At 45.6% G+C, this 57,671-nt stretch carries 50 protein-coding genes, 2 pseudogenes and 1 riboswitch (1 of these 53 running past the window's edge); of the genes and pseudogenes, 30 read left to right on the top strand and 22 right to left on the bottom strand.

What is annotated here, in order from left to right; translation table 11 throughout:
• Positions 1 to 192, top strand: partial view of a LysR family transcriptional regulator gene (locus tag DI392_RS14335; protein ID WP_109320382.1) — the 3' end only. Its footprint begins 687 nt before the window's first position; the window shows 192 of its 879 coding nt (coding positions 688-879); its start codon lies beyond the left edge, outside the window; its stop codon occupies positions 190 to 192.
• Positions 193 to 378: 186 nt separating this feature from the next.
• Complete coding sequence (locus DI392_RS14330) at positions 379 to 1,275, top strand: cation diffusion facilitator family transporter (RefSeq protein WP_109320381.1); 897 nt, start codon at positions 379 to 381, stop codon at positions 1,273 to 1,275.
• Between the two features lie 16 nt (positions 1,276 to 1,291).
• Here the strand turns inward: DI392_RS14330 and DI392_RS14325 are convergent, their stop codons facing one another.
• Complete coding sequence (locus DI392_RS14325; RefSeq protein WP_109320380.1) at positions 1,292 to 2,248, bottom strand: AEC family transporter; 957 nt, start codon at positions 2,246 to 2,248, stop codon at positions 1,292 to 1,294.
• 183 nt (positions 2,249 to 2,431) lie between these two features.
• Here DI392_RS14325 and DI392_RS14320 point away from each other — a divergent pair, with 183 nt between their 5' ends.
• From DI392_RS14320 to pstB, 5 genes are all read left to right on the top strand, one after another.
• A complete protein-coding gene (locus tag DI392_RS14320; RefSeq protein WP_109320379.1) occupies positions 2,432 to 3,763 on the top strand; it encodes a DEAD/DEAH box helicase in 1,332 nt (443 codons plus the stop codon).
• Between the two features lie 214 nt (positions 3,764 to 3,977).
• Positions 3,978 to 4,799, top strand: coding sequence for a phosphate ABC transporter substrate-binding protein (locus DI392_RS14315; protein ID WP_109320378.1), 822 nt, complete (start codon positions 3,978 to 3,980; stop codon positions 4,797 to 4,799).
• Between the two features lie 98 nt (positions 4,800 to 4,897).
• Positions 4,898 to 5,824 carry a phosphate ABC transporter permease subunit PstC gene (pstC, locus tag DI392_RS14310; RefSeq protein ID WP_109320377.1) on the top strand — a complete coding sequence of 309 codons (927 nt, stop codon included), beginning with the start codon at positions 4,898 to 4,900 and terminating at the stop codon, positions 5,822 to 5,824.
• A gap of 6 nt (positions 5,825 to 5,830) precedes the next feature.
• The gene (pstA, locus tag DI392_RS14305) at positions 5,831 to 6,694 is read left to right on the top strand and encodes a phosphate ABC transporter permease PstA (RefSeq protein WP_109320376.1); all 864 of its coding nucleotides are present in this window, start codon (positions 5,831 to 5,833) and stop codon (positions 6,692 to 6,694) included.
• A gap of 59 nt (positions 6,695 to 6,753) precedes the next feature.
• A complete protein-coding gene (gene pstB / locus DI392_RS14300; RefSeq protein ID WP_109320375.1) occupies positions 6,754 to 7,503 on the top strand; it encodes a phosphate ABC transporter ATP-binding protein PstB in 750 nt (249 codons plus the stop codon).
• Positions 7,504 to 7,614: 111 nt separating this feature from the next.
• Here pstB and DI392_RS14295 read toward each other — a convergent pair whose 3' ends face one another.
• Both DI392_RS14295 and DI392_RS14290 read right to left on the bottom strand, forming a co-directional pair.
• Positions 7,615 to 9,129: a M16 family metallopeptidase gene (locus DI392_RS14295; RefSeq protein WP_109320374.1), complete on the bottom strand. Its 1,515-nt coding sequence runs from the start codon at positions 9,127 to 9,129 to the stop codon at positions 7,615 to 7,617.
• A 236-nt stretch (positions 9,130 to 9,365) separates the two neighbouring features.
• Entirely contained in the window at positions 9,366 to 12,503 is a 3,138-nt protein-coding gene (locus tag DI392_RS14290) for a DUF748 domain-containing protein (RefSeq protein WP_109320373.1), read from the bottom strand.
• Positions 12,504 to 12,728: 225 nt separating this feature from the next.
• Here DI392_RS14290 and DI392_RS14285 point away from each other — a divergent pair, with 225 nt between their 5' ends.
• From DI392_RS14285 to DI392_RS14265, 5 genes are all read left to right on the top strand, one after another.
• Positions 12,729 to 13,343 (top strand): fumarylacetoacetate hydrolase family protein, encoded by a 615-nt coding sequence (locus DI392_RS14285; protein ID WP_109320372.1) that lies wholly within the window; start codon positions 12,729 to 12,731, stop codon positions 13,341 to 13,343.
• Between the two features lie 172 nt (positions 13,344 to 13,515).
• Positions 13,516 to 14,880 (top strand): aspartate aminotransferase family protein, encoded by a 1,365-nt coding sequence (locus DI392_RS14280; RefSeq protein ID WP_109320371.1) that lies wholly within the window; start codon positions 13,516 to 13,518, stop codon positions 14,878 to 14,880.
• Between the two features lie 122 nt (positions 14,881 to 15,002).
• Positions 15,003 to 15,566, top strand: a complete 564-nt coding sequence (locus tag DI392_RS14275; RefSeq protein WP_109320370.1) for a sigma-70 family RNA polymerase sigma factor — start codon at positions 15,003 to 15,005, stop codon at positions 15,564 to 15,566.
• Between the two features lie 111 nt (positions 15,567 to 15,677).
• On the top strand, positions 15,678 to 16,673 hold the full coding sequence (locus DI392_RS14270) for a permease (RefSeq protein ID WP_109320369.1): 996 nt from the start codon (positions 15,678 to 15,680) through the stop codon (positions 16,671 to 16,673).
• Positions 16,674 to 16,694: 21 nt separating this feature from the next.
• Positions 16,695 to 16,931, top strand: coding sequence for a thioredoxin family protein (locus tag DI392_RS14265; protein WP_109320368.1), 237 nt, complete (start codon positions 16,695 to 16,697; stop codon positions 16,929 to 16,931).
• Positions 16,932 to 17,025: 94 nt separating this feature from the next.
• Here DI392_RS14265 and DI392_RS14260 read toward each other — a convergent pair whose 3' ends face one another.
• A complete protein-coding gene (locus tag DI392_RS14260; RefSeq protein ID WP_109320367.1) occupies positions 17,026 to 17,610 on the bottom strand; it encodes a LysE family translocator in 585 nt (194 codons plus the stop codon).
• Between the two features lie 112 nt (positions 17,611 to 17,722).
• On the opposite strand from DI392_RS14260, the gene DI392_RS14255 reads away from it, so the two are divergent.
• Positions 17,723 to 18,163, top strand: coding sequence for an Lrp/AsnC family transcriptional regulator (locus DI392_RS14255; RefSeq protein ID WP_109320486.1), 441 nt, complete (start codon positions 17,723 to 17,725; stop codon positions 18,161 to 18,163).
• A gap of 145 nt (positions 18,164 to 18,308) precedes the next feature.
• Here DI392_RS14255 and DI392_RS14250 read toward each other — a convergent pair whose 3' ends face one another.
• Positions 18,309 to 18,797: a DUF2059 domain-containing protein gene (locus DI392_RS14250; protein ID WP_181388423.1), complete on the bottom strand. Its 489-nt coding sequence runs from the start codon at positions 18,795 to 18,797 to the stop codon at positions 18,309 to 18,311.
• Positions 18,798 to 19,037: 240 nt separating this feature from the next.
• On the opposite strand from DI392_RS14250, the gene DI392_RS14245 reads away from it, so the two are divergent.
• Positions 19,038 to 19,625, top strand: coding sequence for an AAA family ATPase (locus DI392_RS14245; protein WP_109320365.1), 588 nt, complete (start codon positions 19,038 to 19,040; stop codon positions 19,623 to 19,625).
• Between the two features lie 211 nt (positions 19,626 to 19,836).
• Here DI392_RS14245 and agaR read toward each other — a convergent pair whose 3' ends face one another.
• Positions 19,837 to 20,613 carry a transcriptional repressor AgaR gene (gene agaR, locus DI392_RS14240; RefSeq protein WP_109320485.1) on the bottom strand — a complete coding sequence of 259 codons (777 nt, stop codon included), beginning with the start codon at positions 20,611 to 20,613 and terminating at the stop codon, positions 19,837 to 19,839.
• Between the two features lie 297 nt (positions 20,614 to 20,910).
• Here agaR and DI392_RS14235 point away from each other — a divergent pair, with 297 nt between their 5' ends.
• From DI392_RS14235 to DI392_RS14205, 7 genes are all read left to right on the top strand, one after another.
• On the top strand, positions 20,911 to 22,089 hold the full coding sequence (locus DI392_RS14235; protein WP_245884073.1) for an SIS domain-containing protein: 1,179 nt from the start codon (positions 20,911 to 20,913) through the stop codon (positions 22,087 to 22,089).
• A gap of 15 nt (positions 22,090 to 22,104) precedes the next feature.
• Positions 22,105 to 22,578 carry a PTS N-acetylgalactosamine transporter subunit IIB gene (gene agaV, locus DI392_RS14230; RefSeq protein ID WP_109320364.1) on the top strand — a complete coding sequence of 158 codons (474 nt, stop codon included), beginning with the start codon at positions 22,105 to 22,107 and terminating at the stop codon, positions 22,576 to 22,578.
• 20 nt (positions 22,579 to 22,598) lie between these two features.
• Complete coding sequence (agaW, locus tag DI392_RS14225) at positions 22,599 to 23,375, top strand: PTS N-acetylgalactosamine transporter subunit IIC (protein WP_109320363.1); 777 nt, start codon at positions 22,599 to 22,601, stop codon at positions 23,373 to 23,375.
• Positions 23,365 to 24,222, top strand: coding sequence for a PTS N-acetylgalactosamine transporter subunit IID (agaE, locus tag DI392_RS14220; RefSeq protein WP_109320362.1), 858 nt, complete (start codon positions 23,365 to 23,367; stop codon positions 24,220 to 24,222). Before agaW ends, agaE begins: the two co-directional genes overlap by 11 nt.
• Before the next feature lie 78 nt (positions 24,223 to 24,300).
• Complete coding sequence (gene agaF / locus DI392_RS14215; RefSeq protein WP_109320361.1) at positions 24,301 to 24,735, top strand: PTS galactosamine/N-acetylgalactosamine transporter subunit IIA; 435 nt, start codon at positions 24,301 to 24,303, stop codon at positions 24,733 to 24,735.
• 3 nt (positions 24,736 to 24,738) lie between these two features.
• The gene (gene nagA / locus DI392_RS14210) at positions 24,739 to 25,908 is read left to right on the top strand and encodes an N-acetylglucosamine-6-phosphate deacetylase (RefSeq protein WP_109320360.1); all 1,170 of its coding nucleotides are present in this window, start codon (positions 24,739 to 24,741) and stop codon (positions 25,906 to 25,908) included.
• A gap of 85 nt (positions 25,909 to 25,993) precedes the next feature.
• Positions 25,994 to 26,848: a tagatose bisphosphate family class II aldolase gene (locus DI392_RS14205; RefSeq protein WP_109320359.1), complete on the top strand. Its 855-nt coding sequence runs from the start codon at positions 25,994 to 25,996 to the stop codon at positions 26,846 to 26,848.
• A 228-nt stretch (positions 26,849 to 27,076) separates the two neighbouring features.
• Here the strand turns inward: DI392_RS14205 and DI392_RS14200 are convergent, their stop codons facing one another.
• From DI392_RS14200 to DI392_RS14180, 5 genes are all read right to left on the bottom strand, one after another.
• Positions 27,077 to 27,712 carry a suppressor of fused domain protein gene (locus DI392_RS14200; RefSeq protein ID WP_109320358.1) on the bottom strand — a complete coding sequence of 212 codons (636 nt, stop codon included), beginning with the start codon at positions 27,710 to 27,712 and terminating at the stop codon, positions 27,077 to 27,079.
• Positions 27,713 to 27,873: 161 nt separating this feature from the next.
• Complete coding sequence (locus DI392_RS14195) at positions 27,874 to 28,725, bottom strand: ABC transporter permease subunit (RefSeq protein WP_245884081.1); 852 nt, start codon at positions 28,723 to 28,725, stop codon at positions 27,874 to 27,876.
• Positions 28,726 to 28,846: 121 nt separating this feature from the next.
• Positions 28,847 to 29,653 (bottom strand): transporter substrate-binding domain-containing protein, encoded by an 807-nt coding sequence (locus DI392_RS14190; protein WP_109320357.1) that lies wholly within the window; start codon positions 29,651 to 29,653, stop codon positions 28,847 to 28,849.
• 77 nt (positions 29,654 to 29,730) lie between these two features.
• Positions 29,731 to 30,528: an amino acid ABC transporter permease gene (locus DI392_RS14185; RefSeq protein ID WP_109320356.1), complete on the bottom strand. Its 798-nt coding sequence runs from the start codon at positions 30,526 to 30,528 to the stop codon at positions 29,731 to 29,733.
• A complete protein-coding gene (locus DI392_RS14180; protein WP_109320355.1) occupies positions 30,529 to 31,266 on the bottom strand; it encodes an amino acid ABC transporter ATP-binding protein in 738 nt (245 codons plus the stop codon).
• Positions 31,267 to 31,587: 321 nt separating this feature from the next.
• On the opposite strand from DI392_RS14180, the gene aroG reads away from it, so the two are divergent.
• Positions 31,588 to 32,643 carry a 3-deoxy-7-phosphoheptulonate synthase AroG gene (gene aroG / locus DI392_RS14175; protein ID WP_109320354.1) on the top strand — a complete coding sequence of 352 codons (1,056 nt, stop codon included), beginning with the start codon at positions 31,588 to 31,590 and terminating at the stop codon, positions 32,641 to 32,643.
• Between the two features lie 48 nt (positions 32,644 to 32,691).
• On the opposite strand, the gene DI392_RS14170 is transcribed toward aroG, so the two are convergent.
• Genes DI392_RS14170 through DI392_RS14155 form a run of 4 tightly spaced genes read right to left on the bottom strand, consistent with a single transcriptional unit; the run spans position 32,692 to position 38,412 of the window.
• Entirely contained in the window at positions 32,692 to 33,573 is an 882-nt protein-coding gene (locus DI392_RS14170; protein ID WP_109320353.1) for a GGDEF domain-containing response regulator, read from the bottom strand.
• Entirely contained in the window at positions 33,563 to 36,328 is a 2,766-nt protein-coding gene (locus tag DI392_RS14165; protein ID WP_109320352.1) for a response regulator, read from the bottom strand. The genes DI392_RS14170 and DI392_RS14165 overlap by 11 nt, the downstream gene beginning before the upstream one ends.
• 32 nt (positions 36,329 to 36,360) lie before the next feature.
• The gene (locus DI392_RS14160) at positions 36,361 to 37,140 is read right to left on the bottom strand and encodes a hypothetical protein (RefSeq protein WP_109320351.1); all 780 of its coding nucleotides are present in this window, start codon (positions 37,138 to 37,140) and stop codon (positions 36,361 to 36,363) included.
• Between the two features lie 21 nt (positions 37,141 to 37,161).
• Positions 37,162 to 38,412 carry a pepsin-like aspartic protease gene (locus tag DI392_RS14155; RefSeq protein WP_109320350.1) on the bottom strand — a complete coding sequence of 417 codons (1,251 nt, stop codon included), beginning with the start codon at positions 38,410 to 38,412 and terminating at the stop codon, positions 37,162 to 37,164.
• Positions 38,413 to 38,676: 264 nt separating this feature from the next.
• Between DI392_RS14155 and DI392_RS14150 the strand changes: the two genes are divergently transcribed.
• From DI392_RS14150 to DI392_RS14135, 4 genes are all read left to right on the top strand, one after another.
• Positions 38,677 to 39,882, top strand: coding sequence for an MBL fold metallo-hydrolase (locus DI392_RS14150; protein ID WP_109320349.1), 1,206 nt, complete (start codon positions 38,677 to 38,679; stop codon positions 39,880 to 39,882).
• 48 nt (positions 39,883 to 39,930) lie between these two features.
• Positions 39,931 to 40,953, top strand: coding sequence for a glycosyl transferase family 90 (locus DI392_RS14145; RefSeq protein ID WP_109320348.1), 1,023 nt, complete (start codon positions 39,931 to 39,933; stop codon positions 40,951 to 40,953).
• 230 nt (positions 40,954 to 41,183) lie between these two features.
• Entirely contained in the window at positions 41,184 to 42,443 is a 1,260-nt protein-coding gene (locus tag DI392_RS14140; protein WP_109320347.1) for a cyclic di-GMP phosphodiesterase, read from the top strand.
• 536 nt (positions 42,444 to 42,979) lie between these two features.
• Positions 42,980 to 44,905 carry a sensor domain-containing diguanylate cyclase gene (locus DI392_RS14135; RefSeq protein ID WP_109320346.1) on the top strand — a complete coding sequence of 642 codons (1,926 nt, stop codon included), beginning with the start codon at positions 42,980 to 42,982 and terminating at the stop codon, positions 44,903 to 44,905.
• On the opposite strand, the gene DI392_RS14130 is transcribed toward DI392_RS14135, so the two are convergent.
• From DI392_RS14130 to DI392_RS14110, 5 genes are all read right to left on the bottom strand, one after another.
• Positions 44,878 to 46,506: a glycoside hydrolase family 32 protein gene (locus DI392_RS14130; RefSeq protein WP_109320345.1), complete on the bottom strand. Its 1,629-nt coding sequence runs from the start codon at positions 46,504 to 46,506 to the stop codon at positions 44,878 to 44,880. The genes DI392_RS14135 and DI392_RS14130 overlap by 28 nt on opposite strands.
• A gap of 116 nt (positions 46,507 to 46,622) precedes the next feature.
• Positions 46,623 to 48,209 carry a glycoside hydrolase family 68 protein gene (locus tag DI392_RS14125; RefSeq protein ID WP_109320344.1) on the bottom strand — a complete coding sequence of 529 codons (1,587 nt, stop codon included), beginning with the start codon at positions 48,207 to 48,209 and terminating at the stop codon, positions 46,623 to 46,625.
• 292 nt (positions 48,210 to 48,501) lie between these two features.
• A riboswitch (cyclic di-GMP riboswitch) is annotated at positions 48,502 to 48,588 on the bottom strand.
• Positions 48,589 to 48,977: 389 nt separating this feature from the next.
• On the bottom strand, positions 48,978 to 49,400 hold the full coding sequence (locus DI392_RS14120) for an Hsp20/alpha crystallin family protein (RefSeq protein ID WP_109320343.1): 423 nt from the start codon (positions 49,398 to 49,400) through the stop codon (positions 48,978 to 48,980).
• Positions 49,401 to 49,594: 194 nt separating this feature from the next.
• Positions 49,595 to 52,039, bottom strand: coding sequence for a beta-glucosidase (locus tag DI392_RS14115; RefSeq protein ID WP_109320342.1), 2,445 nt, complete (start codon positions 52,037 to 52,039; stop codon positions 49,595 to 49,597).
• A 141-nt stretch (positions 52,040 to 52,180) separates the two neighbouring features.
• Positions 52,181 to 52,699 (bottom strand): cysteine hydrolase family protein, encoded by a 519-nt coding sequence (locus DI392_RS14110; protein ID WP_109320341.1) that lies wholly within the window; start codon positions 52,697 to 52,699, stop codon positions 52,181 to 52,183.
• A 119-nt stretch (positions 52,700 to 52,818) separates the two neighbouring features.
• Here DI392_RS14110 and DI392_RS14105 point away from each other — a divergent pair, with 119 nt between their 5' ends.
• Positions 52,819 to 53,733 (top strand): GlxA family transcriptional regulator, encoded by a 915-nt coding sequence (locus DI392_RS14105; RefSeq protein WP_109320482.1) that lies wholly within the window; start codon positions 52,819 to 52,821, stop codon positions 53,731 to 53,733.
• A gap of 62 nt (positions 53,734 to 53,795) precedes the next feature.
• Here DI392_RS14105 and melA read toward each other — a convergent pair.
• Positions 53,796 to 55,106 (bottom strand): annotated as a pseudogene (gene melA, locus DI392_RS14100) (alpha-galactosidase).
• A 288-nt stretch (positions 55,107 to 55,394) separates the two neighbouring features.
• Between melA and DI392_RS19700 the strand changes: the two are divergent.
• Both DI392_RS19700 and melR read left to right on the top strand, forming a co-directional pair.
• On the top strand, positions 55,395 to 55,712 hold the full coding sequence (locus DI392_RS19700) for a hypothetical protein (protein WP_219930907.1): 318 nt from the start codon (positions 55,395 to 55,397) through the stop codon (positions 55,710 to 55,712).
• Positions 55,699 to 56,307: pseudogene (gene melR / locus DI392_RS14095) on the top strand (transcriptional regulator MelR); the annotation flags it as partial. The gene DI392_RS19700 and the pseudogene melR, both read left to right, overlap by 14 nt.
• A gap of 484 nt (positions 56,308 to 56,791) precedes the next feature.
• On the opposite strand, the gene DI392_RS14085 reads toward melR, so the two are convergent.
• A complete protein-coding gene (locus tag DI392_RS14085) occupies positions 56,792 to 56,986 on the bottom strand; it encodes a DUF1059 domain-containing protein (RefSeq protein ID WP_109320339.1) in 195 nt (64 codons plus the stop codon).
• A gap of 457 nt (positions 56,987 to 57,443) precedes the next feature.
• Between DI392_RS14085 and DI392_RS19645 the strand changes: the two genes are divergently transcribed.
• Positions 57,444 to 57,587 carry a hypothetical protein gene (locus tag DI392_RS19645; RefSeq protein WP_181388422.1) on the top strand — a complete coding sequence of 48 codons (144 nt, stop codon included), beginning with the start codon at positions 57,444 to 57,446 and terminating at the stop codon, positions 57,585 to 57,587.
• The last annotated feature ends 84 nt before the right edge of the window (positions 57,588 to 57,671 follow it).

The following is a 57,671-nucleotide window of genomic DNA, read 5'->3' as shown; positions in this document are numbered from 1 at the left end:
GAAGATGCGTGGGGTGTATTACCAGAGCCGCTTATAAGACATTTTCTGCGGAAAGAAGAGCTGGCCGTCATCCGTCACACGTATGGCCTGACTCAGGAAGATTACTGTATGTTGATGGCAACCGGAATGACGGAGCACCCTGCCATTGAGTGGCTGACCGATAAAATTAATGACTTTTTGTTTGATTTTTGACCGGTCATAATGGTGGCGCATCAGTCACTGTCAAAAATGCTGTCGCCAGGTTGGCGGTGTATCTTATTGATTTTACTTGCTTAGCTCTCATGTTTTACTTGCAATCCATTTCATTCACGAAGATGTCGTTTGTAAATTATCCCGGTCTCACAAAGAATAATAGCGTGTTTGTTACCGAGATATTTTATGTGTGCCAAAGTAAGTCAACAGGAAAATAAGATTCTTACTTTTTCAGCTCTCCTCGCAGCAGGATTTGCCGTTGGTGGGTTGATTTTAGGGTTAATGGTGGGATCTCTGGTTATCGTGTTTGATGGTGTCTATTCATCCGTCAGCCTGCTGTTAACATTATTGTCGCTGGCAGTATCAAAATACATTCAAACGCCTTCTGCGAAAGAATTCCCCTTTGGTAAAGCGATGTTAGAGCCGATTGTGATTGCGGTAAAAGCAGCCGTGATATTGGGGGTTGTCGGTTATTCTCTTCATTCTGCTGTTTCGGCCCTGTTCACTGGTGGCCGCGATATTGATACCTCGGTCGCGACGTTGTTTGGCGTGGTTAACGTGATTGGCTGCGGGTATGCCTGGTGGTTTATCGCCAACAGAAGCCGTCATTTTTCTTCTGGCCTTGTCGAGGCTGAGTCTAAGCAGTGGCAAATGGACACACTGTTGAGTGTGGCAGTCACGGTAGGTTTTGTTATCGCCTGGATTGTCACCCTTTCTCCATTGGCAGAATACGCCGTTTATGCCGATCCACTGATGATGTGTGTTATGTCGGTCTACTTCATTAAGGTACCGTTTGATATGTTGTGTGGTGCCATGCGTGAACTGCTGATGATGTCTCCGGATGAAGATATTCGCTCTAAAGTCGGCGCGGGTGTGGTGGCCGTTAATAAAGAAGCAAGACAGCAACTGGAACTCGCGGGCGTGATTAAAGTAGGACGCGAGTTAAGGGTTAACATTGATATGCATACTGAAAACAGTGGCATTATCGCTGTTGATGATATCGAACGTACCCGACGTTCACTGGCTCGTCGCTTGTCGGTCCTGCCTTTTGATCTGCAGCTTAATTTGAATATTGCCCGGTAACCCGCTGAAAAAGCCGTTACATTAACGACAGGCTGGACAGTATAAAAATACCCGCTGTGCAGCTGAGCAGAGAACCTATGGTGGTCAGAGCAATAATGTTGGCCGCCAGTGACGCGTTACCCCCCATCGATCTTGCCATCACATAACTGGCTGCAGCAGTCGGTGCTCCGGACATAAAGAAAACAACGCCGAGCGGAAGGCCTCGAAATCCCGCGAGTAGAGCACCGCCGGTGATAAATAGTGGTGCGAGTACTAAACGATAGCTGGTTGAAAACCAGGTCGAAGCCTGATCATCTTTCAGAGAGCGCATGTTAAGGGTGCCTCCGGTGCAAAGCAGAGCCAGAGGCAGTGTCATATTGGCAAAGTACTGACCGGCATCCACCACCATATCGGGGATTGGTATAGAAAGAATCACAAAGGCGAACCCGGTGATGATGGCAATGACCAGCGGATTGCGGGTAATGGTTTTGATGATCAGCGCCCAGGCTTGCATCCCCGTGGTATTCCCCTTTGGGGTCAGGGCAATAATAGCCAGTATATTATACAGAACCGTCATCGGAGCCACGTATACGGCGGCCTGAGCGACACCCTCATCGCCATAAGCGTTGGCAACATAGGCCAGTGCAATAATTGCCGTATTGGCTCTGAAACCTCCCTGAATAATCACCCCCTGATCGTTTGGGTCATTAAACAACTTTTTCGTTGAGTAGCTGGTAAACAGAAAAAACAACACATTGGCAACAATGCCAAAGGTAATCAGCTCTGCACTGGCGGAAAAGTCGTGATCTGATTTCACTATGCTGAGAAACAGCAGAGCAGGAAGCGTTACCTGAAACACCAGCTTCGAGGCTCCATCGATAAAGTCATCATTGATCATCTGAAAGCGCTTCAGAATGATGCCTAACAATAGCATCAGGCAGATCGGACCGGTAATAGAGGCAGAAAAAAGTAATTGGTCGGTAAAACTGTCCATAGCGTAACCTGATAACTCCAAGTGATTGGAAATAATAAAAATTGATAAGAATCACACTTTATTACAAGGGGTGAGATCTGTAAATCTTTAGCTGATTCGTCAATAGTTAGTGCTAAAGTTATATACTTTACGGTATCATTGCGCGTTATTTTTTTGATTTGTTTCCTGCAGAAAACAGGCTAGATGGAGCATCCCTTGCAATTTAAAGATTTAGGCTTAGATAATCGCTTACTGAAAAACCTTAACCATTACGGATTTAAACAGGCGACAGATATTCAGCGTCAGGCAATCCCTGTTGCTGTAGCAGGGAAAGACCTGCTGGCATCGTCCAAAACAGGTTCTGGTAAAACGCTGGCGTTTGTCTTACCTATGTTGCATAAGGCACTAAAAACAAAAGCCTTTTCTGCAAGGGATCCACGGGCCGTGATTCTGGCACCGACCCGGGAGCTGGCAAAGCAGGTGTATGGCGAGCTGCGCAGTATGCTGGGTGGATTGTCTTATACGGCGACACTGATCCTGGGCGGGGAAAACTTTAATGATCAGGTTAAAGCTCTGCGTCGATACCCTAAATTTATTGTGGCCACACCTGGACGTTTAGCGGATCACCTGGAGCACCGTTCTCTGTTCCTGGATGGGGTGGATACGCTTATTCTCGATGAAGCTGACCGTATGTTGGATCTGGGTTTTGCCCCGGAATTACGCCGGATTCATAATGCAGCCAAGCATCGCCGCCGCCAGACGCTGATGTTCTCTGCGACGCTGGATCATGCCGAAGTGAATGACATCGCGGTTGAGATGCTTAACGATCCGAAGCGCATTTCTATTGGTCATGCGAATTCAGAACATACCGACATTACTCAGTCTTTTTATCTGTGTGATCACTTAGACCATAAAGAAGCCATCCTGAATCGTATTCTGGAAGAAGCCGACTATAAGCAGGTTATTATCTTTACCGCGACCCGGGTTGATACGGAGCGGCTGACAAAAGAGCTGAATGAGAAAAAACTCAAAGCCGTGGCGCTAAGCGGAAATCTGAATCAGACGCAGCGTAATACCATCATGAGCCAGTTTGAGCGGGCCGTGTTTAAGATTCTGGTGACGACGGATGTGGCTTCCCGCGGGCTGGACATTGCCAATGTGACACACGTTATCAACTTTGATATGCCGAAGCATACCGAAGAGTATGTTCACCGGGTTGGACGTACCGGACGTGCCGGCAATAAAGGTACAGCACTTTCTCTGGTTGGCCCGAAAGACTGGGACAGCTTTAAGCGTGTAGAGGCTTTCCTGCAGCAGTCGATCGAATTTTCGGTTCTGGATGGGCTGAAAGGCAAGTTTAAGGGCCTTAACCCTCGCAAGCCGAATGTGAAAAAGGGTGATGCAGCCAAGAATAAGCGTCAGCATGTGAAGAAGGCGGCTAAGAAGAAACCGGTTAAAAGAGATAAAAGCTATTATCAGAATGTTTCTGTAGGGGATGATGTCTTCATTCCCAAAAAGAAAAAACCACAAGAATAGGTGAATAAAAAAGGGAGCAGGTGTTGCTCCTTTTTTTTAACCCATTAATTCATAAAACCTTTCCCACTGTTGCATTTACTATATATGCGATTTCCCATATGTATTTATGTCATAGAGGGTTCAACTTTGTGTAACACAAACGTCATATTCAAGTTCTAAAGTGACACCCGTTCAAGTGAAAAGTAACGGCAATCTGCCACTAAAGGAAATTGTAATGAAAAAGACAGTAATCGGTGCAATCGTTCTTGCAAGTGCTCTAGCAGTGAATACAGCTTCTGCAAAAGAAACCATCTCTGCAGTTGGCTCTTCAAGCGTCACTCCGCTAATGGAATATTTCGCTGAAACTTACATGAAATCTCACTCTGACGTATTTATTGAAGTTCAGGGTCCAGGTTCTTCTGCTGGCGTAAAAGCTGCAAAAAATGGTTCTGCTGATCTAGGTATGGCTTCTCGTAATCTGAAAGAAAAAGAGAAAGAGCCAACACTGAAGCAAGAAGTTATCGCTCGTGACGGTATCGCTGTAGTTGTTAACCCTAAGAACCCGCTTAAAGGTCTGACTGCTGAGCAGGTTGCTGCTATCTATAAAGGCGAACTGACTAACTGGAAACAAGTTGGTGGTCAGGACAAGCCTATTGTTGCAATCACTCGTGATACTGCATCTGGTACTCGTGGTGCTTTCGAAGACATCATGAAGCTGAAAATGAAAATCAACGGCAAAAAAGTATCGGCTATCTCTCAGCGTGCTCAGGTTGCTAACGGTAACGGTGGTCTGAAAACTATGGTTGCTTCAAACCCTTACGCTATCGGTTACATCTCTCTTGGTACTGTTGATTCTTCTGTTCACGCTCTGGACATCGACGGTACAGCAGCGACAGTTGCTAACGTTAAAAACGGTTCTTATAAAGTGGCTCGCCCATTCCTTGTTCTTTACAAAGAAGGCAAACCATCTGCTGAAACGAAAAAATTCCTAGACTGGATGCTGGATGCAGACGCTCAGGCTATCGTAGACAGCCACGGCTACATCTCAGTTAAATAAGTTTAGCTGACTAGTAAAAAATTATTGCTCAGCCCGTTACGTTTTAGGGCTGAGCTTTTTCCGTCCCATCTCGACTTTTATCGATATGTGAGATTGTTATGACCATCGCAACAAATAGTGACAAGCCTATGAGCAGTGAAGCTAGCCAGATCAGTAAACTGCGCCGTAAAGACGGTGTGGATTGGAAAGAACGTTTTTTCCACGGCTTATTCCTGACCAGTGCAGTAATCGGTATTATTTCTCTCGCCATTATTGCGTATTTCATCTTTAAAGAGAGTATTCCAGCATTCGAAGAAGTGGGTGTTGCCGGCATCGTATTTGGCGAGCATTGGCTACCACCTGCGTTATATGGTGTTTACACCATGATTGTCGCCTCTGTGGTTTCTACTCTTGGCGCGGTAGTTGTCGGGGTTCCGATTGGTGTGCTTACGGCGATTTTCATTGCTGAAATTGCCCCTAAACGCCTGGCTGATATTATCCGCCCTGCGGTCGAGCTGCTGGCAGGTATCCCTTCAGTGGTTTATGGTTTCTTTGGTCTTGTTATCATCGTTCCGCTTATCCAGAATATTTTCCAGGTGCCGGCAGGTAATACCATACTGGCGGGAATCATCGTTCTGGGCGTGATGATTCTTCCTACCGTAATCACCGTATCTGAAACCTCTATCCGGGCTGTTCCCCGCTCTTATAAAGAGGGTTCTCTGGCATTAGGTGCCTCACATATCTTCACCATCTTTAAGCTGCTTGTACCAGCGGCACGCTCAGGGATCATGACCGGCGTTATCCTCGGTATCGGCCGAGCACTGGGTGAGACGATGGCAATCATCATGGTGATGGGTAACGCCCCTGCGATGCCTCAGGGCATTCTGGATTCAGCCCGTACGCTGACAGCCAACATCGCTATTGAAATGTCTTATGCGAGCGGTGTTCACGCAAACGCACTTTATGCAACGGGTGTGGTTCTGCTGGTGTTCATTATGGTTCTTAACGCAGCTCTACTGTATCTGAACCGTCAGAAAGCAAGGTAAGTAATGATGGATAAAGTAAAACTAAAACAAGCCCGTCAGACCCAGGATACGATTCTTCATGCGTTTATCTGGGGTGCCGCGGCGTTAACCGTCGGTTTCTTGTTCTGGATTATCTGGTACATCCTGTCAAACGGTCTTCAGTTTGTGAACTGGGAATTTATTACCGATAAATATACCGTGACTACTGACGAGAAAGGGATTTTCCCGATGATCATTTCGACGATTTATATGGTCATCGCTTCTATTGCTGTGGCGGCCCCAATGGGCATCATGACGGCTATCTACCTGACTGAATATGCCAAAGTCGGAAGTAAACTGGTCAAAGTGATTCGGTTCTGTACCGAATCTCTGGCGGGTATTCCGTCTATTATTTTCGGCCTGTTTGGTATGACGTTCTTTGTGGCGGTTCTTGGTCTTGGCTTCTCGATCCTTTCCGGTGCACTGACACTGAGTATTTTGATCCTGCCGGTGATTATCCGTACCACAGAAGAAGCCTTAATGGCGGTTCCACAGACTTATCGTGAAGGGTCATACGGTCTTGGAGCATCAAAGATTTATACCATTTGGCGTTTGATTCTGCCGAGTGCAATACCGGGTATTTTAACATCGGTTATCCTGAGTATTGGTCGTGTAATTGGTGAATCTGCACCAGTGTTCCTGACTGCAGGTATGGTGGCTCGGGTTCCTGAATCTCTGCTTGATTCAGGCCGGACACTAACGGTTCATCTTTATAAGCTGACTACCGAGCTGTTTACCATTGATGAATGGAATCAGGCATACGGTACAGCGACAGTTCTGATTGTGGTGGTGCTTATCATCAACATGATAACTAAGTTGATTGCAAAACGCTTTAATACGGCAACTTACTAATTTTCGCATAGCCTAACGAACAGCAATTACACGATTTAAAGAATTTAGAGATTGAGAATATGAACAAGTTTAGCATTGAAAATCTGGACCTTTTTTACGGCGAAAATCAGGCGCTGAAATCCATTAATCTGCCAATTCCCCTGCGCCAGGTGACGGCGCTGATTGGTCCTTCAGGCTGTGGTAAGTCGACGCTGCTTCGCTGCTTAAACCGCATGAATGATCTTATTGAAGGGGTGAAAATTACCGGTACTCTGAAAATGGATGACGAAGATATCTACGGCAATATCGACGTAGCGGATCTGCGTATTAAAGTCGGCATGGTATTCCAGAAGCCAAACCCGTTCCCGATGAGTATTTATGAGAACGTAGCGTATGGTCTTAGGGCTCAGGGCATCAAAGATAGAAAATACATTGATGCTGTCGTAGAGAAGTCACTTCGCGGTGCTGCACTATGGGATGAAGTGAAAGATCGCCTGAAATCTCATGCCTTCGGTCTGTCCGGTGGTCAGCAGCAGCGTCTGTGTATTGCCCGTACCATTGCGATGGAACCAGATGTGATCCTGATGGATGAGCCGACGTCAGCCTTGGACCCGATTGCGACTCACAAAATCGAAGAACTGATGGAAGAGCTGAAGAAGAGCTATACGATTGTTATCGTGACTCACTCCATGCAGCAGGCACGTCGTATTTCAGACCGTACCGCTTTCTTCCTGATGGGAGAGCTGGTCGAGCATGACGATACGCAAATCATCTTTAAAGATCCAAAAGATGACCGAACTAAGGGTTATGTGAACGGTGATTTTGGTTAATCACTAACAACAGATTCCACTTCGCTTACGTGGTAAACGAGTTTACTGGCAAACACTATAACAATAAGCGATGGTACTCTTGCCCCTCTTGATGAGGGGCTTTTTTTGTTATCAGTTCAGGCTTTTTTCTTTCGGAGTAAGAGATGCGTCCAGCCGATGGGCATGTTTACCAGTCAGTTCAGTATAGATCTTATGTACCTTTTCTGTCGTCAGGCGATGTAAAAAGGCTTTAGGATGATAGTAAGCATTTACATCATAACCGGAAGCAAGATAATACATCAGCACAAATGCTTGTGATTTAGGGTTATTCACCTCTTTGTCCAGCTCGGTTAACAGCTGGGCTTTGGCGATATTCAGTTCTTCCTCTGTGAAGCCTTTTTCTGATTCTGATAGCACGTCATTAATAGCCGAATCGACTTTTGGTTTGTCCTCCGGTGCCGTTGTGATATTAAAATAGAGTGTGGCGACATTCGTTGCTTCGGGCGTCACAATTCCTACCGTTGGCGGGGTGTCCTGGCATATTTTACCGTTGAGCCGGTTAGAGAGCCTTTTAGCCAGCATTTTACTAATCAGATGATAACTAAACAGGTGCTCTGTGGTCATCCGGGCACTGGCAACAGAAGAGAAAAGGACATCAGAGACTGTGGTCGGCTGATCGTTCGCTTTCAGTACGACATGGCTTTGGTCGGTAAGCAGTTCTACCTTCTGCCTGGATTTTACACCGGGGTTGTAGCTGATATTGGCGATATACTGTTGCAGATACGGTTCGAAAACCTCTGGTTGCATGTCTGCAACAATAATCAGCTTAAAACTGTCTTGTTGTCTGAATGATAATTGATATACCTGGTCAACTTGATCAGCAGTGGCGTTTTTCAGTTGCTCTACCGTTGCGAGTTGTAGAGGGTTTGATTCTCCGTAGAGAGTGGTATTGAGCGCCTGGACATAACGGCTGAAAGGCGTGGTCAGGTATGACTGGCGTTGGTTTATAATATTGTGCCGAATCGCTTTAAATTGAGAGGGATCGACTTTCGCAGTGGTCGCGGCCTGATGGAGCGAAGAAAAAGCCGTCAGCAGGTTGTCCTGATTGGTGGTAACGGCAAGAGTTCGCTGGTTGCTGTAGATCTCCGGGCGAAGGAAGGTCTTTTTTTCCGTCAGATAGTTATTGAGCTGAACGGCATCAAAGTGAGCCAGTCCGCTGCGCATAAACGTTTCTATAGTGAAATCAAAAGCAGGTTTCAGCTCCGGTGGTAAAAGTAAGTTACCCCCTTTAGCTGTGTAGCGGATATACACTTTTTTCTTTGCTTCTGGCATTCTTTTGAACCAGACATCAACGCCGTTTTCCAGCGTCCACTTATAGAGTCCGGTCTTTTCGTCCGGACCGCTGCTGATGATCTGGCCTTTGGTTTGCGGTTCAGGGAAGCCTTGAATGGCTTCATCTGTAAGATGCAGAGAGTCTGATGAAACGTTTTTTTCAGCGATGCTCTGCTGGCTTTCAGTTGCACTGACCCCTTCTTTATTCTCCGTAATGGGTAGTTCCGGGCTAGAACAGCCACATAAAGATAAGAGAAGAAAAGAAATAAAAACAGGGAGTCGGGTGTTCTTTTTACCTTGTATATTGTTAAGCATGAGTGGCTCTGAATGATAGTAACACTAGGTTGTCATCAGAGCATATTGAATAATGAAACGCTATTTTAACTATGAAACAAAATGTAGTGCATCCCATAAATTTTAGTGTCCATTTGTTATGGATCGCACTTCAGAAATAAGTAGTCGTCATTCCGAGAGTTCGAAATGACGACTGTGTCGATTTCAGACTACGTGTCTCTGGTTGCATCGCCCCCGGTTCAGTTACTTCGCATCCGTTACTTCGCATCCAAAGTTAATAACGCCTGTGCCGCGTCTGTTTTCAGCTCTGTTTTGCTGTCCAGAATGAAAATACGTCCCGGATCAAGTTGCGCACCTTCTACCAGAAATGCTTTCGTGGCTTTTGCCCGGGCATCGGCCAGGTTGCCCAGTGAATCCGGGCTTATCTCCTGAGCAGACAGAAGCTGGTTATACATACCGATATGCAGTACAGAGGTTATCCGGGCCAGGTCAATATCGGTGACTTCTTCGGTTTCTGCCTGTAGTTGCTTTTCGATTTTACTGCGTTCCGCTGTGATATCCAGATTCAGCTCTTGTACAGACAGCTGCTCAAGTGCCGTGGCTAACGGGCCGGTTGCCGGGATACGGCTGGCAGTCAGATTGGCTGGCAGCTCGCTCAGGCCGCTTAGCTGCAACAGTTTTTGCTGTAACTGTGCTTCAGCCAAAGCATGGCTGTCTTCTTTCGGGTTGACTGACCCTTCTACACTGACGGCTAATTTCGGTCTCTTTGTCAGTGCGTTGGCAAGCTTTCTCAGCCGGGCTTCTTCGGCTGGAGTGAGTACGGCTAGTCCGGGATCGAATTGCACCAGGTTAAGCTCTTCATCACTGCCTATCAGGTTCGCCAGTAAAGAGAAAGGCGCAGTAACGGCTTTAGTAATGATATTGCCGATGGCTTTAAGAATAATGCCACCCAGACTGAAGTCCGGGCTGTCCAGATCACCGGAGACATCCACGCCCAGATCGATAACGCCATCGGTGTCCTGCAGTAATGCAATGGCCAGAGATACCGGCAGGCTGGTGGCCAGATCAGATTCACTTGCCTTACCCAGCTGTAACTGGTCGATGACCACATGGTTACTGCCTTTCAGCTGGTTATTGTCCAGCAGGTAATTGATATCCAGTGAAAGCTGGCCTTTATCAATATAGTATCCGACATAAGTACCGGAATAAGGGTTAACAGACGTCAGCTCTGCACTGTCCAGAATAAAATCCAGATCCAGATACGGTGGTGTCAGTAATGGGTTTACCTCACCGCTCAGGGTCACCGGAGCGTAGCGGTCCACTTTGCCCTGCAAAGCGACTTCCGCCCGGGTCGCCGGATCGGAGGACAGGTGGTTGATATAGCCTTGCAGATCTTCAATACCGGAAGCAAAGTTCGGTGTCAGCGAGTAATCAGCAAAATAGGCGGAACCGTTGCGGACTTCTATTTTACCAATATCCAGATCAAAAGCGGGTCCCTTCGCCGTGTCGGCTACCTGAACGTCGGTCTCCGGTTTATCCGAAGTCTGATTGGATGTTTTCTCTGTTTCATTGGTTGCCGAACTATCACTGCGCGCCATAATTTCACCGATGTTGGTGCGTCGGTCTTTGGCTATCAGTACCTTAGCATACGGTTCATCCAATTGGATTGTAGCGATATTCAGCGACTGCTGCTGCAGGTCAAACTGCATCGAATCCATCGCCATTGTCTTCCATTTGATCAAGGGTTCATGTTCCAGTCCGTCTTTGATCAGCAGGTTATCGACGGATGCCCGTCCCTGATAAGTGGCTTTACCCTGGCTGTCGGCACTGAACGCCCCTTCCGTGGAAAGGCCTCCGGAACTCAGCTCGACATTCAGGTAAGGTTTGAGATAGGGCTGGAACTGGCTTAAATCCAGAGCGGTGAGTTTGATCTCGCCGTCTGCCGCCAGCGCGTCCGCATTAATCTGACCATTGCTGCTAAATGCGCCCCTCGACTGTTGTGGGCTGGCGTTTTCTGAGCTGCTGATATTCATCGATAGCTGATAGTCAACCGGCTGGCTAAGATCGCTAAGGACCCGATCGGTGCTGAGTGACAATGGGTAAATGCGCCAGTGAACCCCCTGAGAGACCAGCTTTTCTGTCAGGTTGATATCGCTGTCACTCATGACAAAGCGATTCAGGCTGATCAGCCAGGGCTCTGGTTGCGGATCGTCAGCGACGGTTTCATCCGTGTTTGTCTGTGACGGTACGACATCTTTATCTGCAGACACAACAGGAGTAAACAACGACTGAAGGTCGACAGTGCCGTTTTTATCCATTGCGGCATCGATAGTCAGGCCGCTCAGGCAGATACTGTCAAGGTTGATCTTCTGAGAGCCGGTATCGGCCGAAATGTTTTCCACGGTCAGTTCCGGAAGAGCGACTTTCGGCTCGGAATCGGCACTGAACACCAGATTTGTCAGGGCGAACTGACCGTTCTCAGTGTTAACCTGAATGTTTTCGTCGTTTTGTATCAGGTGGTAATCCGTTGAAAAGCGGAGACTTCCGCTGGTTAACTGTGCCGGTATCATATCGGCGGCTAAAGGCCAGAATGGGGGAAGCGTGAGTCCTGACAACTGGAGATCACCATTTACTTCCAGAGGCTGAAGCTGGAACTGGCCGGACAGTGCCAGCTGGCCTTTATCCGCTCCGGTCAGAGACAAGGCGTAGCGGTTAGATTCTTCTGCCAGTACAGCGCCGGTTTCGGCATTGTCCGGTACGCTGAGGGTGAAGGCACGGGTATCCATCTGATTCAGAGCAATATCAAGAGCCGGATAGTCAAGCTTTGTTCCCGTGACCTGATCCCGAATATGCAGCTGACCCTGCAGAATACTGAGGCGATCGGCGATCAGTCCCGGGATACCGGTGCTTTCCGGCTGGGGTTCCTCTGTCTGAGGGGCTTTTGATGCCTGCTTCGCAAGGGTTTCCTGAATATCACTAAAATTAAACCGGGGTGTGCCATTCGTTATGTCTAACCGGGCGACATTCACCACAGGGTTTTGGATATCCAGATGATCGATAACGGGCGTCAGGTGTCGGATTGTGCGCCAGAAACTGAACTCCAGTTCCAGCTGGTCGAACTGAATAAATCTGGTGGTTTCATCCTGTTCGGCAATCGCAAATCCGCTGATCCGGGTGCGCAGCAGAAATGGGTTTATTCGGACTTTGGCAATCTGAACTTTGCGTCCGAGCTGCTCACTGAGCATGTCGGGGGCCTGAGACTGAATGATTGCCGGAACGATCAGTCCCAGCAACAGAGCATAGGTGGCGTAAGCGGTCAGAAGATAAATACCGACTCTCACCGGCTTGGTGAGTGATTTGAAACGTTGGTGCAAGCTGACTAAGAAAGTTTTCATTGATAAGTTCGCTCTTTGGAGTTTGTTATAGCAAACAAAGGATTACCTGTTAGATACAGTATACGTTACGATATCTGAAGTGTCGTTATTCTGTAAGTGCTTTCTGCCACGCTTCTCTGGCGGTGAAGGTGGCAGAGTGTCGGCCAGCACACAAAAATTTCACCCAATCATAAGGTTATTGTGGTTACAATGAGCGGCTAATGTTGTCACACCATGGATGGAAATATGAACAGAGTCTGGTTAGGAAATAAGAAAGTCACACCCGGTAAAGTGGTCTGTATTGGCAGGAACTACGTTGAGCATATTGAAGAGCTGAATAACGCGGTTCCCGAGCAGATGGTGGTGTTTAACAAACCTAACTCGGCGATTTCCGGACAGCTGTACTGTTTTCATGATGAACCGCTGCATTATGAAGGGGAGCTCTGCTTTTTGATCCGCAGGAAGAAACTGGCTGCGGTGGCATTTGGGCTGGATCTCACCAAGCGTACGTTACAGAGTTATCTGAAAGAGAAAAGGCTGCCATGGGAGAGAGCGAAAGCGTTTGATAACTCCGCTGTATTCAGCCGGTTTGTACCGCTGGATGGGCTGGACATCAATGACCTGAGCCTTGAACTGTTTATCAATGGTGTGCGGGTACAAAGCGGTCATGTGAGTCAGATGCTTTATCTACCAAGAACGATTTTGCAGGAGCTAAGTACTTACACGACTCTTGATACCAATGACATTGTGATGAGCGGTACGCCAAGCGGTGTGGGTATCATCCAGTGTGGTGATATTTTTACCGGCAGAGTGAAATGCGCTGGAAACACACTGATAGAGACGGAGTGGAGAGCGGAATAGGCGTCATATTACACGGTTTATGATACAAAAACAGCTATTTGACTTATTTATCATTAAGGGCTATATAAATAAAATGAATAGATGAATTAATATAAATAGCTGTTTATATAAGTTAGCTTAAGGTTAGTCTATATTGTTATATTAATGAAATTGATAGTTTCAGGAGTATTGTATGGCTAATAAACTTAAAGAAGAGAAAAAAGTCCCAATACTGCCTGGTCCGAAATCAATAAAAGATATAATAAGAACCGAAAAATACATAGGCAGAAGTAATTACGTCGGCTTATATGGGATTGCTATTGCTTCCGGAGACAAGAATTATATACAGGATGTTGATGGTTACTGGTATTTGGATTGTTTAACGGGAGCCTCGTGTAATATATTGGGTTACCACACCGGTATTGAAGAAATATACACCTCCCAGGCCCGGGTCATGCAGCATTCCTGCTTTCCTTATGCGCCGAATGAAGCCGCTTTAGAACTGGCGAAAATGCTGATAGAGCATTCGCCCGGTCATTACCGGAAAAAGGTTTTGTTTGGATTAAGTGGTTCCGACTCTGTTGAAGCGGCTATTCAGGCAATGCGCAAGTATACGAAGCGCTTCGGAGTGGTATCGTTTAAGTATGACTATCATGGTTCTACCGGATTATCTCAGCCCGCGTCAGGTTTTGGTTTAGATAAGGGCATTTTTCCCCATTCAAAGTATTTTCGTCATTTCAACTTCCCGGTCACTCTGCAGCAAGAGGAAAAAACGCTCGAAAAAATCGAAAAAGCCTTTCAAACTGGCACCGTTGGAGGCGTTTTGGTCGAACCTATTCAGGGGGATGCCGGCATTGTGGTTCCGGAACAGGGTTTCTTGTATTCCTTGTATCAGTTAGCGGCGCAGTATGATTGTCTGTTTATGGTCGATGAAGTCCAGTCTGGTATGGGCAGAACGGGTAAACTATGGGCCATTGAACATTATGGTATCGAGCCTGACTTACTGATTGCGGCAAAAGGTCTGTCTGCAGGGTATGCACCTATTTCCGCGTTGGTAGGCCGACAAGAAGTCATTGATACGCTTGATCCAGCTCAGCACCTTTTTACATATTCCGGACACCCACCTTCTTGTAAAGTCGCCACATTTGTATTGGACAGAATACTGAAAGATAATATTTTAAATTCAGTGGTAAAAAGAGGAGAAAATTTAAAAAGTAAGATAAAAGATATCCAGAGTAAATATCCTGATATTATCAAAGATGTCAGGGGTGTTGGCCTGATGTTAGGCATTGAGCTGAATATAAAAAATAATCCGACATTAACACAGACGTTTTGTTACCTGTGCCTTCAGAGAGGCGTGTTTTTTGGTTATTTTGGTCCCCATAACAATGTCGTCAGAATTGAACCTCCACTAACATTAACAGAAGAAGAAGTGACAACCGTTACGGATGTTATATATCAGGTTCTGGATATAATAGCGCAGAACAAAGTCAGTGGTGAGGTGACAGAAGCAGTTAAGAAATATTGTTTAGGTATTGGTATGACAGAAAATAAGTAACTGATTAATTAAATGATCGTTTAAATAACCTCGAAAAATCTTTTATCTGTGATAACGTAGGGTTTGTTCATCATGGATTTTAGTTATTCCACCCTAACTTATAAACGCACAGACCCAGAACTATGTCTCATCTTCATTCCTCTTCCGTTGCTCCGTGTCTTCTGGAAACCTGGCACCTGACCGAATCACAGCTGTTTTACTGGTTGCTCAAGCAGTGTGGTGAAGAAACGCTGGCGTTTGATCTGCTGCAGGAGACGTTTTTACGCGCTTTGCAGAAGCAGAAGGGGTTTTGTGACATTCAGAATCAGCGGGCCTGGCTTTTCCGGGTCGCGGCTAACCTGCTGACGGATGAAAGACGACAGTCGCATAAACTTGACTATAACTATAATTTCGAAGTGTGCGACGACAATAGTGAAGAGCCGCCTGTAGTCGACAGTCTGGCGCAGTGTCTGCCAAAAGCGCTGAAACGCCTGCCTCCTAATGATAAAGCCATTATTGAATCCTGTGATCTTAACGGTATGAGTCAGAAAGACTTTGCTCAGCATGCGGGGCTTACGTTGCCTGCTGCTAAGTCGCGTCTGCAACGTGCACGTACCAAGCTCAGAGAGACACTAAAATCCCAGTGTCAGATCCATCTGGATGAGCAGCAACGGGTCTGCTGCTTTGTTCCAAATAAAGAAAAATAAAAAAATCTGCATCCTTTTCGCCTGTCGTGCGTTTTATATAGAGAATGTCTTATAGGACAGCAACTGGCCGGGGATCGTCATATCACCGGCCCTACGATGACAGGAGCAGGTATGTTTGAAGTTTTCACCCGTCTGGCGGACTGGGTGTCTTATCAGGTTTTTTCCCTACAGCCCGAGACCCGGCTGGCGGATGCGGTTCATTTCTTTATTGAAGATACCAGCAAGATACTGGTTTTGCTGGTGGTGATGATCTACACGATAGCCTTACTGCGTGCTGGGCTGAATGTGGAGAAAGTGCGGCATTATCTGGCAGGGAAAAAACGCCTGTTCGGGTATGTCACCGGAAGCTTTTTCGGTGTGATTACCCCGTTTTGCTCCTGTTCCAGCATTCCGGTATTTCTCGGTTTCACTTCTGCAGGGATCCCGTTGGGCATCACGATGGCCTTTTTGATCACCTCTCCCCTTATCAACGAAATCGCGGTGTTATTGCTGTTCAGCTTGCTGGGCTGGAAATTTACGCTGGCCTATGTGGCGCTCGGCATGTTTATCGGGGTATTAAGCGGCTGGTTCTTAGATGCAATAGGGGCGGATCGCTGGCTGGCTCCATTTGCGGCGAAAGCGATGCAGAATGCCCGCAACGGACAGGTGCAGTCTGTCGTTAATCAGGCACCGACGGCGATCACTCTGAAAGAGCGGCATGAGTTCGCTAAACAGGAGATGAACGAGATTGTAGGGCGAGTATGGAAATGGGTATTCATCGGGGTCGGGATTGGTTCTGCTCTGCACGGCTTTGTGCCGGATGGCTGGATTGAAGCTCATCTGGGGGCTGGTCAGTGGTGGTCGGTTCCTGCGTCTGTGGTTATCGGTATTCCGCTTTACTCCAATGCCACTGGGGTGATCCCTGTCATGGAGAGTCTGCTGACCAATGGCCTGCCTATAGGCACCACGTTGGCGTTTTGTATGAGTACCGTAGCGGCCAGTATTCCTGAATTTGTCATGCTGAAACAAGTGATGCAGTGGCGTTTGCTCGGGTGTCTGTTCGCTCTGCTGCTTACGGCATTTACCGTGATTGGCTGGGTGTTTAATTTATCTTTCTGGAGCTTTTAGAAGTAAAAATAGGAGTAGAAAATGAAAAACTTTAAAGTACTGGGTTCGGGGTGTGCTAATTGTGTGAATACTGCGAAGCTGATTGAAACCGTGGCCAGTGAGCAGGGGATAGAAGTAACGGTAGAGAAGGTCACTGATCCGGAAGCCATTATGAATTACGGGGTGATGTCGACACCCGGAGTGGTCATGGATGAGGAAGTGGTTCACTCTGGTGGAGTGCCTAAAACCGATGAAATCCTGGTCTGGTTAAACCGCTGAGCAGGCCCTGAACGCGACACGACAGGGCTGTGTTTTCAGCCCTGTCTGCGCATAATGACTTCTGTTACAGTCTGGTATAGAAGCGCATTTGATATCAGAACATCATTGGCAACGTTGAGCCTATCAGCGTTGCCGCCATCACGATGTTAAAGATCCGTATATGAGCCTGATTTTTTAGCAGACCACTAATTTTCTGTCCGGCAAACACCCATGAGGTTGTGGACGGAAAGTTAACCAGAATAAATGTCAGTGTGACGATCAGCAGGCCATGTAAAGTCGCTGCTGGGTTGTACACACTGACGGCAGTCAATGCCATTGACCAGCCTTTAGGGTTCACCCACTGAAACATAGCGGCGGATAAAAAGCTCATCGGGCGATACGTCTGGTTGGACATTTCCGGACGGCTCAGGCCGATTTTTACCGCTAAATAGATAAGGTAGGCCATACATGCCCAGGTCAGAGCCTGGTGCAGGCCCGGGAATAAGCGGAACACTTCTGTTGCGCCAATTCCGACCAGAAATACCATCAGGCCAAAGCCGAATATTACCCCCAGAACATGCGGCAGCGTACGTATAAAGCCGATATTTGCACCAGAGGTCATCAGCATCATATTGTTGGGCCCGGGCGTAAACGTGGAAACAAATGCAAACAGTGTCAGAGCGATAATTTGGTCAAACATGGCTAAGCCTCGTATTCGGTTTAGTAAAGATGCAAAAATAGTAACTGGTATCCGGAGCAACTTTGTGTTTTTATTGCCTGTGAAGCCGATTAAATCACAAGGATATTTCGTTATGGATAGGTTAGATGAAAGAATATTGCGCGAACTGCAGTCGGATGGACGAATTGCGAATGTCGATCTGTCTGAAAGGGTCGGGCTATCACCTTCAGCAACGTTAAGGCGTGTGCAAGAACTGGAACGCAGTGGTGTTATTAAGGGGTATCGCGCGGTGGTGGATAAGCAAAAGCTGGATATCGGCTTTATTGCTTATATTTCTATCGGTCTGTCAGATCACAGCAGAAAAGCGCAGCTGGCGTTTGAAGAGCATGTTCAGTTTTCTGCCGATGTGGTGGAATGCCACAATATCACCGGAGGAAATGAATACCTGCTCAGGGTGGAAACCAAGGATCTGGCAGCGTATAAACGTTTCCACTCTGATGTGCTTGGGGAAATCCCACAAGTCAGGGCTATTACCACCATGGTGGTGATGGATTCGCCCAAAGACGAGCGTTAAATCCACCATGCTTGATGTGAAAGGAAATGGACAATTACAAGCAAGACTGAAACAGTCAATGTATTGATGGAATCGCATTTCAATGCACCTAATTGCGTAATTACTATTTCTTCATACTTGTCAATATATGGTCTCCGCACAAGTATCATGCTCGGTGGTCAGCAAGAGTCTGTTGGATTTCCAACGCTATAGACTGAATTTTAGGCAGTAATTTCTTATATAATTCTTGACCATAGATCATTGATTCCCGGGTTATAATCGGTGCTTTTCTAAGTATACTTTGACCTTCCTTGGTTGTATAAAAACTAAGCATGGCTTCAACTTCTGATTCCGTAAGATTCTTGTCGTACATATCTACCAAAAATAATTCAAACTTACCCTGATGTAGTTCTTGGGTAAGAAGATCATTAACCTTCTTGTAATGATTCCTAAGAATTGATTTTTCCTTTGGAGTTACATTAAGTTCTTTTGTGATATTTTCCATCATAGTGAGGAACTGCTCATTTATTGACTCAAGCAGTACGTCCATATGCATTACATTGGCAAGTTCAATTATTTTATTTCTTTTACTTTCGTCATCTGCAGATACTTGCAAAGGCAATAACAGAAGCAGACACACTATAAATTTTCTCATGATTATCTCTATTGTTAATATGTGATTGGATGAGTATATAGCACGATAATATATACAATACGTGACAAGGTTCTGTATCTCATAAGTAAACATTCAAATAGGTTATGAGCGAGTTTGTTGTTCAAATAAAGACATTGGTAGGTGTGGCTCCCCAACAAGTAGGTGATAGATAAGCCTTGTTTTCATCCGATGTTTTTTTGACTAAACTTTTATACAGAACCCCATTTGTTCGAGACCATAATGAAAAAGCAGTTGCAGGTAGTGGTGACAGGAGGTCCAGGTGGTGGGAAAACGACAGCACTGGATCTATTTCGCAGAGAGCTAAACGATAAAATTATCGTTGTTCCCGAAGCTGCAACTGTGCTCTTTTCCGGAGGAATAATACGCTCAGACAATAAAAAAGTATGCAAGATGGTCCAGAAAACCATTTTCCAACTACAGAAAAATACGGAAGAAATTTATAAATCACAGTTTCCAGATAGGTTGCTGGTCTGTGATAGAGGGTCACTTGACGGCCTGGCTTACTGGCCAGATACGGAAAGTGATTTTTTTGAGAATATAAATTCAACTTTCGAACAAGAAATTGCTCGCTATGATGCCGTCATTTTTTTCGAATCAGCAGCAGCCACTGGACATGATATCAGCAGTAATAATCCGATAAGAAATGAGTCTTCTAAACAGGCGGCTCAATTAGATCAAAAACTGCAAAAAATTTGGTCGAGGCATCCTCAATACTATTTCGTTGCCAGTTCCGATTCATTTGTCAGGAAAATCATGTTTGGAATAATGACCCTGGAAAATGTGTTAAACCGATACAATAAAATATAATTGTTTCACCGAGGTTGGGTACGGCTTTGGAAAAAGTGAACTCGAAACCCGGATAAGAATTCTTGTCCGAAGCATCGGGGCTTATACCTGCCCAATATAAATAAGAGGTGCTGTCACAGTGTCTTTGGATGCTCAAAGGAGGCTGTAAAAGATGCCATCCAGTGAGCCATCATAACTGAGCACCACTAATTCTTTGCCTCACATTAGGACATTAAGCGTCAACCAGAATAACAGGGATACCTTGTCGCTTGAGGCCTTGCAGGTACTCGTCGGGAATACCCGTGTCTGTAATGACTTTATCCACTCGTGCGGTCTCTAAGATCTTATGTAGACTGACTTTACCAAATTTTGATGAGTCTGTGATGGCAATGACTTCGTCGGCAATGTCGCACATCTTGCGGTTGAGACGGGCTTCATTTTCGTTATGTGTGGTGATGCCGCTTTCTAGGTTAAACCCATCCACTCCCAAAAACAGCTTATTAAAGTGATAGTTATCCAGCACATTGTCTGCTTGCATTCCATAAAACGACATCGATTTACGACGCAGCTTTCCACCAATCAGAATCACTTCAACCCCTTCAGCCGGGAAGAGTGCGTTGGCAATGTTAAGTCCGTTCGTCATTACGACCAAATCGTTGGCGTCTGTGAGTGCTTCAGCGACACAGTAGGTGGTTGTCCCTGAATCCAGAATCAGGGTGTCCCCGTCTTCTATCATATCGAGTGCAGCCGCCGCTATTTTTTGCTTTATGGTTTTATTCAGTTGATTTTTATCTTCAATGGAGTGTTCGGGGGGACGAACCTCACTATCTTGAAGATAAGCACCACCGTAAGCACGTGTGGCTATCCCCTGCTTTTCTAATGCGGCTAAATCATTCCTTACCGTGACTGCTGACACACCAAACTTTTGGGAGAGGTCAGTTACCTGTACGCTTCCGTTCCTCTTCAGCAGCGCAATGGTATGTTCGCGCCTTTCACTGGTATTTTTCACTGTGAGTATCCCTTGTTTCTGATTAACGATAATTATAACGAGCTTCGTACTAAACAGAAACAAAAACCTTTCCTTTTATTTCGTTTCCTTTCTTATTGTTTGTTTTATATAAAATTAGTTGAATTTTTATTGGCTGATTTTAGTTTGGTTTATTGTTTTATTCTTCTTTTTGTCTTTCGTTTTCCTTTGTGTGAATCGGGTCGAGCTTATCTTTGTCTTTTGTTTTCTTTCGTTTTTGGCGGGGTTATGGTTTGTAAAGAAAACAAAGCGTAGACTAATTAAGAGTAAGGAAAAGCGATGAATTGTCTGGCAGACACCATGTATTTGAATATTTCTGAACAAGAATTGATTGACCAGAACGCGTTTGCAACCGCTAAGGAAATTAGTCAGCAGCCTAACTCCTGGCGCAAAACGCTACAAGCGTTAGAGCCAAAGAAAGCGCTTATTCATGACTTTATCAGCACTTTCCTCTCGTTTGACAATGGCCGGGTGGTACTAACCGGTGCCGGGACATCTGCGTTTGCCGGCCGAGCATTAGCACCTTATTTCACCGGTCATTTAAAGCGCCGCATCGACGCAGTTGCTACGACCGATATTGTTACTGATCCGGCTGAATATTTTGCCGAAAATTGTCCGACCTTGCTGGTGTCATTTGCTCGTTCTGGCAATAGCCCTGAGAGTGTGGCCGCGGTGGAGCTTGCCAGTCAGATATTGGATAACTGCTATCACTTAGTCATCACATGTAATGAACAGGGCCGCTTATATCAGCGTGCTAAAGATGACGCGAGAAGTCTGGCGTTATTGATGCCGGCTGAGACTAATGACGTGAGCTTTGCGATGACAAGCAGTCTCACCAGCATGATGGTGGCTTGTTTACATGCTTTGCTGCCAGAGAAGTTTGACATGGCTCGCTTTGAAGCGTTGAGCACCGCTTGTGAATCTATGCTTACGGCAAGTATTGGTGTCATTCGTGACATCGCGGCACTGAATGCACAAAAAGTGATCTACTTAGGTAGCGGTAGTTTGCAAGGTGTTGCTCAGGAGTCGGCATTAAAACTGCTCGAACTCACGGCTGGTAAGTTGTTGGTTAGCTTTGATTCACCGGTCGGGTTTCGGCACGGACCAAAGTCCGTGGTGGATGAGACCAGCCTTATTGTTGTTTTCATTTCTAACGATCCCTACACCCGTCAGTACGATTTGGACTTACTTAAAGAACTGAGAGCGGATAACCAGGCGTTGCGTGTTGTGGCTCTGACCACGGACGTAGACTCTGTTGTTGCTGAAGGTGATTACGTGAAAATCCCCGATTTCCCGGGGGCTGATGATGCCACATTGGCTTTTCCATTTTTAATGTTCGCTCAAATTTATGCTTTTACCCGCTCCCTCAATTTGGGTATTGGGCCAGATAACCCATGTCCGAGTGGTGAAGTTAATCGTGTGGTTCAGGGCGTCAATATCTATCCATTTATAAATTAAAAGAAGGAATTAACAATGCCAAATATCGTACTTAGTCGTATAGATGAACGTTTGGTTCATGGTCAGGTCGGTGTGCAATGGGTCGGATTTGCAGGCGCAAATATTATCGTCGTTGCCAATGATGAAGTGGCCGAGGATAGCATTCAGCAGAATTTAATGGAAATGGTGTTAGCCGAAGGCATCGCCATCCGTTTTTGGAGTGTTCAGAAGGTGATCGACAACATCCATAAAGCATCGGATCGCCAAAAGATTTTACTGGTGGCGAAGACGCCAGCCGATTTTTTAAAAATGGTGGAAGGAGGGGTACCAATCGAAGAAGTTAATGTAGGAAATATGCATTTTATTGAGGGTCGCAAGCAAATTCATAAAACCGTATCAGTCAATGAGCAAGACATTGAAAGCTTTTCACAATTAAAAAATAACAATGTGAAATGTCGCGTGCAGGGTATCCCTACCGAGCCTGCTGTCGACGTATTTACATTACTTTAATCAGAACGAGGAACTGAAAGATGGAAATTGGATTAATACAAGCGTTAATGCTGGGAGTTCTAGCATTCTTCGCCGGGTTAGATCTATTCAACGGCTTGACCCACTTCCACCGGCCGGTGGTTTTGGGGCCTCTCGTTGGCCTTATTCTAGGCGACTTACCAACGGGTATTTTGGTTGGTGGTACGCTGGAGCTGGTTTGGATGGGTCTTGCACCACTCGCAGGGGCTCAGCCACCTAACGTTATTATCGGAACCATTGTTGGCACCACGTTTGCGATAAGCTCTGGAGTAGAAGCGGATGTCGCGGTCGGAGTGGCTGTTCCGTTTGCCGTAGCGGTACAAATGGGCATCACCTTCCTATTCTCTGCCATGGCACCAATGATGTCTAAATGTGATGCAATGGCGGATAACGGTGATACACAAGGTATTGAACGCGTTAACTATTTAGCACTGCTCGTGCTTGGTACTTTTTATTTCCTTTGGGCATTCCTACCTATCTACCTGGGTGCCGAGCACGCCAAAGTAGCGGTGGAAGCCCTACCAAAAACCTTGATTGACGGTCTGGGTGTGGCGGGTGGCATTATGCCAGCCATTGGTTTTGCGGTTCTGATGAAGATCATGATGAAGAACGCGTACATCCCTTACTTCATCCTTGGTTTTGTTGCAGCAGCCTGGCTTGAACTACCGGTACTTGCGATTGCAGCCGCTGCACTAGCCGTTGCACTGATTGACTTTATGAGAAAAGGAACTGAGCCAGCTCTGGCGGGTAAACAAGAGGAAGCAGAAGATGGGATCTAATCAAAATATCGACGTCACTCAAACTATGGACGTCCCACAAGATGAATACAGCGATAAATCGATTGGTACGGAACTGACAAAATCAGATATAAACCGCATGGCATGGCGCTCACTACTCCTGCAAGCTTCATTTAACTTTGAGCGTATGCAAGCTGCTGGTTGGTTGTATGGACTGTTGCCTGCACTGCAAAAGATTCATACCAACAAAGATGACTTATCGAAGTCAATGCGTGGCCATATGGGCTTTTTCAATACCCACCCATTCCTGGTTACCTTTGTAATGGGCATTATTTTGGCGATGGAGCGTTCTAAGCAGAATGTAAATAGTATCCAAAGTACCAAAATTGCTGTGGGTGCCCCTATGGGGGGGATTGGTGATGCCATGTTCTGGCTAACGTTACTGCCAATTTGTGGGGGTATTGGTGCCGACCTGGCGTTGCAAGGCTCGATCCTTGGGGCGGTCGTCTTCTTCTGCCTGTTCAACGTGGTGCATTTTGGTCTTCGTTTCGGCTTAGCACACTACGCCTACCGAATGGGGGTTGCGGCGATACCGATGATTAAAGCCAATACCAAAAAAGTGGGTCATGCGGCGTCTATTGTCGGTATGACGGTGATTGGAGCCTTGGTGGCTACTTACGTTCGCCTCGCGACCACACTTGAAATCACAGCGGGTGATGCGGTAGTCAAACTGCAGGGAGACGTTATCGATAAGCTGATGCCAGCGTTCTTGCCGCTGGTATATACCTTGGCGATGTACGCACTAGTCAAACGTGGTTGGAGCCCGATTAAGCTCATTCTTATCACAGTGACAATGGCTATTGTTGGTCGCTTTGCCGGCTTCCTATAACCCTTTACCAATCTAGGCAAGGTATTTGGAAATACGGAATACCTTGCCACATAGACTGACAATAATAAGGAAAACAGTATGTTGAGTGTGATTATTTCAGGTCATGGTGCGTTTGCTTCGGGTATGGAAAAAGCCATGCTGCAGGTCATTGGTGAGCAAGAGCAATGCATTGCGATTGATTTCCCGCCAGAGTCGACGACTCAACAGTTGGAGGCGCAATTTCAACAGGCGATTATGCAAGTCGGTACAGAGAATGGCTTAGTGTTTATCACTGATTTGTTAGGCGGTAGCCCATTTCGTCTAGCTTCGACTATCGCCATGAGTCAGGACAACATTGAAGTGGTGGCTGGCGCGAACCTGCAACTGATATTAGAAATGATGTTAGAGAGAGATGAACTGACCTCAAGTCAGTTCAGAGAGCAGGCACTACAGTGTGGTCATAGAGGAATGACAAGTTTGTTTGATGAAATGTCGAAACAACCTCAACAAGAAATGGCGTGCGAAGGAATTTAAATCATGGGAGTGAAGCCGGGAGCAAAACAAGTGAAGATACATGCGCAGCGTGTGCTTACCGAACGAGGCTGGTTGCGGGATGCGGTTGTTGTGGTGAAAGAAGGACGTTTCGAGGAGCTTCGTCGCTATCAGGCATCAGACAGTGAGCAGCCGATGATACAGGCCCAGTGGATGCTTCCGGCACTCATTGATTCTCATGTTCATGGTGGTGCAGGTGTTGACGTTATGGACAGTACAGTGGCGTCACTTGAGACATTGTCACTGCACCTGGCCAGTCGTGGCGTTGGGGCTTTTTTGGCAACCACAGTGACAGAGCAGCCAGAGCGAATCATTAAGGCGCTCGATAATGTAGCTCAGGCAGTGCGACGCGGCGTACCCGGTGCCACAGTATTAGGCAGCTATTTAGAGGGCCCTTATTTTACCGAGACACACAAAGGGGCTCATGATTCAGCGTTATTCAGAGAGCTGGATTGCCAGGAGCTTGACGACTTGATTGAAGTGAGTCAGGGCACGTTAAAGGCAGTGGCGCTTGCACCTGAAAAGGCCAACGCCTGTACAGCAACGCGCCATCTCAAGCAGCGCGGTGTGAATGTTATGCTGGCCCATACCAACGCGACTTATCAGCAGACGATGGCAGCTTTGGATGCCGGGGTGGATGGCATAGTGCACTGCTTTAATGGCATGAGCGGGCTGCATCATCGAGAACCCGGGGTGGTTGGCGCAGCGCTTAGTGATAAACGCGCTTATGTTGAGCTGATCGCCGATGGTCATCATGTTCATCCTGCTGCGATGAAAGTATGCGCGACGTGTGCCAAAGAACGTTTGGTGTTAATAAGTGATGCAATGCGTGCCGCTGGCGAGCCTGATGGTGAATACTTGCTGGGTGATTTACCGGTGCAGATGAAAAATGGTGTTGTTAAAACGCCGACTGGCGGACTTGCAGGCAGTACATTAGCGCTTATCCAGGGCGTGAGGAATATGAGTCAAAGCGTGGGGGTAAGCATCCAGAAATCGGTGGAATATGCCAGTTTAGTCCCGGCGCGGATGTTGGGTATCGATAAGGATTACGGATCGATTTACGTTGGTAAAAAAGCCAACTTCTTATTTGTCAATGATGAGCTCGAACTTGAGCAAACCTGGGTAGATGGCGAGTCAGTGTGGTGCCACACATGAAATAAATAATTCGTTGATTAAACCTTAAATTTTTAACCTATTTATATAATTAAGATGATGTGTTTACACGTCATTAGGAGACCTTATGTACTTAATTTCTTCACATGAAATGCTAAAAGACGCTCAACGAAATAATTACGCAGTTCCTGCATTTAATATTCATAATCTAGAAACGGTACAAGTTGTCGTTGAAACAGCTGCAGAAATGCGTTCACCTGTTATTTTAGCGGGTACGCCAGGAACCTATAAACATGCAGGTGTAGACTATTTGGTTTCTATTTGTAAATCTGCGGCTAATAAACACAAATTACCATTGGTCCTTCACTTAGATCATCACGAAGATATTTCTGACATTGAAAATAAAATACATTCTGGTATCCGTTCAGCAATGATTGATGCTTCTCACTCACCATTTGAAGACAATATTCGTACGGTTAAACAGGTCGTGGAGATGTGTCATCGCCTTGGTGTTTCTGTTGAGGCTGAATTGGGCCTGCTTGGAGGTCAGGAAGACGACCTTATCATTGATGAAGCGGATGCTCAGTTGACCGACCCTACGTCAGCGCGAGAGTTTGTATTAAGCACGGGTATTGATTCGCTCGCTGTCGCCATCGGTACCGCTCATGGTTTGTATAAGTCTGAACCGAAACTTGATTTTGAACGTCTGGCAGCCATTCGTGAATGTGTAGACATTCCATTGGTACTGCATGGCGCATCGGGTATTTCTGATCAGGATGTCCGTCGCTGTATTGAACTGGGCATTTGTAAAGTTAATGTGGCCACTGAATTGAAAATTGCGTTTTCAGATGCAATGAAAACGTATTTAGGTAGTCACCCTGATGCCAGCGACCCACGCCAATACTTAGTGCCTGGCATGCAAGCAATGAAAGATGTAGTAATAAGTAAAATAAATGTATGTGGTAGCGCCAATAGAATTTAGTCAACAATGGGTAGTATTTCACTCAGACCCTTGCTTTATTTATTAGCCGTGTTTCCCCCTTTAAATTCACCACGGTTTAATAAAGCGATACATTGTTTTTAATGTTTGCCACCTATATTTTAGGTGGCTTTTTTATAAGAAATAAAAACGACTTTTTATTCAAACGACATTCCTCAAGTTTGAGGCCATGTCAGGAGTAGGAGCTCTCGTCTCTGGTGTGAGGGGAAATTAACAGATTACGGAATCGCGCTGTAGGTTAACGATGTCGCTGATGTGCTGTTTGTTTAACTGTTCTATCAGTGTTTCGTTGCCGTGTTTACGTGTATAAAGCCATTCGTTTTTTAAAAGAGGTACCACGGTAAAGAAGTAGATGGGACGCTGGCCTTTTCTTTTCAGAATAAAAGACTTTTCTTTCAGGGTAACCGATGGTAACAGGATAGAAGCACAGAATGGGTGATGGTCAGAATAAGGCTCCGGGCTCTGGCTGTTACCATTGGTAATAATGCTTCCGTAGCCCAGATTCTGGTGACTGGTATGTGGGTACAAGGCGAGGCTTTTAAGCAGGTGAATAGGCCAGCAGTTACTTCTTTCGCTCAGGTGGTGAGTTTTGAGTGGCCATCCTTTAGGCAGTAAAATGATGAGTTCCGCATAAACTGGTTCATTTGAAAGCTGGGGAACATGCATGGGTTCTGCACTCATTCCGACAGTCACCAGCGTTTCATATCGTCTGAGCAGACCAGATTTAATATGACAGATATCCAGATGGAGCTCATCTGACCCTACACCATGAAATATCGAACCAATTTTACCCATGTTCTTTTCGATATGTTTTGTGATTAAGTCGATATCAGTCTGATATGCCATGCTTACTACCTGTGTTTTCGCTAAGACGTAAAAATGGTAAAATTAACATAACTCTATGAACTGTAACCTGTTTTGTGGTTATTTTGCGGCTTAAATTAAATGTTGGATGCAGATGAGAATATTCTTGTGTGTGTTATTGGAGGCGGAACACAAAATTCGGGTTAATCGCGGTACAGGTGTTTCCGGGCTCGTTGTTCCAGCCGGGAAAACAGCAGGGAAAGGGACAGACAAAGCACCAGATACGCGCTGCCAACCAGAATCCATATTTCAAAAATTAAGCCGGAAGAGTTCGCGATTTCTGTTCCGACAAAGGTTAGTTCCTGAATCGAGATCAAAGAGATAATGGATGAGTCTTTCACCAGAGAAATGGACTGACCTGCCAGTGGGGGAGAGATATTACTGAGCACCTGCGGAGCAATAATAAAACGGTATTTATCCGGGAGAGACAGCCCCAGAGCACTGGCGGCTTCCCATTGACCTTTTGGTATGCTTTCCAGCCCGGCCCGAACCACTTCGGCAATATAAGCGGCGGATAATAGCCCGATACAGAGTACACCGGAAAGGAGGTTTTCCCATAGGCGAGCCTGTCCGAACAAAACTGCCTGAAATGTGTTGATATCTCCGGTGCGTTCCCGCAACAGTACTTCCAGCCCCAGAAGGGGAATGAGCTGGTTGGAGATAAAGAAGTAAAAAATAAAAACAAACACCAATGGAGGGATATTTCGGATCAACTGAACATAAGCCGTTGCCGATATCCGAAACAGTGCAATGCGGGAGTAACGGGCTAGCCCAAGAGCACTACCCAACAGTAACGCAAACGCCATTCCCCACAGACTCAGCCGCAGGGTGGCCAGTATGCCCTGAAAGAAATACGGAAGATCGCCGTTGGCTCTGGGAGTAAAGATCAGTGATAGCGACCCGGCCCAGTTCCAGTGGTAATTTACACCGATAGACGACCGGTAGTACAGCCAGCACACTATGAGTATTGACAGTGTGATCAGCAGGTAATCCAGTTTATTGAGTCGCTGGTAAAAACGCTGAGCGGCGTATTGTTTCGGTCGGCGGTAAGCCGGTTCAGCCCCGCGTTCCTGTTTACCGATCGTCTGTTCATTAACGGACTTCAAGTCTTATCACCTACTGCCCTTGAGCCACCTGATTCATCCAGTCCAGAGTAGAGAACCAGTACTCATAGCGCTGCGCTAACCAGCCATCTTCAGTACGGGCCTGAATCCAGTTATCAAAGAAGGCTTTTTTATCATCCTCTCCAAGACGGACGGCAAAAGCTTCGTTACCTTTAGACAGCCTTTCATCAAAGGGCAGAAACAGCACGTTACGGTGTTTGATCACTTCATGCTCCGGTTTTGGGCTGGATGCGATCACGGCATGAGCATTGCCGTTTAATACTTCCTGAAAGGCCTGTGCATCATCATCAAACTGAAGGATTTTTGCTTTGGGGAAGGTTTCCCGGGCAATCTGTACGGTAAATGCTCCGCGACGAGCGGCTATTTTTACCCGGCGGGAGTTGAAATCAGCAAAGGTACTGAAGCCGTTCGCCAGCTCTTTGTTGGCGGCAATCTGTACGCCAGAGTGGGAGTAAGGGGTGGTAAAGAGAACGCTTTTCGCCCGCTCTTCTGTGATAGACATACCACCGATAATCACATCAAATTTCTTGGCCAGCAGAGCAGGGATAATGCCGTCCCAGGCGGTGGGAACAAATTCAACCCGCCATCCCGAATCTTTAGCCAGACGTTTTGCCACATCAATCTCAAAGCCGATAAGCTCGCCTTGCTTGTTACGCATCGCCCAGGGAACAAACGTCGACATACCGACACGAAGTATGCCTCTGTCGTTGATATTGTCCAGATTCGGCGTATTAGCGTAGGCCGTCACCGTAATAAGGAACCCTGCTAAAGCCAGCATTACTTTTTTTAATAATTTCATGTCCTTGCTCCGTTGTTATTGTAATTCAGGTCAGTTTGTTATGTATCCGTCATGTATTAACACGTGGGAAAATACACTTAAGTATCCCGCCACTGCGAGCCAAGCCGGTGTTCCAGCCAGGCTGCGAAGCCAGAAAGCGACAGTGTGAGTGTCAGATAGATAGCCGCGACGGTAAACCAGATTTCAAACGGCATGGCCGTTTCCGATACAATGTTTCTGCCTTCTGTCGTGAGATCAAAAATAGCCATCACACTAACAATAGAAGAGTTTTTGATTAACGAAACGACCTCGTTAGTTAGTGGCGGTAGTGTCCTCTGCAAGACCTGAGGTAAGATCACATCTTTGTACAGATAGACTGATGGTAATCCTAATGAACGGGCTGCTTCGAACTGTCCCCGGTCAATGCTGTTCAGTCCGGCCCGGAATATTTCTGCGGTATAGGCTCCCTGAAACAGGGCCAGAGCCAATACGGCGGTGGAAAAACGGTCAAAGCCGATAATGGGGCCGAAGACAAAATAGAGTAGGTAGATCTGGACTAATAGTGGGGTATTGCGGATCAGTTCGACATACCCCCGGCCCAGTATTCTGCCGACAACAGAGTCAGAAAGTCTGAGTAAAGCGGTAATCAGACCAATGACCAGCGTTGCTATCAGACTGAAGAATGAAATTTGAATGGTCACCCATAGTCCCTGGGTGAGTTCTGCCGGCCACCAGCGCCCCTCTTCATAGAAGATAAGGTAATCGGGCACGCGGTGCCATTGCCACTGGTACCCCATCGCCTGAGCGCCGCTGTTCAGCAACCAGCTAATACCTGCCAGAAGAATCAGGATTTGCAGGCTGGCGGACAGGACCGGTTTCAGAATACGGATAATCATTCAGTGGCTCAGTATCTGATTCAGAAATGCTTTTGTTCGTGCATGCTTCGGGGAGCGGAACAACGTTTCTGGCGGGGCAATTTCAATAATCTCTCCTTCATCCATAAACACGACCCGGTCGGCGACTTTTTTTGCAAATCCCATTTCATGGGTCACGCAGAGCATGGTCATGCCGTTATGCGCCAATTCGACCATAACATCGAGCACTTCGTTAATCATTTCCGGATCGAGAGCAGAGGTCGGTTCATCGAATAACATAATATCCGGCTTCATACACAGGGAACGGGCAATAGCCACACGCTGTTGCTGCCCGCCGGAAAGCTGTATCGGGTACTTGTCTGCCTGCTCGGAGATATGTACCCGTTGCAGAAAGTGCATGGCTCTCTTATACGCTTCCTGTTTAGAGAGTTTAAGTGTTCGTATCGGAGCCAGGGTGAGGTTTTCCAGTACCGTCAGGTGCGGAAATAGGTGGAAGTGCTGAAACACCATACCTACTTTGCCCTTTAAGCCGAGCAGTTCAGGGCTTCCCGAGACATGAACGGAGCCGGAATCGATACTTTCCAGCCCGTTAATACAACGGATAAGGGTGGACTTTCCTGAACCCGAAGGGCCACAAATCACCACGATTTCGCCGGGGTTAACACTCAGGCTAATACCTTTCAGGGCCTGAAAAGAGCCGAACCATTTGTCGACATGATGAAACTCTACGGCCTTAGGGGGATGGGAGGGAGTATCCAATAGTCGTTCTTACCTATGAATTAACAATCACATACAGTAAATATATACGACCATGACAATGCCCGCTGAAAAATTCATCAGTTATAGGCAAGAATGAGAGAGAAAGATTGGATTATTGAGTGTAAAATAATTCTTACATGTCGTGTAAAGTGTAAAAGTCACTCTCGTGTTGAAATTTATTAGAAATAATGATTGCAGTGTTGGGCGATTGCCGATAAGTTACGTAGGAACTAGGGCGTGCCCTATAGAACGAGAGATAACTCACAATAATATCTGCTTACCAAGACGGCAGTGACTAAGATACAGGAATTAGAAGTAACGATGTTCAAGACAGACGACGTACGTATCAACCAAATTAAACAATTATTACCACCCGTTGCCATTTTAGAACGGTTCCCGGCAACAGAATCAGCATCCAGCACGGTGTATCAGGCTCGCCAGTCTATCCACAACATTTTAGCTGATGAAGATGATCGACTACTGGTTATCATCGGACCGTGCTCTATTCATGATCCTGAAGCGGCTCTTGAATATGGTAAGCGCCTGAAAAAGATGCGTGATGAACTGGGTGATCGTCTTGAAATTGTTATGCGGGTGTATTTTGAAAAACCACGTACTACAGTTGGCTGGAAAGGTATGATCAATGACCCTTACCTGGATAACTCATATAAGCTAAACGAAGGTCTGCGTATGGGCCGTAAGTTACTGCTGGATCTGACGGACATGGGAATGCCGACCGCCGGTGAGTTTTTGGATATGATCACTCCTCAGTATATGGCGGATTTGATCAGCTGGGGTGCGATTGGCGCACGTACTACTGAGTCTCAGGTACACCGTGAACTGGCCTCTGGTCTTTCTTGCCCGGTAGGTTTTAAAAATGGTACTGACGGTAATATCAAGATTGCAACGGACGCTATCCGTTCTGCTGAGTCATCTCACCACTTCCTGTCGGTGACCAAATTTGGTCACTCTGCCATTGTAGAAACCACAGGTAACCCGGACTGCCATATCATCCTGCGTGGTGGTAAAGAACCGAACTACAGTGCAGAGCATGTTGCTGCGATTAAATCAGAACTGGAAGCGTCTGGCCTGCCGCAAAAAGTGATGATTGACTTCAGCCACTCGAACAGCTCTAAGCAGTACAAGCGTCAGATGGTGGTGTCTGAAGATGTATCCGGACAGGTTGCTGGTGGTGAAAACGCTATCTTTGGTGTGATGATTGAGTCTCATCTGGTAGAAGGTCGTCAGGATCTGGTTGACGGTAAAGCCCCGACCTATGGTCAGTCTATTACCGATGCATGTATCGGCTGGGACGATACTGAAACTGTTCTGCGCCAGCTTGCTGATGCGGTAACAGCTCGCCGTGAAGCCAAGTAAGCATTAAGCTTTATGCCCCCTTCCTTTTACTGGGGAGGGGTACTTATCTCAATACCTTTCAGACCATACGGCGCAGTTCTTACCCTGATTTTTGGCAATATACAGCGCCTTGTCCGCAAGAGAAAAGAGTTTTGAACGGGAGCAGCCCTGTTCTGCCGGGTGACATGATGCTCCGCCGGCACTTAAGGTAATGTCACTATTCTGGCTAATCTTTTCTATGCACTGCTGAATCAGCGGAAAAGCATCTTCACGTCCGAACTTTGGCATTAATACAACAAACTCTTCACCACCAAAGCGGGCAACTAAATGACGTGGATGACTGAAATGATCCCGAAGTAAATCGGATACTTTCTGCAGTAACTGATCACCGGTGTCATGACCATGCCGATCATTAAATTGCTTAAAATTATCAATATCAAAGATGGCAATAGTAATAGGGGCGCTTTCCTCTATAGCTTGGTGCCACTCTTGATAGAGTGTTTTGTTGTACTGCCGGCGGTTGGCTAAAGAAGTAAGGGCGTCAGAGTTAGCCAGTCTTTCCAGCATCTTGGTCTGCTGAGCTAACTGCAGGTGGGTTCTCACGCGAGCCTGAACAATACCGAGTTTGAAGGGCTTAAAAATGTAATCGGCCGCACCTAATTTGAGTCCTTTCTCTTCATGGTCGTCGTCATCCAGGCCGGAAATAAAGATGACCGGAATATGTGCTGTTGAGGGGTTCTGGCGCAATCTGTCTAAAGTCTCAAATCCATTCAGCCCCGGCATTCTTATATCAAGAAGAATAAGGTCCGGCCTTACTTCTTCAGCTTTGCGTAAAGCCTGATGACCACTTTTTGCCAGGGTAAGCTGTACCTTATCTCGGAACAGTTCACTTAACACTTTTAGATTGATAATTTCATCATCAACAATAAGAATGCGCTGATTATTTTCCATCTACCACTGTACCTGTACTACTGAGACTGGCAATTAAAGGCTCAGAGGCTTCTAATGCTTGTTCAAATTCGACTTCTTCTACCAATGCACCAATATACTCAATGGCTTCTGACGACTTTTTGTCACCGGATAACTGAGATTTTATTTGAGCCAGAGTTTGTTCCACCCGGAAATCAGATTGTGCCAGTTGAGTATTCATAGTAGTCAAACACGTTTTCAGAGACACCTTTTCTTGCTCAGAGTTTTGTTGTACCTCACTCTCTGTACAAAATAAAGGGTGCAGGCAGGATATAAGCTCTCTGAGGTCATAAATGATAGGGTCAGCATTAACCTGAGTTTCTCCGGAACGTAGTTTTTGTTCTAATATCGTACATGCCGACGACAGCTCTTGTGCACCAATGTAGGCGCAGTTAGATTTTAGTGAATGAATTTCGTCGGTAAGTTGTGACAGTGATAGTTCTCGAGTGCTCTGTGTCAGAAGTAAACTGTCTGAATAGCGCTCATAGAATGAGCGGATAAGTGACAAAAACAGTTCCTCAGAGTGATAGAGCCTCTCTAACGCTTCTTTCACATTCAGGGCCTCGATAGAGGCTAATTGGCTGAATAATAGCTTGGTGTCAGTGTTGATCATGACACTCTTTTCTGCTGCAGCGGTGTGGTTTGTTGAGGCTGGATTTGCCTCGAGGTAATCAGTAATAACACGATATAATGTGTCTGCATCCAGAGGCTTACTCAGATGCGCACTCATGCCATTTTCCAGACATTCTCTGATGGTGGTTTCATTCGTATGGGCGGTTAGCGCAATAATAGGAACACTCTGATTAAGGTGAGTCCGGATATGGCGTGTGGCGGAGATCCCATCCAGTTTCGGCATTTGCAGATCCATCAGGATAATATCGTAAGAAGTCCGTCTGACTTTCTCCAGTGCGTCTTCACCATTGCCGGCGATATCAATCTGAATACCACTGTCTTTCAGAAAGCCAGCCGCGACCTGCTGATTAATAGGATTATCGTCGACCAGAAGTAATGTGTAAGCAGACAAGTTCGTTGTACGGGAAGGCGCTTTTCCGGCCTGAGGGGCCCACTCGTTGAGGGAAAACTCCGGATCGGATTCAATAGCCTGGAACAGCGCTCCGGGCGTAGAGGGTTTTTCCAGAAAACATTTGACTAAATCCATATCCGGATCATCCTGAGCGGCGAGCTTCTCGTAGGCAGACAGCATGATGACCGGCGGGGTGGTAATCTGATACTTATGTAATGTTGATAGTATGGATTTTATCGGGGTTTCTCCGGTGACACCTCGATCTAACAGGACGGTATCGTAGGGCGTCCCTTCTATAGAGGCTTGCTTGGCCATCTCTATAGCCTGAGCTGCATTTCCTGCCGAGCCGACGAGATAGCCCGCCTCGCTCAGCATTTTGCTGATAAGTCTGAGCGAAATCGGATGTTCATCAACCACCAATACTGACCGGTTTGGCAATGTTATGTTGTCTGGCCGGTTCCTTTCATTTTCTAACGGAATACGCACCGTAAAACAGGAGCCTTTTCCAGGCTGGCTGTTTACGGTGATGGTACCGCCCATCAGTTCACAGAGCTTTTTACTGATCATAAGCCCTAATCCGGTACCGCCATAGTGTCGGGTTATGCTGTTATCTGCTTGATTAAATGGAATAAACAGTCGTTCTTGTTGTTCGGCTGAGATCCCGATACCAGTGTCTGTGACCGCGATTTGCAGGAATGGGGTGCGAGCACTGTCGGTATCATAAGTGACCTCCAGAGAAATGCTTCCTTGCTCTGTAAATTTAACAGCGTTGCTCAGCAGGTTAATAATAACCTGTTGAATTCGAAGAGGATCACCCATCAGATGACGGGGCATGACAGGATCCATATACAGAGCCAGTTCCAGGCCTTTGTCATAGGCTTTAAAATTACTGATGTTAATGGCTTTTCGGATGGTGGTTTCCGGATTAAACCGGATACACTCAGGGTGTAGCTTTTCAGCTTCTATCTTGGAAAAGTCGAGAATATCGTTCACCACGCCCATCAGTACATTCCCGGCATCCAGGATTTTTTCCACATAATCCTGCTGAATATCGTTAAGCTGGGTCTTCTTAAGCAGGTTACTGAGCCCCAGCATCGCATTAATCGGTGTACGTATTTCGTGACTGACCCGGGATACAAATGATGATTTTGCCTCAAGTGCGACTTTAAGATCTGTGGTGGTTTTTTCCAGTTCCTGTGTGCGGGTTTTTACCTTGTTGTCCAGATCATCATTAATGTTTTCCAGTGCTTGTGTATACTCTTTTAGTTTTTCATTGGCTGATACGGCTATTTGTTCAGCGGCTTTGATTTGAGAGACATCCCGGCTGACACCACAGACAAACAGAGGGAGGCCATTTTCGTCAAAAATAGGAACAAAAAGCGTATTAACATAGACGGGGCTGTCGCCAGTAGTTGCAAACTGGTCAAAAGAAACGGGTTTTCGTGCTTCAATGGCTTTGCGGTAGGTAGCATAGAGGCCTTCGACGACCTCATCACTCCAGGTTTCCCGGATATTATAGCGGTGAATGGGCAGGTCTTTATCGAGCCCCATTACCGTCCGGGACGCGGGGTTATTATCATAGAGAGAAAACTCACCGTTTTCCTCCACAGCCATGATAAACATAAAGTCGACAGAGTGTTTCCACAAGTGGGAAAAACACTCGATGACAACCTTATCGTGTTCTTCCTGATCAAAGTTTTTACTGAGGTTCATTTTACACGATCCCCCTCTCTCTTTTTTTGTTGTTATTTTTGAATCCGGTCAAATAAGGTACTACAAGCGTTTGTCTGTAAATAGGCTTCTGCTTCAGGTGTGCCATAGGCTGACCAATAAGTCAAAATTAGTTGTTCATTCTGTTGGTCCAGATAGCCACTGAGAGATACCGGGGTGCTGTCTGAATCTTTCCTTATTCCAGATAAGGTAATGCTTTGTCTTTTGGGATAGGGTAATGACAGCGTATCCGTGAAGCCTTTTAGCGTGAGGGTTTGATTGTTTTGGGTCAGTTCAGCATAGATCAATCCATTCTGCTCATTGACGACAGAAAGGGTTAACTGAAGATCATTTACCGTGTCTTTCCAGGTACCATTAATAGGGTTTTCGACTCTGGAGTGGGAATGAAACATTTCTTCAATATCATCAGGCTGGAACTGAGCGACATCATCTTGTTTGTGGAATGCCAGCTTGTCGATATAGTCGCCCAGAGCCGCTCCGTTATATCTGGTTGTTGCCACCAGAGAGTTGATGACAGAGAGCACGCTGCTACGATCGTCATTGTCTGATCCGGGTTCATCTGTATTTGTTATCGGGAGTAGCTGACCACAATAAGTGGACACCCAGTGCCAGCTGTCGTTTTCTGTTTGTGAGTCGAATGGTCTCCAGGTGATGGAAAGTGCAACTGGCTGGCCTTGTTCATTTGTCGGGTTGTCAGGTGAGCAGTAACCATAGACCAGATACCGGCCTGACGCTCCCGTTGTTGACGAGTAGGTACCAAATATTTCGCCTGTTGGCTCGACGACCAGATCCATCTGTGACCCGTAGCTGTTTACTCACCGTCCGTTCAGGGTCAGAGCGTTGCTGCTGCTACTCTCATCAAATATAGCTGCTTTCGCTTCCTGCGTTGTCTGAATGATTCTGGGGCCGCCTTTCTTATTGAAAATCCACATGCCGACAGGTTCCAGGCGAGAATCAGCATTGACCCTGTATTCATAAACGGTGTACAAACTGTCCATCAGCACGGAACCAACCAGCACTAAGTTATCCAGCCCTTGCATTGGCTCGAATTGCGGAACCTGTTTGCCTTCAAATTCTCCTGCATCAATGTGGACATTATAAAGTGAAGCCGGTATGACCAGAGAACCTTCACTGGAGTATGAGTTTTGAGGGGTACGGATAGTGACGTCTTCTCCCAGAAGGGATGCTCGTTGGTAGGCATTAAACATAATATCGGGGTCACCTTTAAACTGAGAGGAGCCAGAATCAAGGCAGAACCAGTATTGGTGCGAATTTTCTGCCTGACAAAGGCTGTGCTCGCCAATCGACATGGACGCCAGAGGCGTTGTCCATATGTAATAGAGTGAAGCCACAGCATCATTTGCTGCATAGCGGTCCCATGGCAGAAACAGGTACTCTCTGGAGTCGGCATAATCAGGATCAAGCTTGCCAAAGACAGCTTGGCCTTGTTTTGTCAGAGGATCGGTTGCAAAACTGACATAAGGGTTAGCTGCGCTAATGATGCCCTGCCGTAGTAAAGAATGCATGAAATGAAAATCAGCCTGACGTTCGTCGTGGTTACCACGGTAGGCTTTCTGTGGAGCGGTGTCAGCAACCGGTTGATAGCTGTAGCTGGGTAATCCTATGCCCCCATCCCAGTCTAGTTCCGCAAATTGAGTGCCGGTATACGCCTGCGAAAGATAGAGGTCGCTCGGTATCGCTGCAGGTGCGGCATCACTTTCCAGAATGATGTCGTCGTGCCCTGTTTCTACCTGCATTTCGCCCCAGGGACCGAAATCCACGGTGATGCATTCCTGATTCACCCACTTGAAGGTTTCAGACAGAGAAACATTGAATTGTTCTCCACCGTAGTGGATACATCCTTCTGTTCCACAGAGTGATGAAGTCACCCAGTTAAAATTACTGCCGGTGTCAAAAGAAAACTTCAACCTTTGGGCCGGGTTACCTACTCCTAGTCCGGCATACCAGGGAGAGGCTCCGTTATTCTGGAAAGGGCCTTTTATTAACGGGATGACGAGTCCTTCCTCGGCTAGTATGGCAGGTGAGTGAGCAGATTTGTTATTCATGTCCCGGTTTCCTTTATTGATTAATTTATTTTTCTGATGACTATTGTGAAACTTAAAAAGGGATAAAAACGGATTAAAACACAAGCAGAATCGTTTGTTGAGCCTGTATTTCAATATTTGAGAGAATGACTCTTCTGATGAGTTATTTATCACTTGCTTGCAATATAAGATTCAAATAACGCCTTTAATTAGTCACTAAAACGACATATTCACCTGCCTAGAATAAACCCACAAAGACTTTTATTACTACCAATAAGGTCAGGTATGAATACTGGTGTTGTTAAAGCGTCAATGTTTTCTGTATTAGGCTTTCTGGGGGTTGCAAAATATTTCCGTCAGGTGGAAAAAGCGGAGCTGAATGCCAGCGAAAAGCAGCGGCAGGTCCGTATAAAAGCATCACCGCAGTTTCAACGGGGAAAAGTGATAGGCAGGATGCCATATACGCCTTATCAGGAGAGTAAGCTCTATCTTAATATCATCTCTTTTCTAAATCGTTCCAGATTAAAGCCCCAGGCTTCTTTGCCTTATGTGAAGGCTGATATCAAAGCCTTAAATAAAAGAAGTCAATCATTAAGGGTCACCTGGCTTGGCCATTCCAGCCTGTTTATGGAAATGAATGATGCTCGTATATTGATTGATCCGGTTTTTGAATTTGCGGCACCGTTAATTGCCAGATCGTGGTTTAGCCGTAATGTAAATTCACCAGTGACAAAAGAAGCGCTTCCGCTTCCTGACGTGATTGTCATTTCTCATGACCATTATGATCATCTGGAAAAATCGACCATTAAATATTTTGCTGATAAACCGGTATGCTTTTTTGTGCCTTTGGGGGTGGGAAAGCATTTAGAAAACTGGGGAGTTCACCCTGAAAAAATTCAGGAATTTGACTGGTGGGAATCGGCAGTGGTTCACGGCATCGAAATAACGGCCACCCCTGCGAATCATAATTCAGGCCGGACTGGCTTTGATAATGATAAAACCTTGTGGTGTTCCTGGGCGTTTCGTTCCGAGCAAGGACGTGTGTTTTTTAGTGGTGATTCAGCTTACGACGACCATTTTCAAGCAATCCGGAAACGGCTGGGACGTTTCGACCTGGCGTTTATGGAAGTGGCTGCCAACGTTAAAAACGGCAGTGGTTATCCGGTAGAGAATTGCGGCCATATGCAGGCGCGCCATACGATGCAGGCTTTTCAGGATCTTGGTGCGGAAACCTTGTTTCCTGTTCATTGGTCGACGTTCGAGCTGTTTACGCATCAGTGGGATGAGCCCATGAATGATCTTATTGAAGAAGCGGAAGCATCAGGCGCTCGCGTTGTGACGCCGATGGTGGGAGAGGTATGTTATCCGAAACGGCGTCAGGAAATATCGTTTTGGTGGAGAAAAATAGAAGGGGCGTCTGAAAGAAAAGCGTCAGCACCGGTAACGGAATCGACATACAGTCATCAAGAAACGTTCATATATAGTGATTAGGCTAATGGGTCTGTTCGAGACATAACGATAACGGCAGGCAGCTTTTCTATGAAATTTAAACGATTCTTTTACTATTGTTCCAGCATACCTCTTTTCCTTATTCCTCCAGCCTTATTGCGTTGGTATTGCCGGATACTTCTGGAAGATCAGAGCCTGAACAACACGTATTACATTACTAAAAGAGTTAATTATTATAATAAGTTGCGATCTTCTTTTAATGCCGATGAACAGATGACAAAGGTGAAAAAATATAAACAGACCGGTGGCAGCGCCTATTATATTGACCTGTATAAAGTCATTAAGTGTTTTCCTAAACATTTTGGCTTTCATTATGTCAATGGTGACGTCGTTGATGTGCCGGATATTCCCTCTTTTCTGAAAAGCCGCCCGATATCGGATACAAACCACCATTCTGTGTTGCTGAAGCTCAATCGGGTGCGCCATTACAACTTTGTGAATGATAAAATTCGTTATCAGGATAAAAAACCGATAGCGGTATGGCGTGGTGCGGGTTTTCGGCAGAACCGACGTGACTTGGTCGAGAAGTTCAAAGACCATCCGTGGTTGGATGTTGCCAGGGTTGATGTAAAGAAAGCCAATGCAGACGATGACATGACTCTTTTTTCTAAAAAGATGACCATCAGAGAACAACTTCAGTATAAATTTATCATCAGTCTGGAAGGCAAAGATGTGGCGACTAACCTGAAGTGGATTATGTCCTCTAACTCGGTTTGTATTATGCCGAAGCCAAAGTACGAAACCTGGTTTATGGAAGGAAAGCTTAAAGCCGGCGTGCATTATATTGAAATAGCGGATGATTATTCAGACCTTACTCAGAAGATGGACTATTATCTGGAGCATGAAGACAAGGTATTAGAGATCATTGCGAATGCGAATGCCTGGGTTGAGCAGTTTAAACATCCGCGCAGAGAGCGTCTGATCTCATTGCTGGTAGCACAAAAGTATTTTGAAAAGTCGGGGCAGCAGATCAACGTTTCTCCTTCACAATCCAGACCTCTGTCCTTACTGGCTAACCGCTTTTATAAGTTGCTATATACCGTTAATGTGTAACTCAGTAAGGATGGGCTCACTTTTTATTACCCAGCTTGATTCATTTCGATATGGCTTGTGTGTATCCGTTTAACATTCTGTTTTTAATAAAAAGTTAGTACTTACTCCGTCTGTATATCTTGTTATAAATATTTTCCACTTTGTAATTTCCTCATTATCTGTTATCGTACAGTGTGCTTTATATTTGCGTTGTGAAAATGTGCTACAAATGGATTAAGTGTTAAGGTTATATGTCAGGAATAAAAATACCACTTGATAGAATCCAGGTTGGACTTCATGTAAAACTGCCACTCAAATGGATGGAGCATCCTTTTTTATTTAATGAATTTAAAATTAAAGATGCTCAGCAGTTAAACTTGATCCGAAATATGGGGGTTAAGTATGTTTATGTTAACCCGAGCAAAAGTAAAGCATCTATTCTGCCTCCTAATGCTTCACTTTTTAAGCCTTTGAAAATGGAAGAAAGTCAGGAATTAGATAAAATTGCTAAAAGCTTGTGGGAAGAAAAACAGAAGAGAATCAAAAAGCAACAAGCCTATAAACGGAAAATACAGCGATGTGAAAACAACTATAATAATTCAATGTCGCAGCTTAGAAGCATTCTGAGTACGATTAATAGTCGACCACTGGATGCTGTTGAAGGTGCAGGTTTATTGGTAGATAGCATGGTAGAGACACTATTGGCGGAAGATAATGTCACCTTGCACCTGATGAATAATACGAAAGAAAGAGATGAGATATACTCTCATTCTCTAAACGTTACCATTCTGTCAATGCTGGTTGCGAAAGCGGCCAGAATGTCCGGAAAAGAGATTAAAACTCTGGCGATGAGTGCTTTATTTCATGATATGGGAAAACTAAAGCTGCCATCCTCCATTATTCGTAAGACGACACCTTTAACGAAACCTGAAGAAAATTATTTCAAATTACACACCCAATATAGTCTGGAAATGGCTAAGACAGTTGATGGTTTTTCTCCGACAGTAAAAACGGTGGTTTATCAACACCATGAGTGTATTGATGGAAGTGGTTATCCACGTCAGTTAACGGGTAAGAATATTCATCCGTTGGCTCAGCTTATTGCTGTCACTGATCAATTTGACCGGTTGTGTCACCCGCAAAATCCGGCCGAAACCCGCTCTCCGCATGAGTCTCTGTCTTTCTTATTTAAAGCGAAGAGTAAGCAGTTTAATAATAACTATATGGCTTTGTTGGCAAAATCGGTCGGTATCTATCCACCCGGAAGTATTGTTCAATTATCTGATCAACAAATCGGAATAGTTATCTCGGTGAATACCAATCAGTCACTCTCTCCAAGTGTATTACTTTACAACCCGGTAATCCCGTCAGATCAAGCGTTAATCATAGACTTAGCAGAAAGTAACCTGAAAATCGTCGGAATGGTGCCACGAGAGAAGTTGTCTCAGGAAATGGTGAATTATTTAAACCCGAGTGACAGTAACCTCTATTATCTTGACGGCAATAGCTAAAGTGTTATCTCAGTATATTAATGTAATCGGTTTCTTATTGTGGTTTCTATGATGTTCTGTAGAGGTAAGAGCTATTAATAAACGAGTGTATTTACATTGTTTAATAGTTGTTTTTCACTTATAAATAACGTCGTCATTGCATCTCATAAGTTGCCTTTAACCTTTTCGTTATACCTTTTATTTGTGGGTATTATGAAAAATCGTTATAAAACAATTGGTTGCTGGTGTCTTTGTGGCTTGCGTTGTGATATAAACATGGAAAGATTAAATAATTAATACTCTTCGTTAAATATAATAAAAATATATATTTTTATTTAATATTATGTCTTGAATTTCAATCATATTGAGCTTTTTATTAAATAGTATTATTTCTTACATGATTAGAGATAGAAAATGATTTGAGAATAATGCTTATTTAAGTTATGTAAAATTGACTTATAATTTAATCGAATAATAACCCTCCAAATAATTCACTGTATAGATACTGTTTATATAGCAGTATCTATAAAAGTTATCTAATGACACGGAGACAATAGATGCTCTTACAAAGAGGTCTTATTAAGTTAATTTTAATCCTAACCTCCTTTGGTTTTCTAGTCGTTGCCACTGAGTTTGTAACTCATAGATTTGTATTTTCTGGTCAAATGGAAGAAATTGCCCTGATAAATGCTGTAAAGAGGACTAAAGAAAGAGAAAACATCTTTTCTGAGTTTTTCACGCGTTCGGAAAATACACTGATATCAATAAAAGAGAATGAGAAATTTAGCCAGTTCATCGAAGGGACTTTATCGGTTAAACATGATGTTGAACTGTTAGCTCTGAGTCTGGTAAAGAGCCAAAACGATATCATGAAAATTCGTTATATTGATGAATCCGGTATGGAGATCATCAGAGCGGAAAGAGCTCAGCTTGATGAGCCTACTATCGTTGTTCCTGAGGCGAGGTTACAAAATAAATCCCACCGTTATTTCTATTCTCAATCCATTATACGTCCGGCAAACCAGATCTGGTTTTCTGATCTGGATCTCAATATGGAGCACGGTAAAGTCGAAGTTCCTTATAAAGCGACTTTGCGGGCTGTAATGCCATTATCTTACCAAGATCAATTTAAGGGTATACTAATCATTAATTATTTTATGCAGCCTTTATTTGATGATCTCACCAATGCGCCACTGTACAACATGATACTGGCTGATTCTGATGGAGAAGTATTGATACATTATGATTCAGACAGAAACTGGAGCCGGTATACTGGTAGGGAAAACCTATCGGCAGACATTCCAAATTTAAGTAATATCGTACAAAATGAAACATATCGATCACCGACTTTTTTCTCAAGGCAACTTGACTTGCCTTTAAAGCAAAGACTGATCCTGATTTTATCGTTAAATAATAAATATCTCTCTTTTCAAGAGTCATTGTCCCAGAAGTATTTGAAATATAGTGAAGGAGTGACACTGTTTATTACCGTCATTTTTGGTTTGTTTTTTTCGGTCTTTTTAAATCGATTTTTTGTCGATTATGAAAGCAGAGGCAACTATATTAATGAGTTAGAAAAACTGAATCGACGGATAAAAAATCTTCTGCAAAAAAATAAAGCATATATGGAAATGGCCAGTGATGGTATCCATGTGCTTGATAAACAGGGCAATGTTGTGGCTTTTAGCTATTCCTTTGCCAGTATGTTGGGTTATACAGAAGAAGAGGCGGCCCGATTGAATGTGCGGGACTGGGACGCCCTGGTACCACCAGATCAATTCACTGAACGAATGCGGTCATGCACTTATAATCCCCAAAAATTTGAAACTAAGCATCGTTGTAAGGACGGTTCAATTCTTGATGTAGAGATAAACTGTAAATGGATCACTACGGCTGATGGTGATTTTTTCTATGCCTCATCGCGTGATATCACTCAGCGGAAACGAATGGAACAGGAGCTTTATCACCGGGCGACCACTGACTCTTTAACCCGATTATTAAGGCGAAGAGCGTTTTTTGAACAGTTGTCTGAAGAGCTTGAGCGATGTCACCGCCAAGAGAACTACGCCGTATCTGTCATTATCCTTGACCTTGATCATTTCAAAGCGGTAAACGATACCTATGGGCACAGTCGAGGAGACAAGGTACTGAAAAATATAGCCAATGTCCTCAGAGATGAAATTCGTCAGGTTGATGTCGCTGCCCGGTTAGGTGGTGAGGAGTTTGCTCTACTTCTGTCAGGCACGAATGAAGACATGGCGGTTCATTTTACTAATCGCATTCGAGCCCGGGTGGCTGATCTCTCTTTGATGCATAAAGAAAGAGAAATTACGTGTACAGTCAGCATTGGTGTCACACAAATTAATCAGCATGATTCAAACGTCGAAGAAATTCTTGAGCGCGCTGATCAGGCACTTTACCGAGCCAAAGCACTTGGACGTAATCGGGTCGAGGTCTATGGAAAAGAAGCATTGCCAGCATAGCGTTTAATCGGGGCAAGGTTTAAGGGGGAGAGCTGGAAAAATCGTAGTTCAGTGTCCCCTCCGAGTGACTCGACTGACAGGTGTTTTGCTCCGGGGACACCGAATACAAGATTAGAGAGTACCACTTCACCGTGATTGACGAAGACTTCTACCGAGGTTGTATCCACAATAATATCAAGTGTGATGACACTATCACGAGTCAGAGCCAATGCCTTACGAACTTCGCGGTAAACCTCAGGCATCAGGTTAGCAATAGCATCCGTATCACGCCGGATATAGACAGTCTTATTTTGGAAGTTATACCCGATGGTCGCATAATGCCCACCTTGCTCTTTGAGACGGAACTGAACCTCTTTGGCATCTGAGTCCTGACTGAGTTTGATCCTGAGTCGGTAGGCATCGGATGTTGGCTGAGGGAGTACTGTCTTTACGGTGTTTGTTACCCGTATGTTGGACAGAATCTCGGCTTTTCCTTCCAGCCTGTCGAGTGCATTGATGGGGTGCGAAATCAGTACTGGCCTGCCGTCAACCGATTTCAGCTTGATACGCCGCACAACAGAGTGTCCCCCGCCGTGCCAGTTTCTGGTGGGTAGCTTGGTGGCATAGGCCCAGTTATTAAGCCAGCCGATAGCATATCGCGAAGTGAGTTGTTGTGTTTTACTCAGGCGTGGATCTTTCCACGTTACCATCGCGTAAAAATCAGCGCCCATGTCGAGCCATTTGGGATTATCGTCATCGGTCGTAAAGTGTTTCCCATCCCAGTCTCCAGTCCAGTAGACGGTCCCTGTGGTCATGCCGTTACCGACACCATTTGCACCTGTTGCGAGTACCCATCGCGTGCGGTTCGGGTCCCCGTCAACCGACATACGAAACAGGTCAGGACATTCAAAGAGACCAAGGTCATCGCGCTGGAAGCCCGATTGATAAGTCCAGTGCTTGAGATCTGTAGAGGTGTAGAAGCCGATTTTGTGGCCCTCTGCAAGCACCATCAGCCATTCGTTATGGATGTCATCCCAGATGATCTTGGGATCACGCCAGTCAGGACTGCCCGGATTATCCATAACAGGGTTAGCTTTATATGGCTTGAATCGGTAGCCGTTGTCGGTTGAGAAGAACAGTGACTGGCGCTGAATGCCTTCGTGTTGTTGAGTCATGATTGCAATCACCACTCCGGCACCGAAACCAGCTGTGTTTTTGGTGTCGATCACAGCGCTACCGGTTTCTATGTCGCCGAGGCCGTTTTTATATTTGTCGATCGCGACGCCGTGTTCCTGCCAGTGTACAAGGTCAGTTGAGGTCACATGATACCATTCGGTGCCGTTCCCGTCGGGATAGTCAGCATTATAGAGATAGTAGTAATGCCAGACGCCATTGATCAGAACCGGACGCTGTGGGTCATTTATCCAGTGTCTGGCTGGGGTCAGGTGGAGCGTTGGCCGGTAAGGCTCCCGGCCAGTGGAAAGGGAAAATGTAGACGACTCTGCTGCTTTATCGGATTCGGTGTCAGAGCCGGATGAAACTCCGGATATAAACAGTGTGATAAGTGCGCATAGGGTCACAACTGGGCGGATTGGAAACGGTGAGGTGATATTGGGGAGCATAATCCTTCTTATCAATATGTTCTGGTTATTAAAGAAAGAAGGGCAGGATGTTCTGGTCTACAGAGACACAGCATCCCGCCCCTTTATTGCTTAGCTATGTGCAACTAAAGGCTCTGTTACTTCAATGGCTTGGTGTTGATGCCACTTGGATTAACATTAATGCTTGCCGGAATATCGGCCCAGCCACCCAGTCCGTTGCCATAGAAACCGTAAGAACGATCAACCTCGGATGAGTCTCCGTCAATGATGATCTTCACGGTTGGTGCCAGCGTGCCACCGCGGCGGAAATCTTCCTTAACACCAACGGTATCGATGAACGACTGTACCAGACCGCCAGGCATCACGTAGTGAGAGTATGACTGGAAGTGACCAGCAGGCTGATTGTAGTCAGGGTCAAACGGAGTACCTGGGTAGTAGTTCAGGTTTGTCGGGTTACCCAGTACCAGTCCGGAGCCTTGGTTCATTGGTTGGTAGTCGCTACGGATACCATCACCCACAAACCCGTACACACCCTCAGGACCGGTAATGCCGGCAGCGTAGGTCGTGCTGTGGCTGATGGTGAAAAGGTAGTACTTACCGTCTTTCTGATAGATTTGTGGACGTTCAGTCTGGTCGGTCACGCAGTTCGCCGATAGAATCGGTGGCAGGAACTCCCATTCTGTCAGGTCGTCACTTGTTGCCCTTGCCAGACCAACGTTACCGATCTGGAAGGTTGCACCAGAGGCGTTCACTTGTCTGACGGTTTCAGCGTAAGGGTCGCCCGTCTGATAGCCCAGGTCTTCTTCGGTACACTTGGCTTCTCCTCGCTGCATGGCTGAGTTACCTTCGAATACCATAAAGGTTTCGCCCGGATGAGCAGGATCTTTGAAAGTGAACGGGTCGCGGAAATTGAAGTACGGGTTCTGTTCAGCGGTCTGGTAGTAGGTACCGTCAGCTTCCAGTAGTGAAGTCACCTTGTCGAAGCCAGTGAATTTTACACCGTTTTTATTAGCATGAATCTTGCCCACACTAAGAGCGATCCGCGGATCATATGGTTTGATGTCATTACCTTGGGCATCGCGATAGAAGGCAACATCAGTAAAGAACAACTTAACTTCGCCGCCGGGGAAGATACGTGCTGAACCTGACCACTGCGTCTGGTGGCTGTATGACTGATCCTCAAAGATTTGTCCGGTTACGCCTTCATCGAAGACGAGACCACCATAGGTCCAGCCGCCGTTTTCCGGACGCTGATCTGCTGGGATACCAGCTGGGCGGTAGAAATAGCCGATTTTCGCAAATACATGGCGATCGTCAAAGCCAAGGCTCCTGTCAGCAACGAGAGAGAAGATTATTTCCTGCCCGTTAACACTGTATTGGTTAGCGTCTGCATCAGTCAGAGGCCATGAATCCCATACCCAGACTTTCCCATTCGACATATCGGGGAAATCCTGAGGAATGCTAGGCATAGTGTATTCTTCTGGCATCGAATTTTCACGAGATCCGGCCATAGGGTCAGACATTCGTTTAATTTGACGGGCATCAGCACGGGTCCACTTTGCCGTGAAGTTGCTTTCTGGTGCATATGCCTGTTGTGTGTGTAAGGTTGGCTCGGGACCTGGTTGTAGCTGAGCCGCTGACGTTAACTGGCTGAACCCTGCTGTTGCTACACCCAGGATCACTCCTAGTACCGGGACGACCGGTTTCATTCTTATAGAACCCATTAGAATTACCTCTGCTAATCAAATATTTTTATTTTTCATTTCCCAGAAGTGCAGAACCGTCGTTTTGCTGATAATCGATTATGAACGAATCGAATTTACAACTTATTGATATTTAAAGCCTAACCTTATTGAGAACGTTCCCGATCTTTGGGGGAATTATCTTTCTGCCTTTAGAACATGTATACGGCTATCACTGCACTCGTATTACATGACCTTTTGGCGTCAAGAGTAAGAACGTCAGGGTTTAACTTAATATCAATATGCGAGCACGAAAGACGTGTCGGCATACAAAACTGGCGGTCCCGCTATCATAGGAAAAATTTCCGTTAGACCGGAGACTTTGCGTCACCACCTTTCGATGGTTTTGCCTTTTTCAGTTAAGCAACCGCCGAAAGAAGGAGGGTCAGTTAACTGGGCGCAGACCATGAACTTGCTGTCCACGCAAAACAGAGCGTAATGACTTAATATGACAAAAAAAAGTAGGACAATTCAGGTTAACAATAACCTGACAATAAGCTGACAAAACGGGGGTTCCGGGTGTCAGTGACAGACAAACCAGAACCGTTGTATGGAGTAGGTAGTAACCGGTAACAGAGTCATTATTATTATTTTAATATGCCAAAAATAGCATAATGATTGTTTTTGATAATTCTCTGACATCCGCCTGACAGTAAGGGTTGAATTTTCTGAATCTGGTCTTTTTAAAATCACATAAAAAGCATGGATATAATAAGCCGGACCATCTTTTCCGATCCGGCTTCAATTTGTTTATTTAATTTCGATTCGGTTTACTTCTTCCCGTTTTGGTTCAGTTTTCGGGATAGTGACTGTAAGAATACCGTCACTGAATGAAGCATCGATATCTTCCTGACGTATATTGTCACCCAAGGTGAAGCTCCGGACCATTTTCCCTTCATAGCGTTCTTTATGGATGACTCTGTCCCCTTCCTTAGTTTCGTCATTTTTTGAAGTACTTGCCTCAATGGTCAGGGTTTTGCCCTTGCAAGATAAAGTAATATCTTTTTTATCGACTCCAGGCAGTTCCACCTGGACTTCAAATTTATCGTCCTTTTCTATGATATCTAACTTGGGTGAGAATCCGCCCATGTTGAACCGGCTCCTCAGGCTAGGAAAATCATGGTCGAATACACTGAACAGATCAGGCCAAGATTCGCGTGGTACTAAGCTCATAATCGCCTCCTTTATGTTCATGAACAGTCCCAGTTTTATAGTAGGTCAAAAGCTCGTCTTTACTAATAAACATTTGGTGTATTTTGCTTTTGAAAGTTATGGTGGGGTGGCCATTCTTATTTAGGCTAAAAATAACAAGCCCAGAAAATCCGGGCTTGTTATGTTTCTGAGTATCAGACGTTAACGAACGTTATTTATTTGATGGTAACAAAATCCGCCTGATTTACCCCATCCTGCAGTGCAAGAGCATTCGGTGTGGTTTTTGCCACGACGATTTCTTGGTTGATGGTAAAGGTTACCGGCTTGGTGGCGTTACCAAAGTTTGAACCTGACACATCGGAAGATGGGGCAATATAAGCTTGGTATTGACCCGGTTCTACAATCCATTGATTATGATCGGGGTCGAAGCTGGCCAGTGTTTTTGCCGGGATTGTCAATGTCAGCTCTTCTGTCTGGCCGGGTTTGAGCAGTGTCGTTTTATCAAACGCTTTCAGTTCAATCACTGGTTTTTCCAGTTTCACTTCCGGTGCACTGATATACACCTGAGCCACCTCTTTACCCGCACTTTTACCGTTGTTCGCGATAGTTACCGACAATGTCAGTTTACCTGAGGCACCATCAGCATTGAGTGTATTAGTGACAACGTGCGGATTACGATATTCAAAGTTTGTGTACGACAAGCCGTAGCCGAATGGATAGGCCGGAGCGGTATCAAACGATGAGTAGTATCGATAACCGACGTAAAGCCCCTCGTTGTAGTAGGAAGCATCCACCATTCCATCATCATCAATGTCTTTCCCCGGGAAAGTACTTGCTGACGGAACATCTGAATATTGAACCGGAACGGTCTGAGCAAGTTTACCACTCGGGTTAACATCACCAACCAGAATATCGGCAATAGCATGGCCGGTTTCCTGACCACCCATGTAAGCTAATAAAATAGAGTCGACTTTGTTGCCCCACATGGTTGTATCGACCAGTCCGTTAACGTTTAGTACAACGGTGACCGGTTTGCTTTGCGCATGGAAAGTCTGAGATACCGCGCTAATAGTTTCAAGTTCTGCGTCGGTCAGTAAATAGTCACCCTGAGTCGCGGTGCGATCGCCGCCTTCACCGGCCTGACGGCCAATGGTAATCACGGCGGCGGCATCATTGACTGCTGCCTCAGCAATAAGTTGTTTCAGTTGTGAATGATCAGAAACCGCAGGTTCGTCACTGAAATCATACCCGCCGATTAATGCCTTGGTTTTTTGCTTGTTTGCCTCAAAGTATTGGTTATAGAAATCCGTTACAGCGGTATTCAGGGTGAATCGTTCTCCCAGAGCGGAGGCGATATGGCTGATATACGCAGAGTTTACATTACCACTGCCGGTACCACCTTTTAACGTATTAATTTGTGTCGTACCAAAGGAGGCGACTTTAGCTTGTGGCTTAAGTGGTAACGTCGCTGCTTCATTTTTCAGCAGCACCATACCCTCTGCTGCGGCTTGTCTGGCGAGTACGGCATGCGTTCTTAGGTCCGGCGTATTGGAATATTCGTACTGATTATAAGAAGGGGTTTTATGCATCTGAGTCAGAATAGCAACGACACTCTTGTCGACATCTGCTTCAGTCAAAGTACCTGCTGAAACAGAAGCGGCCAGATCCTCTTTTACGCCTCCCGGCTCAATCAAATCATTTCCTGCAGTAACCTGCTTAGCTGCCGATTCCTGGTCTCTCTCAATGCGTCCTCTGAAATCACTTTTTAAACCAAATACGTTACCGGCAAACCAGTCAGACATCGCCAGTCCACTGAAATTCCACTCTCCGCGCAGGATATCATTCATGATGTCTTTGCGCTGGTTCACATAGGTGCCATTGACCAGGTTATAGGAGCTCATGATTGCCCATGGCTGTGATTCTTCCACTGCGATCTGGAACCCGCGCAGGTAAATTTCCCGCAGGGTTCTTGGATCGGCAATGGTGTTATTAAAGAAGCGGTTAGTTTCCGCATTGTTGGCGACAAAGTGTTTGATCGTCGCACCAACATCATTGGATTGTACCCCGGAGACCATTGCCGCTGCGATTTTCCCGGACAGTAACGGATCTTCTGAATAGTATTCGAAGTTCCTGCCAAGTAACGGGTTGCGCTGGATATTCATCCCCGGCGCTAACAGAAAGTCGACGCCATATTCTTTCACTTCATTGCCTTCTGCGGCACCGACCTTCTGAACTAAATCGGTGTCCCAGCTTGACGCCAGTAAAGAACCGATGGGCCAGGCGGTGGCGTAATAGGTCTGATCGTCATTGTCGCGTGTTGGCCGGATACGTAATCCGGCTGGTCCGTCAGCCAGCTTGACGGCCGGGATATCCACTGAGTCATTTTTTACTCCATTGATATAGCCCGCAACACCCAGTACATTTTTCTCTTTAGCCAGGTTGGTTGCATCAATGCCCCGGTAGTGCTCCAGATCGATTCCCGGACCCGACAGAATATTCAGTTTTTCTTCAAGACTCAGTTTTTGAAGCATTGCCTGAGCATTCTCCCTGTATTGGAGATCGGCATCCGGGTTCGTTTTCGGTGTCATGCTACAGGCCGTCATTGCGGTTGCAGCAATGAGGATAGCAAGGAGTTTGGGTTTTGTTTGCATTCCTGACATCAATGGGTTTCCTTATTGTATTTACTGTCTTTATTTTTCTGTAACCGGTTTCAGTAAGATCAGTCTACCATGATAAAAAAACAGGTAATCAATCAATGTAGGGTTTTGAGCCATTGATCATGTCAGTGAACGGTTCTACGGCTATAGCACTTTATCCAGAGTAACCAGAGGTACACGTGTGGATACTGCATTTAAGCCAATGCTGTGTATCATCTGATCCACGGTTGTACAGCAATCGGTAATAATCGAAACCGTATACTTCTCAGCTTCCGGGGAAATAGCTGTGTGCGTCACGCAATTCTGCGTCATCATTCCGCATATAAGCAGTTCATCAATATCAAACTCGCTAAGTGTCGGCTCCAGCAAGGTATCTTTAAAACTGTCTGCATAGCTCTTTTTTACCACCTTAGCTTCAGGACATGCGGCCAGTATGTCTGCATGAATATTGACGCCTTCACTTCCCTGATTAAAGAAGGGGGCGATGCCTTTGGACGGATCAGCAATGTGCTGGACAAGGATGATAGGTATCCGTTTTGTATCCGCTTTCCTGATTGCTGTTTTGATGTTGTTCAGTGTTTCTTCTGTGTTCCACAACGGGTAGTTTCCGCCGGGAAAATAGTCATTTTGTATATCAATGATCAGTAAGGCTTGTTTGTTCATAGGTCTTTCCTTTCACAGGTTGTTTCGGTACGGAAAGATTATGTTCAAACTGCCAGGAATGGTTTAGAGTGAGAAATGACATAAAACAGGTTAAAAACGACAAAGTGTAGAACGGGATGATGAATAAAATCTCAATAGGTATCTGCGAATATCCTTCGGTTCTCAAGTCGGCAGTATACGGTCTGGAAGAGATGCTGCTTCTGGCGAATCGGATAGGTCAGGAACTGGGGGTTAATGTGGAATTTGAGCCAGTGCTGATACCGGATAGTGGCGTCATCCCCAATGAGCTGACGGTTATTCTATTACCGCCGAGTTCAGTCAGTGAGTATTACCTAAACCCTTATTCCAGACTTCTGGAGGCGCTAGGGGAACAGTATGCTAAAGGTACCGTACTCGGGGCTGCGTGTGCAGGAGTATTTATTCTCGCGGCAACAAATTTAGTGGAGGGGAGAAGTGTCACGACGCATTGGGCGTTGGCTGATGCCTTTCGCGCATGCTTTCCGCATATTCCCCTGAATACGGACAAAATATTAATCGACCATGGCGACATTATTACTGCCGGGGGAATGATGTCGTGGGTGGATCTTGGGCTGGAATTGATCGCTAAGTATGCCTCGGTAAAAGTGATACGCCAGCTCGGGAAAACTCTGGTCATCGATACTGCGTCGAGAGAGCAGCGTTACTATCAGCAGTTTACGCCATCACTTTCGCATGGTGATCAGGCCATTATCTCTGTCCAGCAGGAAATGAACTTAGCGTACGCAGAGCCAATATCCATACAGCAGTTAGCAAAACAGGCCAATCTTACTGAGCGTACAATGCAGCGCCGTTTTTTTAAGTCAACCGGAGTTAATCCCAATCAGTATTTGCAGCGCCTCAGAATACAAAAGGCATGTGATTACTTGGAAAGTACCCAACATTCCTTTGAATGGATAGCGAATCAGATTGGTTATGACGATGTCAGTGCGTGCCGGAAAACTTTTATTAAGGTTATGGGACTAACGCCAAAAGAGTTTCGCCGGCGGTTTAGCTGAGAAGATCAGGCCGGTTTTTACTCTATACTCTAGGGTACCGGCCTGCGATTGTGGTATGAGTTTTAGCGGTGAAGCCACTCTGGTAACCAGTCACCGTGCGAGGAAATCAGGTCATCTACCAGAGCATAGATCTCTTCGATGCCTAGCACCGCTGCTGTGTGAGGATCTAGCATAGTGGCATGATAGACTCACTCTTTGTTCTCGGTCAGTATCGCTTCGGTCAGTAATGTCTGAACATTGATGTTGGTCTGCATCAATGCGGCCAGGTGAGAAGGGAGTTTGCCGACTTTGGTGGGTTGAACCCCATTGCGATCGACTAAGCAGGCCACTTCCACACAACACCCTTCAGGCAGGTTGTCGATCAGACCATTGTTACGAACGCTGCCATAGATAACGCTCGGGTCACCCGTCCAGATAGAGTTGATAATGGTACTGGCATACTCATTGGACTGCTCAATATCGATGCGATCCGCCTGTTTGTATTCATCCAGCTCTTTATGCCAGTTTGCCACTTGTTCGACGCAACGTTTCGGGTACTCATCCAGAGGTACTTTGTAGCGCTCAATCAAATCCGGACGGTTTGGCTTAATAAAGTACGGCGTGTATTCAGAAAAGTGCTCTGAAGACTCGGTGACGAAATAACCCAGTTTTTTGAACATTTCATAACGGACAATGTTTTCACACCGGGAGTTCCACGGGGTTTTCGGTGCTTGCCCGGACTCATAGGCTTGCAGTAGTTCAGGATACAGATCGACATAGTGGCCATTAGCGTCCTTGCGTTCCAGCTCAAGATGGAACGCCATATGGTTAATGCCCAGATCATGGGCCAGCTCGCCGGCGGTACCCTGTACAGAGTGACACAGACCAACCTGCTTGATGTGCGGGTATTTTTCAAACATGGCCCAGGTGTTCATTGCCATCGGATTGACGTAGTTGAGCATGGTTGCGTTCGGACACACCTCGGTCATGTCATCACAGATCTTCCATAAGTGAGGAATAGTACGCAGTGCACGCATGATCCCGCCCGGGCCCAACGTATCAGCGATGGTTTGTTCAAGGCCATGTCGTTTACACACTTCGAAGTCAGTCAGTGTGCAAGGTTCGTATCCGCCAATCTGAAAGGCGACCACGACAAAATCAGAGTCAACCAACGCGGCTTTTTGATCCGTGTAGCAGGTAATGGAGCCATTGGCGTCTGCCGAGTCCATAAGTTTTTGTACGACAATTCGGGACTCTTCCAGCCTCGTTTCGTCAATATCCATTAGCGCAATCTGTGCCTGTTTTAATGCCGGGCGATGGAAGACATCTCCCAGAATATGTTTGACGAAGATAGTTGAGCCCGCACCAATAAAGGTAATTTTGGGTGTATTCATATTGGAGTCCTTGTGACTGATTTACTGGATTGACACTTACTTTGTCACAGGAATGGGCAGAAAGTCGTCCACTGAACAGGATAAATGATCCCGGATCCTCAGATTACAGAGGATATATAAATAATTATGAGGAAATGGGAGTTTTTATGTATAAACAGGAATTTTTAATTGTATTTTAGGACAAAATGGCAGGCCAAAATAGAAAGATAGTGGGAAAGACTATGGCTATAAAGCGGAAAAAGCTGTTAGATACATAGGTATTGTGCGTAACTTTCAGGTGACACTATTTTGGATGAGAAAAGCTTGGCCATTGGCATGAACAATGACACCACATATACCTATACGGACAGTGAACGTTCCGTAAGCCCATTGTCGCTTTATTCCGAATATCAGCGTCTGGAGATTGAGCTGAGAGAACCTGATGGAATGCCAACAAGTCACTGGCATGGACAAATAGAGGTTAACGTACCATTTGATGGTGATGTTGAGTATGTCATTAATGGTGAAACCATCCGTCTGAAGCAAGGACATATCAATTATTTTCTGGGCCTGTGTTCCTCATCGGCTGAGCAATACGGGCGAGTGCCAGCGTATGGCGATTTTTAACCTGCCAATGCATCTCTTCTTATCCTGGCCTATTAACCGTGAGCTGATTAGTCACGTCACACACGGGATGGTGGTGCAGTCGTGTTCACCTATGCAAATTAGTGAGTTTGAAGTCCAGCGCTGGCAGCAGGAGGTCGCCAGTGATAACGAGCAGATCCGGCAAATCGCGCTGGATGAGATCGGTTGGATGATCAAGCGGTTTGGCGTGTTTGGGTGGGATTCGCTATTAATTCATCCGAACCCTAAAACACGTAATAATGGTGTGTCCAAACATGCGCAGTTTTATGTCAGCCAGATGTTGGAATTTATCGCGGCCAACCATGAAAAACCACTGACTATTCAGCAAATTGCAGAGTATGTTGAATTGAATTCGAACTATGCGATGGGGTTGTTCCAACGCGTTATGCAGCTCACTATAAAGCAATACATCACCGCCATGAGAATCAACCATGCCAGGGCACTACTGAGTGAAAGTGACAAAAGTATTCTGGAAGTGGCGTTGACTGCGGGTTTTAGTTCCAGCAGTCGTTTTTATGATACTTTTTCTAAGTTTGTTGGTATTACCCCATTGAAATACAGAAAAAAAAGCCGCGAGAAGTTAAGCTTCTGAGCGACTTTTTACATATCACGTATTATCTATGGCTTAGTTTAAAGAGTGTGAAATGGTTCTGACTACTTTTATGTCCGTATTATCAATTACGCTATCGACCAAGTTACCGTAAGAAGCGTTCTCAACGTGAGTAGGGTATCTCCAACTGGATGTCCGGTTCCCCAGAATAGTATATTCATTACTATGAACCGTGTTCTCATCGGCTTTGACAACAACAACACTACCATCTTCAAATTCTATACGCGTAAATTTCCTAGCCATAGTCTTATCTCTCCAGTTGCTATATGTTTCATATGTTAATCTATTGTTAATATCATTAATGGTAGTAGCAAAAATTGAACCATAAGATAAAAAACTGGAGGTATGACCTGTTTTTGCGAAGAATTACACAATATAAGAAAAGGGCTTTATCAATTTTTTGTTTATGAGAGCCCAGACAATCTGTCATCTGAGCTCTATATTCACTACCTCATAGCGGAGGTGTACCTTCTTTAAATTCCTTTACAATATTTTCTCTGAATTCGGGTGTGTCTTCGTAGCCATGAACTTTACATCCGTGTTCTATAACCGCCTGAAGCAGCTCTTCTTTTGTGTCAGCAGACAAGGCAACTGAGCACTTTACGTCTCCAGGGTAGTCTCTACAGTCAATATAGTATCTAGACATAGTCATTTACCTCAAATGAATATCATCCCCGTGACGACTGGCGTCATATACTCGATATCTGTAGTTAAGACTTTGATTCAATAAGTGAACTATTGATATCAATTAGACGCCGGAATCATCAGATTAATTATAGGTGAATAAATGCGAATGAGTTGTATTTATTTTGATATTTAATGAATGAGTCAGCCAGCACCCAGAAATTTGTATGTTGTATCCTGGTAATCATCTCTCACTAGGTACAAACGCAGTGCATCTGCACCATCTTGTTTCATAAAAATATCGGTGAGGCATCGTTTCTTAACTGCTTCTACATCGTTTATCTGTTAGAGATGTCGATCTCATTCGACTGTTTTATATGCATCAGGCGGGCTTTGATCCTGTGACTATTTCTTCCGTTGAAAAATCCACAATCGATTGTTTTAGGTATGTACTAAACTTCTATGGCAGGGTTCTGGTTATGCAAAAAGGAATGATTATGAAAATCAGGTTTATTGGCTTTGTTTTTGCTGCACTCGATATCGCTTCTGTCCAGGCTGGGGATAGCGTGGTTTACAATATAGAAGTGGACCCCAATGGTTGGACACATAAGCTCATTCCTTAAGTGGTTGATCCAGCTCATGCCGCGTATCTCTGCCTGCCGAAGTAGGCTTCATCAGGGGTGAGGTCATTGAGTCCTTGATGGTTA

It is taken from the genome of Vibrio albus, from assembly GCF_003144035.1.
GTDB lineage: Bacteria > Pseudomonadota > Gammaproteobacteria > Enterobacterales > Vibrionaceae > Vibrio > Vibrio albus.
This window is presented reverse-complemented; position numbering and strand designations above follow the sequence as displayed.

What these genes read in the sequence shown, in the direction of transcription:
- DI392_RS14330 (WP_109320381.1), top strand. Translation starts at nt 379, where the DNA reads ATGTGTGCCAAAGTAAGTCAACAGGAAAATAAGATTCTTACTTTTTCA.
- DI392_RS14265 (WP_109320368.1), top strand. Translation starts at nt 16,695, where the DNA reads ATGAAAAACTTTAAAGTACTGGGTTCGGGGTGTGCTAATTGTGTGAAT.
- DI392_RS14315 (WP_109320378.1), top strand. Translation starts at nt 3,978, where the DNA reads ATGAAAAAGACAGTAATCGGTGCAATCGTTCTTGCAAGTGCTCTAGCA.
- DI392_RS14245 (WP_109320365.1), top strand. Translation starts at nt 19,038, where the DNA reads ATGAAAAAGCAGTTGCAGGTAGTGGTGACAGGAGGTCCAGGTGGTGGG.
- DI392_RS14160 (WP_109320351.1), bottom strand. Translation starts at nt 37,140, where the DNA reads ATGGATCTGGTCGTCGAGCCAACAGGCGAAATATTTGGTACCTACTCG.
- DI392_RS14290 (WP_109320373.1), bottom strand. Translation starts at nt 12,503, where the DNA reads ATGAAAACTTTCTTAGTCAGCTTGCACCAACGTTTCAAATCACTCACC.
- DI392_RS14190 (WP_109320357.1), bottom strand. Translation starts at nt 29,653, where the DNA reads ATGAAATTATTAAAAAAAGTAATGCTGGCTTTAGCAGGGTTCCTTATT.
- aroG (WP_109320354.1), top strand. Translation starts at nt 31,588, where the DNA reads ATGTTCAAGACAGACGACGTACGTATCAACCAAATTAAACAATTATTA.
- DI392_RS14260 (WP_109320367.1), bottom strand. Translation starts at nt 17,610, where the DNA reads ATGTTTGACCAAATTATCGCTCTGACACTGTTTGCATTTGTTTCCACG.
- DI392_RS14170 (WP_109320353.1), bottom strand. Translation starts at nt 33,573, where the DNA reads ATGGAAAATAATCAGCGCATTCTTATTGTTGATGATGAAATTATCAAT.
- DI392_RS14285 (WP_109320372.1), top strand. Translation starts at nt 12,729, where the DNA reads ATGAACAGAGTCTGGTTAGGAAATAAGAAAGTCACACCCGGTAAAGTG.
- DI392_RS14120 (WP_109320343.1), bottom strand. Translation starts at nt 49,400, where the DNA reads ATGAGCTTAGTACCACGCGAATCTTGGCCTGATCTGTTCAGTGTATTC.
- DI392_RS14110 (WP_109320341.1), bottom strand. Translation starts at nt 52,699, where the DNA reads ATGAACAAACAAGCCTTACTGATCATTGATATACAAAATGACTATTTT.
- DI392_RS14205 (WP_109320359.1), top strand. Translation starts at nt 25,994, where the DNA reads ATGTACTTAATTTCTTCACATGAAATGCTAAAAGACGCTCAACGAAAT.
- DI392_RS14135 (WP_109320346.1), top strand. Translation starts at nt 42,980, where the DNA reads ATGCTCTTACAAAGAGGTCTTATTAAGTTAATTTTAATCCTAACCTCC.
- pstC (WP_109320377.1), top strand. Translation starts at nt 4,898, where the DNA reads ATGACCATCGCAACAAATAGTGACAAGCCTATGAGCAGTGAAGCTAGC.
- DI392_RS14130 (WP_109320345.1), bottom strand. Translation starts at nt 46,506, where the DNA reads ATGCTCCCCAATATCACCTCACCGTTTCCAATCCGCCCAGTTGTGACC.
- DI392_RS19645 (WP_181388422.1), top strand. Translation starts at nt 57,444, where the DNA reads ATGCAAAAAGGAATGATTATGAAAATCAGGTTTATTGGCTTTGTTTTT.
- DI392_RS14295 (WP_109320374.1), bottom strand. Translation starts at nt 9,129, where the DNA reads ATGCTTAACAATATACAAGGTAAAAAGAACACCCGACTCCCTGTTTTT.
- DI392_RS14105 (WP_109320482.1), top strand. Translation starts at nt 52,819, where the DNA reads ATGAATAAAATCTCAATAGGTATCTGCGAATATCCTTCGGTTCTCAAG.
- DI392_RS14200 (WP_109320358.1), bottom strand. Translation starts at nt 27,712, where the DNA reads ATGGCATATCAGACTGATATCGACTTAATCACAAAACATATCGAAAAG.
- DI392_RS14145 (WP_109320348.1), top strand. Translation starts at nt 39,931, where the DNA reads ATGAAATTTAAACGATTCTTTTACTATTGTTCCAGCATACCTCTTTTC.
- DI392_RS14085 (WP_109320339.1), bottom strand. Translation starts at nt 56,986, where the DNA reads ATGTCTAGATACTATATTGACTGTAGAGACTACCCTGGAGACGTAAAG.
- agaF (WP_109320361.1), top strand. Translation starts at nt 24,301, where the DNA reads ATGTTGAGTGTGATTATTTCAGGTCATGGTGCGTTTGCTTCGGGTATG.
- agaE (WP_109320362.1), top strand. Translation starts at nt 23,365, where the DNA reads ATGGGATCTAATCAAAATATCGACGTCACTCAAACTATGGACGTCCCA.
- DI392_RS14275 (WP_109320370.1), top strand. Translation starts at nt 15,003, where the DNA reads ATGTCTCATCTTCATTCCTCTTCCGTTGCTCCGTGTCTTCTGGAAACC.
- DI392_RS14115 (WP_109320342.1), bottom strand. Translation starts at nt 52,039, where the DNA reads ATGTCAGGAATGCAAACAAAACCCAAACTCCTTGCTATCCTCATTGCT.
- DI392_RS14325 (WP_109320380.1), bottom strand. Translation starts at nt 2,248, where the DNA reads ATGGACAGTTTTACCGACCAATTACTTTTTTCTGCCTCTATTACCGGT.
- agaW (WP_109320363.1), top strand. Translation starts at nt 22,599, where the DNA reads ATGGAAATTGGATTAATACAAGCGTTAATGCTGGGAGTTCTAGCATTC.
- DI392_RS14125 (WP_109320344.1), bottom strand. Translation starts at nt 48,209, where the DNA reads ATGGGTTCTATAAGAATGAAACCGGTCGTCCCGGTACTAGGAGTGATC.
- DI392_RS14155 (WP_109320350.1), bottom strand. Translation starts at nt 38,412, where the DNA reads ATGAATAACAAATCTGCTCACTCACCTGCCATACTAGCCGAGGAAGGA.
- DI392_RS14235 (WP_245884073.1), top strand. Translation starts at nt 20,911, where the DNA reads ATGAATTGTCTGGCAGACACCATGTATTTGAATATTTCTGAACAAGAA.
- DI392_RS14270 (WP_109320369.1), top strand. Translation starts at nt 15,678, where the DNA reads ATGTTTGAAGTTTTCACCCGTCTGGCGGACTGGGTGTCTTATCAGGTT.
- DI392_RS14150 (WP_109320349.1), top strand. Translation starts at nt 38,677, where the DNA reads ATGAATACTGGTGTTGTTAAAGCGTCAATGTTTTCTGTATTAGGCTTT.
- DI392_RS14280 (WP_109320371.1), top strand. Translation starts at nt 13,516, where the DNA reads ATGGCTAATAAACTTAAAGAAGAGAAAAAAGTCCCAATACTGCCTGGT.
- DI392_RS14165 (WP_109320352.1), bottom strand. Translation starts at nt 36,328, where the DNA reads ATGAACCTCAGTAAAAACTTTGATCAGGAAGAACACGATAAGGTTGTC.
- DI392_RS14185 (WP_109320356.1), bottom strand. Translation starts at nt 30,528, where the DNA reads ATGATTATCCGTATTCTGAAACCGGTCCTGTCCGCCAGCCTGCAAATC.
- agaV (WP_109320364.1), top strand. Translation starts at nt 22,105, where the DNA reads ATGCCAAATATCGTACTTAGTCGTATAGATGAACGTTTGGTTCATGGT.
- pstB (WP_109320375.1), top strand. Translation starts at nt 6,754, where the DNA reads ATGAACAAGTTTAGCATTGAAAATCTGGACCTTTTTTACGGCGAAAAT.
- DI392_RS14320 (WP_109320379.1), top strand. Translation starts at nt 2,432, where the DNA reads ATGGAGCATCCCTTGCAATTTAAAGATTTAGGCTTAGATAATCGCTTA.
- DI392_RS14250 (WP_181388423.1), bottom strand. Translation starts at nt 18,797, where the DNA reads ATGAGAAAATTTATAGTGTGTCTGCTTCTGTTATTGCCTTTGCAAGTA.
- nagA (WP_109320360.1), top strand. Translation starts at nt 24,739, where the DNA reads ATGGGAGTGAAGCCGGGAGCAAAACAAGTGAAGATACATGCGCAGCGT.
- pstA (WP_109320376.1), top strand. Translation starts at nt 5,831, where the DNA reads ATGGATAAAGTAAAACTAAAACAAGCCCGTCAGACCCAGGATACGATT.
- DI392_RS14140 (WP_109320347.1), top strand. Translation starts at nt 41,184, where the DNA reads ATGTCAGGAATAAAAATACCACTTGATAGAATCCAGGTTGGACTTCAT.
- DI392_RS14255 (WP_109320486.1), top strand. Translation starts at nt 17,723, where the DNA reads ATGGATAGGTTAGATGAAAGAATATTGCGCGAACTGCAGTCGGATGGA.